Source organism: Enterobacter adelaidei, from assembly GCF_041937165.1.
Classification (GTDB): Bacteria; Pseudomonadota; Gammaproteobacteria; order Enterobacterales; family Enterobacteriaceae; genus Enterobacter; species Enterobacter adelaidei.
This window is the reverse complement of the sequence record NZ_CP154353.1, coordinates 3,951,469-4,006,794: the sequence shown is the minus strand read 5'-3', so window position 1 is coordinate 4,006,794 and position 55,326 is coordinate 3,951,469. Positions and strand designations below refer to the sequence as shown.

At 54.9% G+C, this 55,326-nt stretch carries 55 protein-coding genes, 1 tRNA gene and 1 riboswitch (1 of these 57 only partly in view); of the genes, 22 read left to right on the top strand and 34 right to left on the bottom strand.

What is annotated here, in order from left to right:
• The first annotated feature begins 144 nt into the window (after nucleotides 1–144).
• On the top strand, nucleotides 145–909 hold the full coding sequence (locus AAHF05_RS19455; protein ID WP_129324153.1) for a siderophore-interacting protein: 765 nt from the start codon (nucleotides 145–147) through the stop codon (nucleotides 907–909).
• Here AAHF05_RS19455 and AAHF05_RS19450 read toward each other — a convergent pair whose 3' ends face one another.
• Nucleotides 910–2,079, bottom strand: a complete 1,170-nt coding sequence (locus AAHF05_RS19450) for a DNA repair protein (protein WP_129324152.1) — start codon at nucleotides 2,077–2,079, stop codon at nucleotides 910–912. It abuts the gene before it with no gap.
• 363 nt (nucleotides 2,080–2,442) lie between these two features.
• Between AAHF05_RS19450 and AAHF05_RS19445 the strand changes: the two genes are divergently transcribed.
• Complete coding sequence (locus AAHF05_RS19445) at nucleotides 2,443–3,126, top strand: outer membrane protein (protein ID WP_129324151.1); 684 nt, start codon at nucleotides 2,443–2,445, stop codon at nucleotides 3,124–3,126.
• A gap of 406 nt (nucleotides 3,127–3,532) precedes the next feature.
• On the opposite strand, the gene AAHF05_RS19440 is transcribed toward AAHF05_RS19445, so the two are convergent.
• From AAHF05_RS19440 to tssD, 3 genes are read right to left on the bottom strand one after another with little or no spacing between them, the layout of a single operon-like run.
• Nucleotides 3,533–3,985 (bottom strand): hypothetical protein, encoded by a 453-nt coding sequence (locus AAHF05_RS19440; RefSeq protein ID WP_049007654.1) that lies wholly within the window; start codon nucleotides 3,983–3,985, stop codon nucleotides 3,533–3,535.
• The gene (locus AAHF05_RS19435) at nucleotides 3,982–4,350 is read right to left on the bottom strand and encodes a tlde1 domain-containing protein (RefSeq protein ID WP_049007655.1); all 369 of its coding nucleotides are present in this window, start codon (nucleotides 4,348–4,350) and stop codon (nucleotides 3,982–3,984) included. The genes AAHF05_RS19440 and AAHF05_RS19435 overlap by 4 nt, the downstream gene beginning before the upstream one ends.
• Nucleotides 4,351–4,361: 11 nt before the next feature.
• On the bottom strand, nucleotides 4,362–4,853 hold the full coding sequence (gene tssD, locus AAHF05_RS19430) for a type VI secretion system tube protein TssD (protein ID WP_129324150.1): 492 nt from the start codon (nucleotides 4,851–4,853) through the stop codon (nucleotides 4,362–4,364).
• A gap of 239 nt (nucleotides 4,854–5,092) precedes the next feature.
• Between tssD and AAHF05_RS19425 the strand changes: the two genes are divergently transcribed.
• A complete protein-coding gene (locus tag AAHF05_RS19425) occupies nucleotides 5,093–5,461 on the top strand; it encodes a hypothetical protein (protein WP_332614247.1) in 369 nt (122 codons plus the stop codon).
• A gap of 158 nt (nucleotides 5,462–5,619) precedes the next feature.
• Here the strand turns inward: AAHF05_RS19425 and AAHF05_RS19420 are convergent.
• A tRNA-Ile gene (locus AAHF05_RS19420) sits at nucleotides 5,620–5,695 on the bottom strand.
• A gap of 124 nt (nucleotides 5,696–5,819) precedes the next feature.
• Between AAHF05_RS19420 and mug the strand changes: the two genes are divergently transcribed.
• Complete coding sequence (mug, locus tag AAHF05_RS19415) at nucleotides 5,820–6,326, top strand: G/U mismatch-specific DNA glycosylase (RefSeq protein ID WP_049005081.1); 507 nt, start codon at nucleotides 5,820–5,822, stop codon at nucleotides 6,324–6,326.
• A gap of 30 nt (nucleotides 6,327–6,356) precedes the next feature.
• On the opposite strand, the gene AAHF05_RS19410 is transcribed toward mug, so the two are convergent.
• The 5 genes from AAHF05_RS19410 to rpsU form a co-directional block, all read right to left on the bottom strand.
• Nucleotides 6,357–8,354, bottom strand: coding sequence for a TonB-dependent receptor domain-containing protein (locus AAHF05_RS19410; protein WP_129324683.1), 1,998 nt, complete (start codon nucleotides 8,352–8,354; stop codon nucleotides 6,357–6,359).
• Between the two features lie 10 nt (nucleotides 8,355–8,364).
• Nucleotides 8,365–9,414, bottom strand: a complete 1,050-nt coding sequence (locus AAHF05_RS19405; RefSeq protein WP_129324682.1) for a YncE family protein — start codon at nucleotides 9,412–9,414, stop codon at nucleotides 8,365–8,367.
• 161 nt (nucleotides 9,415–9,575) lie between these two features.
• Nucleotides 9,576–11,423, bottom strand: coding sequence for an RNA polymerase sigma factor RpoD (rpoD, locus tag AAHF05_RS19400; protein ID WP_028017129.1), 1,848 nt, complete (start codon nucleotides 11,421–11,423; stop codon nucleotides 9,576–9,578).
• A gap of 154 nt (nucleotides 11,424–11,577) precedes the next feature.
• A complete protein-coding gene (gene dnaG / locus AAHF05_RS19395; RefSeq protein ID WP_023294585.1) occupies nucleotides 11,578–13,323 on the bottom strand; it encodes a DNA primase in 1,746 nt (581 codons plus the stop codon).
• A 115-nt stretch (nucleotides 13,324–13,438) separates the two neighbouring features.
• Nucleotides 13,439–13,654 (bottom strand): 30S ribosomal protein S21, encoded by a 216-nt coding sequence (rpsU, locus tag AAHF05_RS19390; protein ID WP_001144069.1) that lies wholly within the window; start codon nucleotides 13,652–13,654, stop codon nucleotides 13,439–13,441.
• A 236-nt stretch (nucleotides 13,655–13,890) separates the two neighbouring features.
• Here rpsU and tsaD point away from each other — a divergent pair, with 236 nt between their 5' ends.
• Nucleotides 13,891–14,904 (top strand): tRNA (adenosine(37)-N6)-threonylcarbamoyltransferase complex transferase subunit TsaD, encoded by a 1,014-nt coding sequence (gene tsaD / locus AAHF05_RS19385; RefSeq protein WP_028017130.1) that lies wholly within the window; start codon nucleotides 13,891–13,893, stop codon nucleotides 14,902–14,904.
• Between the two features lie 47 nt (nucleotides 14,905–14,951).
• On the opposite strand, the gene ureG is transcribed toward tsaD, so the two are convergent.
• The 9 genes from ureG to plsY form a co-directional block, all read right to left on the bottom strand.
• Nucleotides 14,952–15,569: an urease accessory protein UreG gene (ureG, locus tag AAHF05_RS19380; RefSeq protein WP_129324681.1), complete on the bottom strand. Its 618-nt coding sequence runs from the start codon at nucleotides 15,567–15,569 to the stop codon at nucleotides 14,952–14,954.
• 9 nt (nucleotides 15,570–15,578) lie between these two features.
• On the bottom strand, nucleotides 15,579–16,253 hold the full coding sequence (locus tag AAHF05_RS19375) for an urease accessory protein UreF (protein WP_049005077.1): 675 nt from the start codon (nucleotides 16,251–16,253) through the stop codon (nucleotides 15,579–15,581).
• Entirely contained in the window at nucleotides 16,253–16,792 is a 540-nt protein-coding gene (locus AAHF05_RS19370; protein WP_374936413.1) for a HupE/UreJ family protein, read from the bottom strand. Before AAHF05_RS19370 ends, AAHF05_RS19375 begins: the two co-directional genes overlap by 1 nt.
• 9 nt (nucleotides 16,793–16,801) lie before the next feature.
• Nucleotides 16,802–17,266 carry an urease accessory protein UreE gene (gene ureE / locus AAHF05_RS19365; RefSeq protein WP_108090491.1) on the bottom strand — a complete coding sequence of 155 codons (465 nt, stop codon included), beginning with the start codon at nucleotides 17,264–17,266 and terminating at the stop codon, nucleotides 16,802–16,804.
• 9 nt (nucleotides 17,267–17,275) lie between these two features.
• Nucleotides 17,276–18,979, bottom strand: coding sequence for an urease subunit alpha (ureC, locus tag AAHF05_RS19360; protein WP_129324680.1), 1,704 nt, complete (start codon nucleotides 18,977–18,979; stop codon nucleotides 17,276–17,278).
• The gene (locus AAHF05_RS19355) at nucleotides 18,972–19,286 is read right to left on the bottom strand and encodes an urease subunit beta (RefSeq protein WP_129324679.1); all 315 of its coding nucleotides are present in this window, start codon (nucleotides 19,284–19,286) and stop codon (nucleotides 18,972–18,974) included. Before AAHF05_RS19355 ends, ureC begins: the two co-directional genes overlap by 8 nt.
• Before the next feature lie 10 nt (nucleotides 19,287–19,296).
• The gene (locus tag AAHF05_RS19350) at nucleotides 19,297–19,599 is read right to left on the bottom strand and encodes an urease subunit gamma (protein WP_003862556.1); all 303 of its coding nucleotides are present in this window, start codon (nucleotides 19,597–19,599) and stop codon (nucleotides 19,297–19,299) included.
• Between the two features lie 10 nt (nucleotides 19,600–19,609).
• Nucleotides 19,610–20,437 (bottom strand): urease accessory protein UreD, encoded by an 828-nt coding sequence (locus AAHF05_RS19345; protein ID WP_129324677.1) that lies wholly within the window; start codon nucleotides 20,435–20,437, stop codon nucleotides 19,610–19,612.
• A 110-nt stretch (nucleotides 20,438–20,547) separates the two neighbouring features.
• Nucleotides 20,548–21,162 carry a glycerol-3-phosphate 1-O-acyltransferase PlsY gene (gene plsY, locus AAHF05_RS19340; protein ID WP_028017138.1) on the bottom strand — a complete coding sequence of 205 codons (615 nt, stop codon included), beginning with the start codon at nucleotides 21,160–21,162 and terminating at the stop codon, nucleotides 20,548–20,550.
• A gap of 107 nt (nucleotides 21,163–21,269) precedes the next feature.
• Between plsY and folB the strand changes: the two genes are divergently transcribed.
• Both folB and bacA read left to right on the top strand, forming a co-directional pair.
• Nucleotides 21,270–21,638 carry a bifunctional dihydroneopterin aldolase/7,8-dihydroneopterin epimerase gene (gene folB, locus AAHF05_RS19335; RefSeq protein ID WP_028017139.1) on the top strand — a complete coding sequence of 123 codons (369 nt, stop codon included), beginning with the start codon at nucleotides 21,270–21,272 and terminating at the stop codon, nucleotides 21,636–21,638.
• A 106-nt stretch (nucleotides 21,639–21,744) separates the two neighbouring features.
• Nucleotides 21,745–22,566 carry an undecaprenyl-diphosphate phosphatase gene (bacA, locus tag AAHF05_RS19330; protein WP_032666809.1) on the top strand — a complete coding sequence of 274 codons (822 nt, stop codon included), beginning with the start codon at nucleotides 21,745–21,747 and terminating at the stop codon, nucleotides 22,564–22,566.
• Between the two features lie 10 nt (nucleotides 22,567–22,576).
• Here the strand turns inward: bacA and AAHF05_RS19325 are convergent, their stop codons facing one another.
• The gene (locus tag AAHF05_RS19325) at nucleotides 22,577–23,818 is read right to left on the bottom strand and encodes a multifunctional CCA addition/repair protein (protein WP_129324676.1); all 1,242 of its coding nucleotides are present in this window, start codon (nucleotides 23,816–23,818) and stop codon (nucleotides 22,577–22,579) included.
• Between the two features lie 61 nt (nucleotides 23,819–23,879).
• Nucleotides 23,880–24,500, bottom strand: a complete 621-nt coding sequence (locus AAHF05_RS19320; protein ID WP_028017142.1) for a TIGR04211 family SH3 domain-containing protein — start codon at nucleotides 24,498–24,500, stop codon at nucleotides 23,880–23,882.
• A gap of 229 nt (nucleotides 24,501–24,729) precedes the next feature.
• Between AAHF05_RS19320 and AAHF05_RS19315 the strand changes: the two genes are divergently transcribed.
• The 3 genes from AAHF05_RS19315 to hldE are packed head-to-tail and all read left to right on the top strand — an operon-like array spanning nucleotide 24,730 to nucleotide 30,379.
• Nucleotides 24,730–26,031, top strand: coding sequence for an inorganic triphosphatase (locus tag AAHF05_RS19315; RefSeq protein ID WP_129324675.1), 1,302 nt, complete (start codon nucleotides 24,730–24,732; stop codon nucleotides 26,029–26,031).
• Nucleotides 26,032–26,052: 21 nt separating this feature from the next.
• Nucleotides 26,053–28,908, top strand: coding sequence for a bifunctional [glutamate--ammonia ligase]-adenylyl-L-tyrosine phosphorylase/[glutamate--ammonia-ligase] adenylyltransferase (gene glnE, locus AAHF05_RS19310; protein ID WP_129324674.1), 2,856 nt, complete (start codon nucleotides 26,053–26,055; stop codon nucleotides 28,906–28,908).
• Nucleotides 28,909–28,948: 40 nt separating this feature from the next.
• On the top strand, nucleotides 28,949–30,379 hold the full coding sequence (gene hldE, locus AAHF05_RS19305; protein ID WP_028017145.1) for a bifunctional D-glycero-beta-D-manno-heptose-7-phosphate kinase/D-glycero-beta-D-manno-heptose 1-phosphate adenylyltransferase HldE: 1,431 nt from the start codon (nucleotides 28,949–28,951) through the stop codon (nucleotides 30,377–30,379).
• 78 nt (nucleotides 30,380–30,457) lie between these two features.
• On the opposite strand, the gene ubiK is transcribed toward hldE, so the two are convergent.
• A complete protein-coding gene (ubiK, locus tag AAHF05_RS19300) occupies nucleotides 30,458–30,754 on the bottom strand; it encodes a ubiquinone biosynthesis accessory factor UbiK (protein WP_049005067.1) in 297 nt (98 codons plus the stop codon).
• Nucleotides 30,755–30,874: 120 nt separating this feature from the next.
• A riboswitch (FMN riboswitch) is annotated at nucleotides 30,875–31,025 on the top strand.
• Between the two features lie 106 nt (nucleotides 31,026–31,131).
• On the opposite strand from ubiK, the gene ribB reads away from it, so the two are divergent.
• Nucleotides 31,132–31,785, top strand: coding sequence for a 3,4-dihydroxy-2-butanone-4-phosphate synthase (gene ribB, locus AAHF05_RS19295; protein ID WP_010435670.1), 654 nt, complete (start codon nucleotides 31,132–31,134; stop codon nucleotides 31,783–31,785).
• Nucleotides 31,786–31,829: 44 nt separating this feature from the next.
• On the opposite strand, the gene AAHF05_RS19290 is transcribed toward ribB, so the two are convergent.
• The 5 genes from AAHF05_RS19290 to zupT all read right to left on the bottom strand — a co-directional run bounded on the left by AAHF05_RS19290 (nucleotide 31,830) and on the right by zupT (nucleotide 37,827).
• Nucleotides 31,830–32,891, bottom strand: coding sequence for a type 1 fimbrial protein (locus tag AAHF05_RS19290; RefSeq protein WP_129324673.1), 1,062 nt, complete (start codon nucleotides 32,889–32,891; stop codon nucleotides 31,830–31,832).
• Nucleotides 32,875–33,633: a molecular chaperone gene (locus AAHF05_RS19285; protein WP_129324685.1), complete on the bottom strand. Its 759-nt coding sequence runs from the start codon at nucleotides 33,631–33,633 to the stop codon at nucleotides 32,875–32,877. The genes AAHF05_RS19290 and AAHF05_RS19285 overlap by 17 nt, the downstream gene beginning before the upstream one ends.
• A 9-nt stretch (nucleotides 33,634–33,642) precedes the next feature.
• Nucleotides 33,643–36,087, bottom strand: coding sequence for a fimbria/pilus outer membrane usher protein (locus AAHF05_RS19280; protein ID WP_129324672.1), 2,445 nt, complete (start codon nucleotides 36,085–36,087; stop codon nucleotides 33,643–33,645).
• A 74-nt stretch (nucleotides 36,088–36,161) separates the two neighbouring features.
• The gene (locus tag AAHF05_RS19275; protein ID WP_028017150.1) at nucleotides 36,162–36,722 is read right to left on the bottom strand and encodes a fimbrial protein; all 561 of its coding nucleotides are present in this window, start codon (nucleotides 36,720–36,722) and stop codon (nucleotides 36,162–36,164) included.
• A 331-nt stretch (nucleotides 36,723–37,053) separates the two neighbouring features.
• On the bottom strand, nucleotides 37,054–37,827 hold the full coding sequence (zupT, locus tag AAHF05_RS19270) for a zinc transporter ZupT (RefSeq protein ID WP_129324671.1): 774 nt from the start codon (nucleotides 37,825–37,827) through the stop codon (nucleotides 37,054–37,056).
• Nucleotides 37,828–38,023: 196 nt separating this feature from the next.
• Between zupT and ygiD the strand changes: the two genes are divergently transcribed.
• Entirely contained in the window at nucleotides 38,024–38,812 is a 789-nt protein-coding gene (gene ygiD / locus AAHF05_RS19265; RefSeq protein ID WP_129324670.1) for a 4,5-DOPA dioxygenase extradiol, read from the top strand.
• A gap of 80 nt (nucleotides 38,813–38,892) precedes the next feature.
• Here the strand turns inward: ygiD and AAHF05_RS19260 are convergent, their stop codons facing one another.
• The 3 genes from AAHF05_RS19260 to tolC form a co-directional block, all read right to left on the bottom strand.
• Entirely contained in the window at nucleotides 38,893–40,053 is a 1,161-nt protein-coding gene (locus AAHF05_RS19260) for a glutathionylspermidine synthase family protein (protein WP_108090478.1), read from the bottom strand.
• A 2-nt stretch (nucleotides 40,054–40,055) separates the two neighbouring features.
• A complete protein-coding gene (locus AAHF05_RS19255) occupies nucleotides 40,056–40,721 on the bottom strand; it encodes a DUF1190 family protein (protein WP_028017154.1) in 666 nt (221 codons plus the stop codon).
• 161 nt (nucleotides 40,722–40,882) lie between these two features.
• Entirely contained in the window at nucleotides 40,883–42,361 is a 1,479-nt protein-coding gene (tolC, locus tag AAHF05_RS19250) for an outer membrane channel protein TolC (RefSeq protein WP_129324669.1), read from the bottom strand.
• A gap of 204 nt (nucleotides 42,362–42,565) precedes the next feature.
• Here tolC and nudF point away from each other — a divergent pair, with 204 nt between their 5' ends.
• The 5 genes from nudF to parE are packed head-to-tail and all read left to right on the top strand — an operon-like array spanning nucleotide 42,566 to nucleotide 46,974.
• Complete coding sequence (gene nudF, locus AAHF05_RS19245) at nucleotides 42,566–43,198, top strand: ADP-ribose diphosphatase (RefSeq protein ID WP_028017156.1); 633 nt, start codon at nucleotides 42,566–42,568, stop codon at nucleotides 43,196–43,198.
• Complete coding sequence (locus AAHF05_RS19240; protein WP_014833293.1) at nucleotides 43,195–43,617, top strand: DUF1249 family protein; 423 nt, start codon at nucleotides 43,195–43,197, stop codon at nucleotides 43,615–43,617. Before nudF ends, AAHF05_RS19240 begins: the two co-directional genes overlap by 4 nt.
• A 27-nt stretch (nucleotides 43,618–43,644) precedes the next feature.
• Nucleotides 43,645–44,472: a 3',5'-cyclic-AMP phosphodiesterase gene (cpdA, locus tag AAHF05_RS19235; RefSeq protein ID WP_108090476.1), complete on the top strand. Its 828-nt coding sequence runs from the start codon at nucleotides 43,645–43,647 to the stop codon at nucleotides 44,470–44,472.
• Entirely contained in the window at nucleotides 44,472–45,053 is a 582-nt protein-coding gene (yqiA, locus tag AAHF05_RS19230) for an esterase YqiA (protein WP_129324668.1), read from the top strand. Before cpdA ends, yqiA begins: the two co-directional genes overlap by 1 nt.
• Nucleotides 45,054–45,081: 28 nt before the next feature.
• On the top strand, nucleotides 45,082–46,974 hold the full coding sequence (gene parE / locus AAHF05_RS19225) for a DNA topoisomerase IV subunit B (protein ID WP_129324667.1): 1,893 nt from the start codon (nucleotides 45,082–45,084) through the stop codon (nucleotides 46,972–46,974).
• Between the two features lie 37 nt (nucleotides 46,975–47,011).
• On the opposite strand, the gene AAHF05_RS19220 is transcribed toward parE, so the two are convergent.
• Nucleotides 47,012–49,153, bottom strand: a complete 2,142-nt coding sequence (locus tag AAHF05_RS19220; protein WP_129324666.1) for a TonB-dependent siderophore receptor — start codon at nucleotides 49,151–49,153, stop codon at nucleotides 47,012–47,014.
• Between the two features lie 385 nt (nucleotides 49,154–49,538).
• On the opposite strand from AAHF05_RS19220, the gene AAHF05_RS19215 reads away from it, so the two are divergent.
• The 5 genes from AAHF05_RS19215 to AAHF05_RS19195 are packed head-to-tail and all read left to right on the top strand — an operon-like array spanning nucleotide 49,539 to nucleotide 54,213.
• Entirely contained in the window at nucleotides 49,539–50,351 is an 813-nt protein-coding gene (locus AAHF05_RS19215) for an ABC transporter ATP-binding protein (protein WP_129324665.1), read from the top strand.
• Entirely contained in the window at nucleotides 50,348–51,331 is a 984-nt protein-coding gene (locus AAHF05_RS19210) for an iron ABC transporter permease (RefSeq protein WP_129324664.1), read from the top strand. Before AAHF05_RS19215 ends, AAHF05_RS19210 begins: the two co-directional genes overlap by 4 nt.
• Nucleotides 51,328–52,368, top strand: coding sequence for an iron ABC transporter permease (locus tag AAHF05_RS19205; RefSeq protein WP_129324663.1), 1,041 nt, complete (start codon nucleotides 51,328–51,330; stop codon nucleotides 52,366–52,368). The genes AAHF05_RS19210 and AAHF05_RS19205 overlap by 4 nt, the downstream gene beginning before the upstream one ends.
• Nucleotides 52,369–52,378: 10 nt before the next feature.
• Nucleotides 52,379–53,329 carry an iron-siderophore ABC transporter substrate-binding protein gene (locus tag AAHF05_RS19200; protein ID WP_129324662.1) on the top strand — a complete coding sequence of 317 codons (951 nt, stop codon included), beginning with the start codon at nucleotides 52,379–52,381 and terminating at the stop codon, nucleotides 53,327–53,329.
• Nucleotides 53,326–54,213 carry a MurR/RpiR family transcriptional regulator gene (locus AAHF05_RS19195; protein ID WP_028017165.1) on the top strand — a complete coding sequence of 296 codons (888 nt, stop codon included), beginning with the start codon at nucleotides 53,326–53,328 and terminating at the stop codon, nucleotides 54,211–54,213. Before AAHF05_RS19200 ends, AAHF05_RS19195 begins: the two co-directional genes overlap by 4 nt.
• A gap of 45 nt (nucleotides 54,214–54,258) precedes the next feature.
• Here AAHF05_RS19195 and AAHF05_RS19190 read toward each other — a convergent pair whose 3' ends face one another.
• The 3 genes from AAHF05_RS19190 to qseC all read right to left on the bottom strand — a co-directional run.
• Entirely contained in the window at nucleotides 54,259–54,573 is a 315-nt protein-coding gene (locus tag AAHF05_RS19190; protein ID WP_128347235.1) for a putative quinol monooxygenase, read from the bottom strand.
• A 31-nt stretch (nucleotides 54,574–54,604) separates the two neighbouring features.
• Nucleotides 54,605–55,186: an NAD(P)H-dependent oxidoreductase gene (locus tag AAHF05_RS19185; RefSeq protein ID WP_023616895.1), complete on the bottom strand. Its 582-nt coding sequence runs from the start codon at nucleotides 55,184–55,186 to the stop codon at nucleotides 54,605–54,607.
• A gap of 105 nt (nucleotides 55,187–55,291) precedes the next feature.
• On the bottom strand, nucleotides 55,292–55,326 hold the 3' portion of the coding sequence (qseC, locus tag AAHF05_RS19180; RefSeq protein ID WP_129324661.1) for a quorum sensing histidine kinase QseC. Its footprint extends 1,303 nt past the window's final position; the window shows 35 of its 1,338 coding nt (coding positions 1,304–1,338); the start codon falls outside the window, past its right edge — the gene reads right to left on this strand; the stop codon is at nucleotides 55,292–55,294.

The window sequence follows — 55,326 nt, the reverse complement described above, 5'->3', positions numbered from 1 at the left end:
TGTGTCCTTCTTTTTGATATATCTAAACTATATCTAAGATATATTCAGATGCAATCTAAAAGATCTTGCATTCTTGTTGATTAGCAATCATTATCATTTAAAATTGATTTAGATATATCGTATTCACCTGAGAAGGGTCTAAAAATGACATCTACCCGTTACCCACAGCGTGTTCGTAATGACCTGCGTTTTCGCGAGCTGACGGTGCTCCGCGCTGAGCGCGTTAGCGCGGGTTTCCAGCGCATTGTTTTAGGCGGCGAGGCGCTGGAGGGCTTTAGCTCCCGCGGCTTTGATGACCACACCAAAGTCTTTTTCCCGGCGCCAGGGACGACGTTTGTGCCTCCGGTAGTCACCGATGACGGCATCGACTGGGGTGACGGCGTACGTCCTCAGACGCGCGACTATACGCCGCTGTACGACGCGGTAAATCATGAGCTGGTGCTCGATTTCTTCGTTCATGACGGTGGTATTGCCAGCCACTGGGCGGTCGAGGCGAAGGCGGGTGATAAGCTGACGATCGGCGGTCCACGCGGTTCGCTGGTGGTACATGAAGATTATGCCTGGCAGCTGTATGTCTGCGATGAGTCCGGCATGCCCGCACTGCGCCGCCGTTTAGAAGGCATCGCAAAACTGCCTGTTCGCCCGGGCGTTCATGCAGTGGTGACGGTTGGGGATGAATCTTATAAGGATTATCTGGCACACCTGAGCATGTTCGACATCACCTGGATTGTTGGCCATAGCGAGCAGGCGGTGGCGGACCATCTGGCGACGCTAACCGTTCCGGCGGAAGATTACTTTATCTGGCTGACCGGTGAAGGGAAGGTGGTGAAAAGCCTGAGCCGCCAGTTTGAAACCGAAACGATTGATCCGCAGCTGGTGCGTGCCAGCGCTTACTGGCACGCTAAATAATCAGGCTGCGGAATCCAGTTGCGCTTCGCTCACCTGATGTTCGAGCGAGGCGCGAACTTCGTGCAGCGCTTTCTCCTGCTGAGCGAAGTAGGCTTCCATATTGCTCAACGACGACACCAGAAGCCAGGACTCTTCTTTCTCCAGCTCCGCCAGCTCGTTCACTAAAATGTCGATTTGCTCGCGGACCTGCGCCATTTTTTTGCGGATACGTTCCAGATCGTTCAGCCTGTCGCTGGCCATCAGCGGCTCGAATCCTTGCTGCAGACGCGCCACCAGAGAGCGTATGGCTTTGACGTCGCCACGCTGTTTGGCCTGGTTGAGCTGCACCATCATCGCGTTGGCTTCTTCTTTCAGGTCGTCGGCCACCAGGTCTGGGTGGCAAAGCTTGCTCGCCTGGCGCCAGAGGCGCTTCAGTTCGTTCTGATCTTCTTCCGAGAGATCCTTGCCTTTACGCAGACGCACTTCGGCATCGTGGTGCTGCTCGCGGTATTTCTCGTACTCTTCGTTGGCTTCGTCGCGCGCCTGGCGCGCGGGCTCTTCTTCGCGCGTTAAGCCGCTTTCAAGCTCCAGCGCTTCGGCCAGCAGGTTGGCAATCAGGTTACTTTGCTGCTGCAAATGTTTGCGTGCTTCAGCGGCTTGCACGGAATCGGCAGGCAGATCGCGCCAGCGCTGGGTGAGCGTTGCCAGCACTTCTACAGCCTGAGCCATATACTGCTGGCAGCGACGGTAATCTTCCTCGCGGCGACGCGCTTCCGCCTGCTGACGACGCAGGTTCAGCTCCGCCAGCGTTTTGCGCAGGGCGAGGATCTGCTGCATCAGCGGGCCGAGGCGGGAGAAATAAAGATCGTTGAACTCATCCAGCTGCTGCACCCGCGCATTGCGGCGATCTATAAGATCGCGCAGACGCTCCTCCAGCGCCTTCAGCTCCAGCTTGCTGGCGGCCACCTGCGGATCGCGCCATTGGGTCACTGCGCGCTGGCCCTGCAGCCAGGCGGTAATGGCCGCCATGGCCGCAGTGTAGTTCTTCTGCTCAAGCGCCACGACGATTTCCTGTAGCTCATCGTCAAACGCTTCATTTTTCAGGCGTGTCAGCTGGCTCTGGATGATGTCGTCATCTTCCAGTTCAATGGCATTTTTAATGATTTCTAGCCGTTTGATCGGTGTGCTCATGATGCCTTTCGCTTTGGCGCTTAAGTATTTGAGTTAAGGTTAGTTGTTGTAAAAGCTACAGGAAATAATACACACGGATGATGATCGGCGCGATGGGGGATTTCTTTAGATTTGCAGTTTGTGAAGGAGGGGGGAAGTGAGAGGCTTCGCGCGGTCCGTTGAAAGTCCTACATCTTAATTCATTGAAATTACTACTCATTGTTAAAAAACGAGACCAGTCCCTACGTAAAATTACCAGGTAAAACCCGTAATCACCCGAATAGTTTGCCCGTGCCGGGCCATTTACTATCCCCTCACTGACTGTTTTCCTGACCACGGCGGACGACTGTTCGACGTGCGGAATATTTTTTCAACGGAGTAGAGATGAATATGAAAGCTATTTTGGCCGCCCTGCCGATCGCGATGATTCCGGCTACCGTTCTGGCAGCAAATACCGAAGAAGGGTATTACGGTTCCGCAAAATACCTCCAGGTCGAACAACGAGCGAAAGAGATGGATACCAGCGCGCGTCCTGGGGTAGGGCAGTTTGTGGGCGGTAAAGAGAAAGAGCACTTCGGCGGCGCGGCGATTGCTGCGGGCTATCAGTTTGGTAATGGCTGGCGTACCGAGGGCGAATATACGTTCAGGCAAAAGGCCGAATACACCAGCGGCTCCAGTACCTTTGCCAACAGCTATAACCACCTGAAAACCGAAACTGAGCGCCTGATGGTCAATGTTTATCGTGATTATGAGCTGGGTTATGGCGTTTCCCTGTACGGTACGGCAGGTTTGGGCGTAAGCAAGATTAAAGCCAACGGCTGGCAGGGTAACTCGAGCCGCGAATATGCCTCTACCACGCAAAACAACCTGACCTATGCCTTAGGGGCTGGCGTGAGCTATACGCCGCTTGAACGCCTGTATGTCGACCTGGGCTACCGTTATATTGATATGGGCAAGATCGAAAGTGGGTATAACAACTTCACTAACGCGCGTGGTTTAAAAGACGAGCAGATGAAAGCGCACATCGTCTCTAATGAATTTACCCTTGGCATGCGTTATGTCTTTTAACCTGTTGTGACTGTCACTGCTTTAAAACAGGCCAACACCGTGGGAATGCGGGGTTGGCTTTTTTGTGGTTTGTTGACACCGCAGCGCTCTCTGCTTTGTCCATTTCTTTAACAGAAGTACAGTCATTTGCATAAGCGCCGTGAGATATCTGCCTAACCCAGGCGGATGACTGGGTTAGGCATCAGTGAAACCTCTATGGCGCGTGTGGTGAAGGTTGATGCGGAGCAGAGGGAGCAGGTCAATGAAAGAATCGTTCCCTACTTAGATTTTGCGTTTTTATAAATATCTTCATTTTTATTTATGAGTAAACCTATAAAATTAGTTTGCCCGCCACAGCGTAATGCGGGCTTTTTTATGTGAAGTCTTGCTGATGCACGAAGAACTGAGCATGTACCGGCGAACAGAATTATTTCTCTTTCTGCATCACTTCTTCCCAAACGCCCTCAAGATTCCAGAGGCATTGCGCGCCGCTGGGTTCATCGAGAAGCGCAAGCCGCGTGTCATTGTAATATTTCTCTGCTGCCTTCCCCGCACTTGCCACCTTTTGCACGCAGACAATATCAGTGCCGATCATCTCTGGGTATGAGCCTGTGTCCAGCTTGTGCAGGATGGATAAAACGCCTTTGGTGTTTATCGGCAGCGCGGTAGCCAGGGCATCCTCCAGTTGGTCTGCCTGTTCGCGGTTGGCCTTTGATGCAAGAGCTGGTACAGCATTAAGCCATGCCGGTTCTCCTGTTGCGACTTTCTGCGCCACGTACTGCCAGTCTGAAGCTGTTAATTTGCTATTGGCTACGGTATCAGGTGAGGGCATTGCAAAAGCGACGGTAGGTATCATTAGAATCACCATTAACCATTTCATCGAACAACCTCAAGTTCAGAGCCATGGTCTTTGCTCACCAGCAGGCGTGTGGATGGATACATGATGATGCAACCTTCCGAAGCGAATCCTGGTATGCCGTGAGCTTTCTCTCCATGCATACGAAAAGTTTTCATATCACGGTTATACGAATTACCACTGATATGACTCAGGGTGATGGTGAGCGGTCCTTTGCTCGTTCCTGTACTTCCTATCTTCCACATACCACGAGGAATTGGACCCATGCCGCGTACATGCTCACGATCTGGATTGTTTTTGTTGGTCAGTGCGCCAGAATAGCCTGTTTCAATTAATTTGCCGTTGCGAAACAGTTCGCCGGTGCTTTGCTTATAAAGCCATTTAGCCATGAGTGATCTCCTTATGCTGTTTTACGTTCTTTCCAGCTATCGGCGTGCCGGATATTGCCATCGACATAGTTCCACGTGATTTTTTCGTAACGCAGGCCTACATGCTCTATATGCCCGTGTTTTTCGAAGTCGGGATCTTTGGTATCAAACATAACTGGCACAATGTGGCACACCTTCACGTTTTCCAGCACAACATTGAAATATTCTTCTTCCATGCCGTTATGGTTGATGCGGTAGTATTTGAATTCGGCTTTTACCAGCGTGCGACCGGTTGTCAGTGCGCGATACAAAAGCGGGGATGATGGGTCGATTTCTTTTTCAAAAGTATATGCTTCATGCTGGCGTGTTCCGGTAACGGCTCCGGTCATATCGTCTGTGGGAATAAACACGTCGTGCTGCATACCCACCAGCTCTATACTTCCCTCTCGTCCATTAACATCAACACCGCCTTTCAGTAGCTTTCCTTCCTCTTCGTAAAGCCATAGATAAACTGGTATTGCCATTGCTATATATCCTCATGTGTTTATGAATTTAAGTAACCATACTTCGAATAAGGTTTTTAATTTGTAATAATTGGTTTTAACCGATTAACCGCTATTCAGATGATTTATGATTAGCTGATATTCATTCGTAAATCACAGGTAATGCGCTGGCTGGGAGCTGCCTATGAATAGAGAAAGCCAGTGCCACGGCAATAGGTCTAACTTTTAGCAGTCCACGTAAGGGGGGAAAAATTGCACAGATGGCACATGTTCATCTTCTGAAAATACGGGTTTATTTGTCACATCATTCCTACTTCACAATATTAGAAAATAGTAATATTGATCAGTTTAAAAAGAATTTGGAAGAAATCAGCAATACTAATCAACTTCGTTTTGATGAGTTTTTTAAAACTGAATTTCTTTCTGAGTATACATCATTCACGTTCTTAGATGATATGTTCGAAAAATCAGGCTTTAAAGTCGAAGCAGCAGATGACTCAAAGGCGATTCCCGATCAGGAATGGGAAGATTTTATTATTGCTAATACTTCCTTTGAACGCTGGGAAGATATGCAAAAAGCAGCGGCCGTGGCAGTGTTGAGTAAACGGATGCATTTAGGGTTGAAGTGATAAATCTTGCAGTTAAGTCCCTCTGAGTATCAGGGGGATTTTTTTATTGGGGGGCTAAAGTTAACAGTGAGGGGACAAAAAGGGGGGCATCACACAATGCTGGAACAAAAAAGCCACTCTTGTGAGTGGCTTAATTATATGATTTTAAAGCTAAAATTTGGTGGCCCCTGCTGGACTTGAACCAGCGACCAAGCGATTATGAGTCGCCTGCTCTAACCACTGAGCTAAGGGGCCGTGGCGGTGAATTATAAAGTAACTCCCCTCAGCAATCCAGCCATTCACACCTGCCTGCTGTTTTTATAAACAACGCATAATCAATCCTTTATACTTCCATAACGATGTATCAGTGGGAGTAACGATGATCAACGACATTCTGGCCCCTGGGCTGCGGGTGGTGTTCTGCGGAATTAACCCGGGCAAGTCCTCGGCACACACCGGTTTTCACTTCGCCCATCCGGGGAATCGCTTCTGGAAGGTTATCCATCAGGCGGGGTTTACTGACCGGTTGCTCAAGCCTGAAGAAGAGCAACACCTTCTGGATACACGCTGCGGGATCACCATGCTGGTCGAGCGTCCTACGGTGCAGGCAACGGAGGTCAACCTGCATGAGCTGCGTAGCGGTGGTCGGGAGCTGATTAAGAAAATAGATGATTATCAGCCGGCTGCTCTGGCAATCCTCGGTAAGCAGGCCTACGAGCAGGCGTTCAGCCAGCGTGGAACGAAGTGGGGCAAGCAGAGCATCATGATTGGCGTTACGCAGGTGTGGGTGTTGCCGAACCCGAGCGGGTTGAACAGAGCGACACTGGACAAACTGGTTGAAGCGTATCGTGAACTCGATGAGGCACTGGTCGTACGGGGGTTGTAACTGCCGGAGCGCCACGCTCCGGCATTACCCTTAAAACTCGAATCGAGCACCCATGTTATAGCGGCGTCCTTCTAGGATGGAAGACTGGTTATAGGTCGTTTTGTATATCGGGTTCACGTCGAACAGGTTATAGATACCTGTCATTAGCATGATGTTTTTGTTGAGATGGTAACGTAACCCTAAGTCGACCAGCGCATAGGCCTCTGTTGAGGTTGATTTACCGGTGTTTGGCGTATTGCTGCGCCAGCTGGCTTTGGTCCACAGCTCAAGGTCATTTAACGCATTCCATGTCAGTGACAGGTTGGCCATACTGCTCGGGAATTCGTTCAGTGCTTCTCCCTTGTATTGGCCACTTTTTTGCTCACTGTGGGTGTACGTATAGTTTGCGTTAGCCTTCAGCGCTGGCGTGACCTGCCAGTCGCCGTTTAGCTCCAGACCATAGATTTCCGCATCGCTGACGTTGAAATACTGAGAAACCTCTTCTGCTTCGTACCCGTTGTAGACACATTTCTGTGTGGCCGTTGCGGTACAGATGGTGTAGTCGCTGATCTTGTCTTTGAATTTGGTGAAGAATACGGTGGCATCCAGCGCCAGTGCATCCTGCTGCCAGTAAACGCCCACTTCGGTGTTGACGCTCTGCTCCGGCTTCAGGTCATCGTTACCGATCCCGATATACGAATAAGGATAGGAGCCATAGACGCTGGTAAAACCTTCGTTATTTTCACGCAGGTCTGGTTTTTTATACCCCGCAGAGATGCCGCCTTTCAGCGCCCAGCTTTCATCGATCGTCCAGTTACCGTAGAGTTTCGGCGTCACGTGGTAGCCAAAGTAGCTGTCGTGATCGAGACGCGCTGAGGTGGTGAGGGTGAAATCTGGCACCATCATCCAGGCATCTTCGGCAAACATGGCCCAGCCGTTGCGGCTGATTTCGCTGACCGGTGTGACCCCTGGAACCTCTTTGTCTGCAATACCGAACGTATCGTCCAGCTCATTACGCGTAAAGTTGATCCCCAGTGTTAACTTGTGATCGCCAAGCGAAAAGGTGTTCGCACTGTTGGCCTCATAGTTACGCTGCTTGATGAACTGCGAACTCATGCCCGGTATCCGGTATTCAGTTTTGGCGTTCTCGTAGCTGACGAAGTTCTTCACTTCCAGCAGATCGTCGCCGTACCAGGCGTGCTGGGAAAGTGATGCGGCATCGCGATCAAAATCCCACTGCCAGGCTTTATCGTTATGTGATTTGACCTGATGCCCTTTGACGACGTTTAAATCCCACAGTTGGGTATCGGTTGGCGACATATTGATGGTCGCGTCCAGGTTGCCAGCCTGGTGCTTCACAAAGCGTTCATCTTTCTGGCTGTCGTCATCGCGACGGTCCAGATAATCCGCAGCCACGCTCACGCCGAGTTTTCCCGGAATAATCGGGCCCATCAAAAAGGCATTGGTCTGGTTGGTGTTGCCGTACTCGCTTTTCTCCTGCAGGAAGTAGTTATCTTCCAGCACGCCCTTCCAGGTATCCAGGTTGTACGCTTTTTTGGTGATGACGTTGACCACACCGCCAATAGAGTCAGATCCGTACAGGGAGGACATGGGCCCACGGATCACCTCTATACGCTCAATGGCGGCAAGTGGTGGTAAAAACGCCGCTTCGGTGCCGATGTGGTGCCCATAAGGACGGGACTCACGGGTTCCTTGCTTGATGCCATTGACCATATATGAGGTATAGGTCGAGTCCATCCCACGCATCTGTACGTCACCCGTAGCAAGGCTTCCGTTACCGTTGCCCACTAATACACCGGGCATTTCACGAAGGGCTTCAGTGACGTTCTGGTTAGAACGGGTGTTGAGTTCTTTTTCGCCTACGACAGAGATGGTCGCAGGCGCTTCGCGGCGTTCCTGTGCGAAACCGGTGGCGGTCACCACCAGTTGATCTTCATTAACAGGGGCGGTTTCTTCAGCGAAAACGGCCGCAGGAAGGCTGGTGAGGGCGAGCGAAATCGCCAGCGCCGAACGTGTCTGGTTAATCACATCGCAATCCTCAGAATTGGGTTAAATCGAGTTTGAGTACGTAGTCGGCCTGGGAAGATTTTTCATCCTGCTTTACGCTGACGAAGAGCGTTTTGTTATCAGGAGAAAGCACCATGCTATTCGGCATCGCTGCTGTTTTGATGGTGTGTTTCAGGCCGTAAGTATTGGCATCGATAACGCTAATCTGGCGGGCATTGCGATGGGTGACATACACTTCGTTGCGCGCAGGATTGTAGACGGCAGCAATGGCGTTAGGGGTTGGAGCCCGGTGGAGGATCTTGCCAGAATCAAGCTGGACAACCAGCACGTCGACGGTGTTGCTATCGGTGATGAAACCAACCCCTTTGTCGGTATTCAGGGCGATGTTCAGGAAGTAGTGCTTAGGTTCGGTTGGGTCAACTGCCACACGGGAAAGAACCTGAGAGGTTTTGCCATCCAGAGTAACCAGTTCACCTTTGCCAGTAACGGCATAGACTTTATCACCCGCTTCATCGACCGCAAAGCCGACCGGATCCATCCCTTTAAGGGCGTGCAGAAGCGTCTGGTTTCGCGTATCGACAACCCACAGAATCCCTTTGCCTTCACTGGCAATCCCTGAGACATAGACGCGCTGATGCTTTTTATCGAGCACAACTTCGCGGACATGGGCGTTATTTTCCGTATTCGCGAGCTGTAGGGTTTTGACTTCTTTGTTGGTGCGGGTATCCAGCAGAGTCACTGAGCCATCCAGTGCGTTGCCTGACCAGAGAATATGATTGGGTTCATCCAGTGCAACCGCAAAAGAACGACGATTGGTGACGATCCGTTCGTGAATCTTCAGCGAATCGGTTGAAAGCAGGAAAATTTCCCCAGCAGTTTTATCTTTGTCGAAAGAGGGGGCAGAAGCGGCATAGATCGCCTGTTGTCCGGCGTCATAAGCCAGTTCGTAAACTCCATGACCCAGTGCCCTGGAAGCAAACTGCTCCTCAGAGAAATCCTTAGCAAAAGTGGAGCCCGTATGAAGAACCACAGAAATAGCGAACGCGCAGAGGGACCGATTTTTTAATATTTTGAAATTCATGTAATTTTTCTTTACAGTGATTTACGAAAAGAAAAATGATAATGAAAATAAATATCATTTACAATTGCGTGTATGGGCGATTTACCCTACCAATTTTTGCACTCCACGGAAAAAACCAAAAAAAAAGCTCCCCGGAGGGAGCTTTTCAATTTCAGGACTAATTAGTCGTCCAGGAAGCTACGCAGTACTTCAGAGCGGCTTGGATGGCGCAGTTTACGCAGCGCCTTCGCTTCGATCTGACGGATACGTTCGCGGGTAACGTCAAACTGTTTACCCACTTCTTCCAGCGTGTGGTCGGTGTTCATGTCGATACCGAAACGCATACGCAGAACTTTTGCTTCACGGGCAGTCAGGCCAGCCAGAACGTCGTGCGTCGCGGCACGCAGGCTCTCGGTGGTGGCAGAGTCCAGCGGCAGCTCGAGGGTGGTATCCTCGATGAAATCACCCAGATGCGAATCTTCATCGTCGCCGATTGGCGTTTCCATGGAGATTGGCTCTTTGGCGATCTTCAGCACTTTACGGATTTTGTCTTCTGGCATCAGCATGCGCTCAGCCAGCTCTTCCGGCGTCGGTTCGCGACCCATTTCCTGCAGCATCTGGCGAGAAATACGGTTGAGCTTGTTGATGGTCTCAATCATATGCACCGGAATACGGATGGTGCGCGCCTGATCCGCGATAGAGCGGGTGATCGCCTGACGGATCCACCAGGTTGCATAGGTGGAGAACTTGTAGCCACGACGGTATTCAAACTTATCTACCGCTTTCATCAGACCGATGTTGCCTTCCTGAATCAGATCCAGGAACTGCAGACCACGGTTGGTGTATTTCTTAGCGATAGAGATAACCAGACGCAAGTTCGCTTCAACCATCTCTTTCTTCGCACGGCGGGCTTTCGCTTCACCAATGGACATACGACGGTTGATGTCTTTAACCTGTTCGATGGTCAGGCCGGTCTCTTCTTCGATCTGTTGCAGCTTCTGCAGGCCACGATGCACATCGTCCTTCACGTCGTGCAGTTTTTCAGACCACGGCTTGTTCATCGCGATAGCTGCGTTGAACCAGGTTTCGCTGGTTTCGTTGCCGGTGAAGAGGGTGATGAAGTTCTTCTTCGGCATTTTGCACTGCTCAACGCACAGCTTCATGATGATGCGTTCCTGGGTACGTACGCGATCCATCATCACGCGCATGCTGTTCACCAGGTAGTCGAACTGTTTTGGCACCAGGCGGAACTGTTTGAACACTTCAGACAGTTTCAGGATCTCTTCCTGAGCGGCGGCATGGCTGCGGCCTTTCGCTTTGATGGTGTCACGCGTCACTTCGTACTGGGTACGCAGTTCGGCAAACTTCTCACGCGCCAGTTCAGGGTCGATGCTGTTGTCATCATCGCTGCTGTCGTCGTCGCCGTCTTCCTCATCTTCGTCTTCGTCATCATCCATCTCTTCCTGAGACAGTTCAGAACCGACGTGAGTGGCGGTGGGTGCCATATCTTCTTCGGCGTTCGGGTCGACAAAACCGGTGATCAGATCCGACAGGCGCGCTTCTTCAGCTTCAACGCGATCGTACTGCTCCAGCAGATAGGTGATCGCTTCCGGGTATTCGGCAACAGAGCACTGAACCTGGTTGATCCCGTCTTCGATGCGTTTTGCGATGTCAATTTCGCCTTCGCGGGTCAACAGTTCAACGGTACCCATTTCGCGCATGTACATGCGGACCGGGTCAGTGGTACGCCCGATTTCAGATTCCACGCTGGACAGTACCTGTGCAGCAGCTTCTTCCGCATCTTCATCAGTGTTGTTGGAGGTTTCAGCCAGCAACAGATCATCGGCATCCGGTGCTTCTTCCATCACCTGAATGCCCATGTCATTGATCATTTGGATGATGTCTTCGATTTGATCTGAATCGACGATATCTTCCGGCAGATGGTCATTGACCTCGGCATAGGTCAGATAGCCTTGCTCCTTACCGCGTTGGACAAGAAGTTTCAGCTGTGACTGCGGGTTTTGCTCCATAAGACGGTATCCACACTTAATTCGTTTGATTGGTGTCGGCGATGGGGCTGCCAACCTTTAAAGCGAGGGCGTACTTATATTTTTGCCGCTGCCTCTCAGTGCGGCTGCCGGGGGCTTCCCGATCGATATTCGGCACTTAAGCCGTTAAGTTCTTTTATTTCTTCGCCAGTTCCTGGTTAATCATCCAGAGTTCCCGGCGTTCTTCGCTGCTCAAACCGTGCGTGCGCTCGCGAGCAATCAACTCTTCCTGGCGCAGCTCAAGCATCGAATCAAACATATGGTTGAGTGAGTCGGTGAACGTTTTTTCTGCAATATCCTTATCTGCTATATCGTCCCACATCGACAGTTTTTCAAGGGTTGCGGCCTCTTTTGTGCCGCGATAATGTTCTAAAAGTTGTCCGGTGGTCAGACCTGGTTGCGACAAACAAGTGTTGACCAATTCTGAAAATAAGCCAAGTCCGGGCAATTTTTCGTGGTTCAAACCCGCCAGCGACGGCACTTGCGGAGCAAGTTCGGGGTTTTGCACCAGTAACCCTATCAGTATACGCATGGTTGTGCGTTTTAGCTGAGGCGCGGGGCGAACCGCACCATTTTCAGCCTGTTTTGGCATTAAACGTTCAAGCTGGCTGTCATCCAGAATGCCAAGCTTGTTGCCTAACTCCTGACGCAGATAGATACGCAGCGTTTCGCCCGGCACCTGGCTGATTAACGGCAGTGCCAGCGTACTGAGCTGCGCGCGCCCGTCAGGGGTACTCAAATCCACCTGCGGCATCAGGCTGTTAAACAAAAACGTGGAGAGTGGCTGAGCCTGCTCCATCCGCGCTTCAAACGCCGCTTTGCCCTCTTTACGCACCAGCGTATCCGGGTCTTCACCGTCGGGCAGGAACATAAAGCGCAATTGACGCCCGTCGGTCATGTAAGGAAGTGCCGTTTCCAGCGCGCGCCAGGCTGCATCCCGTCCTGCGCGGTCACCGTCGTAACAGCAGATGACATTGTTGGTCACCCTGAACAGCAACTGAATATGATCGGCCGTGGTGGACGTCCCTAACGATGCAACGGCGTAGTTAATGTCGTACTGCGCCAGTGCAACGACGTCCATATAGCCTTCGACGACCAGAAGACGCGGAGGTTCCGCATTATCTTGCTGCGCCTCATAAAGGCCATACAGCTGACGGCCTTTATGGAAAATATCGGTTTCCGGGGAGTTGAGGTATTTCGGCAGGGCATCACCCAATACGCGACCACCAAAACCTATTACCCGTCCACGCTTGTCGCGGATCGGGAACATCACCCGTTCGCGGAAGCGGTCGTAGCTTCGTCCCTGGTCATTGGTGACCAGCATGCCTGCATCGATGAGGGATTTACGATCTTCGCTATTGCCGCCAAAACGCTTTAACACGTTATCCCAGCCGGGCGGGGCGTAACCAATAGCGAAACGCGCAATGACATCGTCGCTCAGTCCGCGCTTGTTCAGATACTGACGCGCAGGCTCAGCCGCAGAGTGCTTAAGAGACTGTTGGTAAAACGAATTCAGGCCATCCATCAGCTGATACAGCGTTTGCCGTTGATGGCGCTCTATCTGGCTTGGCCCACTGCCTGCTTCATACGGCACTTCAAGGTTATGCATTGCCGCCAGTTCTTCGACGGTTTCAACGAACTCGAGCTTGTCGTAGTTCATTAAAAAATCAACGGCGTTACCGTGAGCACCACAGCCGAAGCAATGGTAAAACTGCTTTTCACCGTTTACGGTGAAGGAGGGGGTTTTTTCGTTATGGAACGGACAGCACGCATGGTAGTTCTTGCCCTGCTTTTTCAGCTTTACCCGCGCGTCGATGAGATCGACGATGTCGGTTCTGGCGAGCAGGTCATTGATGAAAACGCGTGGGATTCTTCCGGCCATATGCCCCAAAAATTTAAGCGACTTATAAACGAAAACAAGCCGCGCATTCCTTCCGGAAGCACGGCCTTACGACTATTACTCTGTCTGTCAATTGAGGGCTGAGGCCCTCAACCAATTAGTACAGACGAGTACGGCGTGCGTTTTCGCGAGCCAGTTTCTTCGCGTGACGTTTCACTGCAGAAGCTTTAGCGCGCTTACGTTCGGTCGTTGGTTTTTCATAGAACTCACGACGACGAACTTCAGCCAGAACACCTGCTTTCTCGCATGAACGTTTGAAGCGACGCAGTGCTACGTCGAACGGCTCGTTTTCACGTACTTTAATTACCGGCATGTAACTCTCACCTTTAATAAATTCGGTTTGCCGCTGGCATCAACGCCAGCTTATTTCAAAATGGTGCGGAATTTTACTGCAAATGCTGCTGCTTTGTAAAGCACCGATGCGATTTTGAAAGGGACTTTAATAAGGGTGAGGAGTATACACGAGCCTTCTTCCTGGGGCGAACAAAGTTTTACATCAACCCGCCCAGGCTCTACACTGCGCGGTATTGAAACGAGGTAAAACAAGTCATGCGTGTACTGGGTATTGAAACATCCTGCGATGAAACCGGCATCGCCATTTACGACGACGAGAAAGGGCTTCTGGCCAACCAACTGTATAGTCAGGTGAAATTGCACGCTGACTACGGCGGCGTCGTGCCAGAACTGGCCTCTCGTGACCACGTGCGTAAAACGGTTCCCCTGATTCAGGCGGCACTGAAAGAGGCCGGGTTGAGTTCAACAGATATTGATGCCGTAGCGTATACCGCAGGCCCGGGTCTGGTCGGTGCCCTGCTGGTGGGTGCAACGGTTGGGCGTTCGCTGGCCTTTGCATGGGATGTTCCGGCCATTCCGGTTCACCATATGGAAGGGCATCTGCTGGCACCGATGCTGGAAGATAACCCACCTGAGTTTCCGTTTGTGGCACTGCTGGTTTCTGGCGGCCATACCCAGCTGATTAGCGTGACGGGCATTGGCAAGTATGAGCTGCTGGGCGAGTCCATCGACGATGCCGCCGGTGAAGCGTTCGACAAAACCGCCAAGCTGCTGGGGCTGGATTATCCTGGTGGCCCGATGCTGTCCAAAATGGCGTCGCAGGGAACGGAAGGGCGCTTTGTCTTCCCGCGCCCGATGACCGACCGTCCAGGGCTGGATTTCAGCTTCTCCGGCCTCAAAACCTTCGCGGCCAATACCATTCGTAATAACGATGATAGCGAGCAGACCCGCGCCGATATCGCCCGCGCGTTCGAAGATGCGGTAGTCGATACGCTGATGATCAAGTGCAAACGCGCGCTGGATCAGACCGGCTTTAAGCGTCTGGTGATGGCAGGCGGCGTCAGCGCCAACCGTACGCTGCGTGCGAAGCTCGCAGAGATGATGCAAAAGCGTCGTGGGGAAGTGTTCTACGCGCGTCCGGAATTTTGTACCGACAACGGGGCGATGATTGCCTACGCCGGGATGGTACGTCTGAACGCCGGTGCAACGTCCGATCTGAGCGTCTCCGTGCGTCCTCGCTGGCCGCTGGCGGAGCTTCCGGAGGCGTAACCCCCTCAGTCTAACCCTCTCCCCACAGGGGAGAGGGAAATTTACGACTACACCCGCAACATCCCTTTCTCTTCTAAAAAACCAATAATCGTCGCCAGACCGTCTCCCGCCTTCAGGTTGGTAAAGGTCCACGGACGCTCGCCGCGCATGCGGTTGGTGTCACGCTCCATCACCTCCAGCGAGGCGCCAACGTATGGTGCGAGGTCGGTTTTGTTGATCACCAGGAAATCGGATTTGGTGATCCCTGGCCCGCCCTTGCGCGGGATCTTCTCCCCCTCGGCCACGTCGATCACGTAGATCGTCAGATCCGCCAGTTCGGGACTGAAGGTCGCACTCAGGTTATCGCCGCCGCTTTCCACGAAGATCAGGTCCAGATTACCGAATTTCTCGCTTAATGCTTCTACAGCGGCCAGGTTCATCGAGGCATCTTCACGGATGGCGGTATGCGGGCAGCCTCCCGTCTCCACGCCCACGATGCGTTCCGGCGCCAGCGCGCCCGCTTCGGTCAGGATGCGCTGATCCTCTTTGGTGTAGATATCGTTCGTCACCACCGCCAGGTGATAGGTGTCGCGCATCGCTTTACACAGCGCTTCCAGCAGCGCAGTTTTGCCCGACCCTACCGGGCCGCCGACGCCCACGCGCAGGGGATGTTTGTAATCAGCCATATTGACTCCTCAGGAACGGAATAGTCGTGAATATTGTGTTTCGTGGCGCGCAGAGGCGATAGCGGACAGCGGTGTCGCCGCGCCTATCTCGTCATCACTGCGCAAAAATGCCTGTTCAAGCCCGTCGGCAAAATGGTTGCTCAGGTCGATAATCAGCTGCTGCGCGGCCTGTTGCCCAAACGGCACCAGCTTCACGCCTGCCATGACCGCGCTCTCTATCCAGCTGTAGCCGAGACTCAGAGCCAGCTCGCGCACGCCGATGCCCCAGCGCACGCCGAGCCACGCCATGCCGCAGAGCTGGCTTTGCGTAAACAGCGGCAGCCATTCGGGCGAGCAGTCCGGCTCCCAGCTTTTGATGAGGCGCGTAAAGGCCGCTCCGCGATTGCGCTCCTCTTCACGGAGTTCGCGCGTTTCCCGGCAGGCGAGCAGATACGCTGTCCAGCGTTTGGCTGTAACGAGATCCTGTTGCTCACAGGCCTGATACAGGCGGATAAACAGCGGCAGATCGACGCAGAAAAAACTCTGCTCCATCTGTTGCGTCTGCCAGCGTTTGAAGGCATCGGTACTCGTGACCCAACCGGCTTCAACAGCCCATTCCAGCCCCTGTGACCAGGTAAATGACCCGACCGGCAGGCTGCTGCTGGAAAGCTGCATCAGGCGCAGCCACTGGCGGGCGTGCTCCATTAGCTCATCAACGCCAGCAGGGCGGAGACAATCAGTCCGCCGCCGAAGGTTTTACGCAGCCCATCGTGACGGCGCAGCAGCAACCCTGCGGCAAAACTGGCGCACAGTACGGTGGTGCTGGCAAACATGAACCCGCTGGTGAACAGCCAGAAGCTGTGGCCGGACATCTCCACACCGTGCGCCCAGCCGTGGAACATCGCCAGGGCAGGGACTGCCAGCAGCAGACGGTTTTCGGTTTTAAACATCATCACGCCGCAGACCGCCAGCGAGGCGATAATCAGCATCTCCATGCCGCTAAAGCCACCAAGCAGACTGCCCGCAATGGCGCCGACAAGCATCATGCCGAGGGTGGCAAAGGGCAGTATCAACTTGCGGCCGCTCAGGGCGGAGAGCACGCCTGCACCTGTCAGCATCAGCAGATGATCGAGGCCGGTCAGCGGGTGGAAAAATCCGGCATGGAAGCTGTCGGCTCCGTGTCCCGGATGTGCCAGCGCAGGCAGGGAAAAGGCCAGCAGTAACAGGGGTAAGTACTTGCGCATGATTAATCCTTAATGTGAATGAGCGTGAGAGTGGCTATGACTATGAGCCTCGCTGGTGTAGGCCCCTGCTTCGGGTTCAAATGGCAGGCTGGCAAACGTCACCTCAAGCCCGAACTGGCGCAGCATATCGTCGAGAACATGATCGTGGTGATAGCGCAGCTCGCCGGGCATGATTTGCAGCGGCACGTGACGGTTGCCCAGGTGATAGCAGGCGCGGGCGAGCAGGAACGGATCGGCGCAGCGCACCACAGAGACGGACTCCGCGGCAGCGATCACTTCAATCACCTCACTACCGTCGTCGGTGGTCAGCAGGTCTCCGCCGCGCAGCAGCAAGCCGCGCGGCAGCATTAGCCCGGCTTCGCGCCCGTCGTTCAGCGCCACGCGGGCGCGGCTTTTCACCCGCACGTCAATCGGCAGCGTGACGCTGGAGGTTACGGGATGGGCATGGTCCAGGCGTTGGGTTAAATAGATCATCATCACTCCTCAAAACAGGAAATAGCGTTGCGCCATCGGCAGAACGTCAGCCGGTTCGCTGGTAATCAGTTCGCCGTCGACGCGCACTTCATAGGTCTGCGAATCAACGGTGATATTTGGCTGAAGGCCGTTGTGGATCATGTCCGCCTTTTTCACCGTCCGGCAGCCTTTCACCACGGCGGTGCCACTTTGCAGATTGAGCTGCTGTGGGATGCCGTTCGCACTGGCGGCTTGCGAGACAAACGTCAGCCGCGTGGCGTGGCGCGCGGCACCGAGTGAGCCAAACATCGGGCGGTAATGGACTGGCTGCGGCGTGGGGATCGAGGCGTTGATATCACCCATTGGCGCGCAGGCGATCATCCCGCCTTTGACGATGGTGGCGGGTTTCACGCCAAAGAAGGCCGGTGACCAGACCACCAGGTCAGCCAGTTTTCCTGCCTCAATGGAACCCACTTCATGGGCGATACCGTGGGTCAGCGCCGGGTTGATGGTGTATTTGGCGACATAGCGCTTTACGCGGAAGTTGTCGTTATCGCCAGTCTCTTCCGGCAGGGGGCCGCGCTGCACCTTCATGCGGTGCGCCACCTGCCAGGTGCGGATAATCACTTCCCCCACGCGGCCCATCGCCTGAGAATCTGACGAGGTGAGCGAAAATGCGCCGATATCGTGCAGCACATCTTCAGCGGCGATGGTTTCACGGCGAATACGTGATTCCGCAAAGGCGACGTCCTCGGCGATATCCGGATCGAGGTGATGGCAGACCATCAGCATGTCGAGATGCTCGTCGATGGTGTTCACCGTGTAGGGCAGCGTCGGGTTGGTGGAGGAGGGCAGAATATTCGGGTGCGCGCAGGCGGTGATGATATCCGGCGCGTGGCCGCCGCCCGCGCCTTCGGTGTGGAAGGTGTGGATGGTACGCCCGCCAATCGCCGCCAGCGTATCTTCGACAAACCCGGATTCGTTCAGCGTGTCGCTGTGCAGCGCCACCTGAATATCCATCTCGTCTGCGACCTCCAGAGAACAGTTGATGGCGGCAGGCGTGGCACCCCAGTCTTCGTGGATCTTAAGCCCGATAGCACCGGCGGCGATCTGCTCGCGCAGAGCGTCCGGGTTTGAGCCGTTACCCTTGCCGAGCAGACCAATATTCACCGGCAGCGTATCTGCGGCCTGTAACATGCGGGCGATATACCACGGCCCAGGTGTGCAGGTCGTGGCGTTGGTGCCTGCAGCGGGCCCGGTACCGCCGCCGATCATGGTCGTGACGCCGGAGACCAGCGCCTCTTCCGCCTGCTGCGGGCAGATCCAGTGAATGTGGGTGTCGATCCCGCCGGCGGTGACGATCTTCCCCTCGGCGGCAATTACTTCCGTTGCCGCGCCAATCGGGATCGTCACGCCGGGCTGAATATCCGGGTTACCGGCTTTACCGACGGCGAAGATCCGCCCGTTTTTCACGCCGATATCGGCTTTTACGATCCCCCAGTGGTCGACGATCAGGGCGTTGGTGAGGACCAGATCCACGCAGTCGTCTGCGGTCATCTGTCCCTGGCCCATACCGTCGCGGATCACCTTTCCGCCGCCGAACTTGACCTCTTCGCCGTAAACAGTGAGATCTTTTTCAACCTCGATCCACAGCTCGCTGTCGGCCAGCCGCACTTTATCGCCCGTGGTGGGGCCGAACATGTCGGCATAGGCCTGACGTGAAATCTCAGCCATTGTTCACTTCTCCCATCACCTCACCGCGAAAACCGACAATGCGCTGCGCGCCCGTGACCTGAACCAGCGTGACTTCCCGCTTCTGGCCGGGCTCGAATCGCACGGCGGTACCCGCCGGGATGTTCAGCCGGTAGCCTTTGGCGGCTTCCCGATCAAACTTCAGCGCCGGGTTGACCTCGTAAAAGTGGTAGTGCGATCCGACCTGGATCGGCCTGTCGCCGTGGTTTTCAACGATCACACTCTGCGTTGCTCGCCCTACGTTGATGGCAATATTTCCGGGCTGGATCTGGTATTCACCTGGGATCATCACGCGCTCCTTAGACGATCGGGTTATGGACGGTGACGAGCTTTGAACCGTCCGGGAAGGTGGCTTCTACCTGAATGTCGGGGATCATCTCGGGTACGCCTTCCATCACCTGGTCGCGCGTGAGGACGTGGCGTCCCGCCTCCATCAGCGAGGCGACGGTTTCGCCATCACGGGCACCTTCCATAATGAAGGCGCTGATCAACGCGACGGATTCCGGATAATTGAGCTTTACCCCGCGCGCAAGGCGGCGTTCGGCAACCAGCGCGGCGGTGAACAGCAACAGCTTGTCTTTTTCTCTGGGGGTCAGTTCCATAACGTTTCTCTTATGTCTGCCAGATACGCGGCGAACAGGCGGTTTTGTGGGATAAAAGCGGGCGAAGCGACTGCCAGATATCGCGCATCACCCGCTGACAAATCAGGTTATCGTGAGAGAGAAAGCGCACCGACAGCAGCTCATCGGTGAGCGTTGCCCCGGCAAACGTCTTCAGCGGTGCGAGCCATTCGCGCACCGCGTCGAGATGTTCTTCCCGGGCCGGATAGAACAGCAGCGTACCGAGCCATGGATGTCCGGCGACGGGCGTGAGATCGCCTTCGCTAAGATGCTGACGCTCAATCAGGCGAGGTTCGTCTTCAATCCAGATTTCAAGGCGGCTCTCCAGCTTGCCGTGGCTGAAGGTCTCATTGATTACCGGTCGTCCCAGGCAGTACAGCTCCCAGGCCATCAGTGTACTGGAGGCCTTCAGGTGGAAGACGGAGCGCAGCGAGGCGTTCGCGCCGGGAAAAACAATGGTGTCCTGCGGCAGCCACTCCAGCGTGGCGTCCTCATCGAGATAAAAGTGCTGGATCAGACGAGCCTGCGGGCCGCTGCTGCGATAGAACTTGCTGGCACCGGGCATGGTGATGAGTGCATGGCTTTTGGCGTCCAGCCGAACGGAAATGTCCAGCGTATCGCCACCCACAATTCCGCCGGGCGGATGCAGCAGGTAAAGATGGCAGGTATCCCCTTCCGGGTAAAACGGACGCTGAACCGTAAGCGGCCCGAGGTGATGAGCGGAATGCAGGAGGGTTTTCTCAGGCGTGTGACAAAACTGCAGGGCAAGCGACGCTTGCCAGCCTTTATACGGAGTATGAGTGACCTGAGCTGCTAACATGCTGCATCCATTTGCTCACCATCGGGATACGTTTCAGTATGCCCTGGCGGAAATGAAGGCTGTCATATGAGTCGCTTATGGATACGCTATCTGCTGCGGGAGTCGCGCGATTACTCCGGCTCTTTTTTCTTTCTCTTGAGCTTTGTCCAGATTTTGGTCTCCTGGCGACGCCACAGGCGCTGGATATTGTCGTGATGACGCAGCAGGATAAGGCAGGAGAGCATCGACACCGGGAAGGTGAATTGAGGTTTGAACCACCAGACGTAGAACGGCGCGATCAGCGCGCTGACGATGGCGCCCAGCGACGAGTAGCCGCTCAGCAGAATGGTCAGTAGCCAGGTGCCAGCCATGACGCCGGTTAAGTCCCAGCCGATAGGCGCAATGGCACCAAAGGCGGTTGCAACGCCTTTGCCACCTTTAAAGCCGAAGAATACAGGCCAGATATGACCGACACAGGCAGCGATGGCAATGAGCCCCAGCCAGAACGGCGTGACGCCCAGCGCATATGCGCCCCAGACGGGTAGCATCCCTTTCAGAACATCAAAAATCAAAACCGCTACGGCTGCACCCTTGCCGCCAATTCGTAGTACGTTGGTCGCCCCCGGGTTCCCGGAACCACTTTCACGCGGGTCGGGTAACCCTGCAATGCGGCAGACCAGAATGGCGCTGGAGATTGAGCCGCAAAGATAGGCGAGGAGGATCATTCCAGGCGCGATTGCACTCATAACGCTGTTCCGTTTTGAAAATGTATCTGTATTCTCAGCATCTGTGGATAATACGCATAATTCGCCGGAAGTGGTATCCGGTTTAGCCAAAAAGCAGGCAGGTCGTGATGGATATTGTATTTATAGAGCAACTTTCGGTAATCACCACTATTGGTGTTTACGACTGGGAACAGACCATTGAGCAGAAGCTGGTGTTCGATATCGAAATGGGCTGGGATAACCGTAAGTCAGCAAAAAGTGATGACGTGAATGACTGTCTGAGCTATGCCGATATCAGTGAAACGGTCATCGCCCACGTTGAAGGGCAACGTTTTGCGCTGGTCGAACGGGTGGCTGAGGAAGTCGCAGAATTGCTGCTGAAAAAATTCAATTCACCGTGGGTGCGCATTAAGTTAAGTAAACCAGGAGCAGTGGCGCGCGCCACCAATGTTGGCGTTATTATTGAGCGTGGCACAAATCTGAAAGGCAAGATTTAACGTCATAATAGCTAAACCATTTTAGGTTATACCGGTCTTAACGCTGTATCTTTCTCGGTTGTCCGCATGGGGCACCGTTTTTTTATATCTTCTTAGGGGTTTATAGATGAGCGATATGCACTCGCTGCTGGTGGCGGCAATACTGGGTGTGGTCGAAGGATTGACGGAGTTTTTGCCGGTTTCCAGTACGGGCCATATGATTATCGTTGGCCATCTGCTGGGCTTTGAAGGCGATACCGCTAAAACGTTTGAAGTGGTCATCCAACTGGGTTCTATTCTGGCGGTAGTGGTGATGTTCTGGCGTCGTCTGTTTGGTCTGATCGGCATCCACTTTGGCCGTCCGCCTCAGCACGAAGGTATGGGTAAAGGCCGACTGTCACTGATCCATATTCTGCTCGGGATGATCCCTGCGGTGGTGCTGGGTCTGGTGTTCCACGACGCCATTAAATCTCTGTTTAACCCGATTAACGTGATGTACGCGTTGGTCGTGGGTGGTTTCCTGCTGATCGCGGCGGAAGTGCTGAAGCCGAAAACCCCGCGTGCGGAAGGTCTGGATGACATGACCTACCGTCAGGCGTTTATGATTGGTTGCTTCCAGTGCCTGGCACTGTGGCCGGGCTTCTCACGTTCAGGCGCGACCATTTCTGGCGGGATGCTGATGGGCGTAAGCCGTTATGCGGCCTCTGAGTTTTCGTTCCTGCTGGCAGTACCGATGATGATGGGAGCCACTGCACTCGACGTCTACAAAAGCATTGGGTTCCTCACCACGGGTGACATTCCGATGTTCGCCGTTGGTTTCATCACCGCCTTTATCGTGGCGCTGATTGCCATTAAAACTTTCCTGCAGTTGATTAAGCGTATCTCGTTTATTCCGTTCGCGATCTATCGCTTTATCGTGGCGGCAGCGGTTTACGTGGTCTTCTTCTGACCGATTGCCCTCAGTCTTTCGGCTGAGGGCAATGCTTTTCTTTCCAGTCTGTCACCGCCTGAATCCGACGTCTGGTGAGTTCTTCACGGATCTCTGGTCCTTTAAAGCCCGCTTCGACAACATCCTTCGTTGGCACCGCTTTCGCGACTTCCCAGGCTTTACGCAATAAACGTCCCTGCGGGTAATCACACGCTTCAAACCCGGTGCGCCCACGCACGTCGGCTTCACTGGTCAGGGCGATTTGCTCCACGCGGTGTGGTTTGCGCCAGGCGTCGATGTTATCGAACAGCTTGACGATGGTGGCCGGTTTCAGGATGGGGAAGGTGTGGATCAGGTCGTGGAACTCGGCCACCAGTTTCGCCAGATCGCGGATCTCATTCGGCACGCGCAGACGCTGACAAAGCCCCTCGACCAGCTTCACGCCTGCCGGGCCATGCCCGTGATGACGCGGCCAGAACTCTTTTGGCGTTAAGCCTTTGCCCAGATCGTGGCACAGGGTGGAAAAACGGATGTCGACCTCGGGGCTGAGCATAGCCGCCATACTGAGCGTCATCAGGGTATGAACGCCGGTATCAATTTCCGGGTGCCATTTCGCCGGTGCAGGGACACCAAACAGTGCGTCGATTTCCGGGAACAGCACCTTCAGCGCGCCGCAGTCGCGCAGGACCTGGAAAAAGACCTGCGGGTTGCGCGTAGTGAGAGCATTTTCCGTCTCTTTCCAGACGCGCTCTGGCGTCAGGTGTTCAAGTTCACCCGCCTCGGTCATGGCGGTCATCAGCGCCATTGTCTCATCGGCAATACGGAAACTCAGGTGGGCATAACGTGCGGCAAAACGCGCCACGCGCAGAACGCGGAGCGGATCTTCAGAAAATGCCGGGGAGATGTGACGTAAAAGGCGGTTACGCAGATCGTCCTGACCGCCGTAAGCGTCAATAATCTGACCCTGCTCGTCCTGTGCCAGCGCGTTGATGGTGAGATCGCGACGTAGGAGATCTTGCTCCAGCGTGACATCCGGCGCGGCATAACAGGTGAAACCCGTGTAGCCAGAACCGGATTTCCGTTCGGTACGCGCGAGGGCGTACTCTTCCCGGCTTTTTGGGTGCAGGAATACGGGAAAATCGCGGCCTACCTGCTGGTAGCCCGCGTTGAGCATCTCTTCGGGGGTGGCACCGACCACCACCCAGTCTTTATCTTTGACCGGCAGACCTAACAACGCATCACGTACCGCACCACCGACCAGATAACTCTTCACGCCCTACACTCCCGTTTTCTCTTTTTCCAGGATCATACGTAAGTCTGGCAGAGAAGACGAGTTAGTTCATCCAGCGGTCTTTACGCTTACGGCTTGGGATCAGATGCGGCAGCACCAGACCGAGCACCAGACCCACGCCCAGCACGCCACCGCCATACATAAACCACTGCATGATGATGGTGCGCTGTTTGTCGTCGAGCTGCAGATTGGCGGCATTCACTTTCTTCTGCGCGACAATCAGCTCGTTTTTGAGTTTTTGGTTCTCTTCTTTCAGACCGTTGATCACACCATCACTCTGCGCCACTTTCTGCTGCATTTCTGCGGTGCGTTGGTTCCAGGTTCCGTCGATGTTATTCAGCTTGTCGGTCAGGGTTTTCACCTGGTTTTCCAGATCCGGCACGCGCGTGCGCAGGCTTGGCACGGTGCTCAGCTCTTTCAGCGGGATCCAGGACGTACGGCCGGTACTGTCGCGAACCTGGCCATAGTTGGTGTCCGCGTTGGTCTGTAACAGGGTGACTTCCTCGCCGGCATTTACCGTGCCCACGAGGCGATAATTATCTCCGGGGCCACTGCGTACCCAGGTGTTCAGTTCGTCAGAAACGTAACGCTTCTCTTCAGCGTGCACGGTGGTTGCGGCGCTAAAAGCGAGTAAAGTAAGTCCAATCAGGCGTAATTTAAGCATCATTAGTCGTTATTTTCATAAATAGTGGAACGATAGTAGTGGCAACAGTGTCTCTACGCAAAGCATTCGTCAGCAATCAGAATCATCTGTGTCACGACTCTACACATTTACGCCCGTCAAATTGCTCATTGCATGGCAATTTGGCGCAAAATACTATGTACTGACAAACAAATGGCGAGGAAGTTCGCCCTCATTGACGCGTCTGTGACGCCCGCAAAAGTACAAGGCTATGGCACAAGAAATTGAATTAAAGTTTATCGTCGAAAAAGACAGCGTTGACGCTCTTCGTCAGCATCTGCACACGCTTTCCGGCGAACACCATGCACCGGTACAACTGCTTAATATCTATTACGAAACGCCAGACAACTGGCTTCGCCGCCACGATATGGGGCTACGCATCCGTGGCGCGAACGGACGCTACGAGATGACGATGAAAATTGCCGGCCGCGTGGTTGGCGGTTTACATCAGCGCCCGGAATACAATATCGACATCGCTAAGCCAGAACTTGAGCTGGAACGTTTCCCGACAGAAGTTTGGCCTGAGGGTAAACTGCCAGAAACCTTATCCGCAGACGTACAGCCCCTGTTCAGTACCGATTTCTGGCGCGAAAAATGGCTGGTGACGGAAGGCAAGAGCCGCATTGAAATCGCGCTGGATTTAGGTGAGGTGAAGGCGGGTGAGTTCCAGGAGCCGATCTGCGAACTGGAGCTTGAACTGCTGGAAGGGGAAGCGAATGATGTGCTGAAGCTGGCACGCAAGCTGGTGAACCAGTCCGGGTTGCGTCAGGGAAGCCTGAGTAAAGCCGCGCGCGGTTACCACCAGGCGGCCGGAAATGCGCCACGCGTGGTGAAAGAGACGACCATTTTGCACGTTGCGCCGAAAGCCAGCGTGGAGCAGGGTCTGGAAGCCGCGCTGGAGCTGGCGCTTTCGCAGTGGCAGTACCATGAAGAGCTGTGGGCGCGAAACGTGAAAAACGCGAAATCCCACGTGCTGGCGGCGATTGCCCTGGTGCGCCATACCCTGACGCTGTTCGGCGGTATTGTTCCTCGCAAAGCGAGCGCTCACTTACGTGACCTGCTGACGCAGACCGAAACGCTGATGCTTTCCGACGTATCGGCACAAACAGCGATCTATAGCCCGCAGACGGCGACGGCAAAACTGGCGCTGACCGAGTTTCTGGTGACGCGCGGCTGGCGTACCTTCCTGGATGCGAAAGCACAGATCAAAATCGCGGAGAACTTCAAGCGTTTCGCTGATATCCATCTCTCTCGCCATGCCGCCGAGCTGAAGAGCACCTTTGCTTACCCGCTGGGTGACCAGTATGGCGATCAGCTTCCCCGTCTTTCGCGCAATATCGACAGCATGCTGCTGCTTTCCGGTGCCTATGACGGCGTGAAGGCTCAGGCCTGGCTGGAGAACTGGCAGGGGCTGAAGCATGCCATTGAAACCCGTCAGCATATTGAGATTGAGCATTTCCGTAACGAGGCCATTTCGCAGGAGCCGTTCTGGCTGCACAGCGGAAAACGTTAACTCTGGCAAGGAACCCCAATCATGCCGCTTTCTTCGCAGTTACAGCAGCAATGGCAGACCGTTTGCGAACGTCTGCCTGAGTCATTACCGGCGTCATCATTAAGCGAGCAGGCGAAGAGCGTGCTCACTTTCAGTGATTTTGTGCAGGAAAGTATCACCGCCAACCCGGACTGGCTGGTGGAGCTTGAAAATTCACCGCCACAGGCAGAAGAGTGGCGGCATTATGCTGACTGGTTGCAAACCGCGCTTGCTGAAGTTGCGGATGAAGCAACGCTGATGCGCGTCCTGCGCCAGTTCCGTCGCCGGGTAATGGTGCGTATTGCCTGGGCGCAATCTCTGGCGCTGGTGAGCGAAGAGAGCACGTTACAGCAGTTAAGTGAGCTGGCACAGACGTTGATTGTTGCTGCGCGAGACTGGCTCTACGCCGCCTGCTGTAAAGAGTGGGGAACACCGTGCAGCGAGGAAGGGGTTCCTCAGCCACTGTTGATTCTGGGGATGGGCAAGCTGGGCGGCTGCGAGCTGAACTTCTCCTCCGATATCGACCTGATTTTTGCCTGGCCGGAGAACGGCTCCACGCGCGGCGGACGTCGTGAGCTGGACAACGCCCAGTTCTTTACCCGTCTCGGCCAGCGTCTGATCAAGGCGCTGGATCAGCCGACGCAGGATGGTTTCGTCTACCGCGTGGACATGCGTCTGCGTCCCTTTGGCGACAGCGGCCCGCTGGTGTTGAGCTTTGCCGCACTGGAAGATTATTACCAGGAGCAGGGGCGCGACTGGGAGCGTTATGCCATGGTCAAAGCGCGGATCATGGGCGACAGCGACGATGCCTACGCCAACGAGCTGCGCGCCATGCTGCGCCCGTTCGTGTTCCGCCGTTACATCGACTTCAGCGTGATCCAGTCCCTGAGAAACATGAAAGGGATGATTGCCCGAGAAGTGCGCCGCCGTGGGCTGAAAGACAATATTAAGCTCGGTGCAGGCGGTATCCGCGAAATCGAATTTATCGTCCAGGTCTTCCAGCTTATTCGCGGCGGGCGTGAGCCTACGCTGCAGTCCCGTTCACTGCTGCCGACGCTGAGCGCCATCGAGCAGCTTCACCTGCTGCCGGACGGTGACGCGCAAACCCTGCGCGAGGCCTATCTGTTCCTGCGTCGTCTGGAGAACCTGCTGCAAAGTATCAACGACGAACAGACTCAGACCCTGCCAGCGGATGACCTGAACCGGGCGCGTCTGGCCTGGGGGATGCATGCGGATGATTGGTCGACTCTGACCGAACGGCTGGATGCGCATATGGCAGGCGTACGCCGTATCTTTAACGACCTGATTGGCGATGACGAAAGTGAATCGCAGGACGATGCGCTTTCCGAGCACTGGCGCGAGCTGTGGCAGGATGCGCTTCAGGAAGATGACACTACACCAGTGCTGGCACACCTGAGTGACGACGCCCGCCATCGTGTGGTGGCACTGATTGCTGATTTCCGTCTTGAACTGAATAAACGTGCGATTGGGCCACGTGGTCGGCAGGTACTTGATCATTTGATGCCGCATCTGCTGAGCGAGGTTTGCTCCCGCGCGGATGCGCCGGTGCCGTTGTCACGCATGATGCCGCTGCTGAGTGGGATTATCACGCGTACCACGTACCTTGAACTATTGAGCGAGTTTCCAGGGGCGCTTAAACATCTGATTACGCTCTGCGCTGCGTCGCCAATGGTAGCCAACAAGCTGGCGCGTTATCCGCTGTTGCTCGACGAACTGCTCGACCCGAATACGCTCTACCAGCCGACGGCGACGGACGCCTACCGGGACGAGCTGCGCCAGTATCTGCTGCGGGTGCCGGAAGAGGACGAAGAGCAGCAGCTGGAGGCGTTGCGTCAGTTTAAGCAGGCACAGATGCTGCGCGTGGCAGCGGCAGATATCGCCGGAACGCTGCCGGTGATGAAAGTGAGCGATCACTTAACCTGGCTTGCGGAAGCGATCATCGACGCGGTAGTGCATCAGGCCTGGGTGCAGATGGTGGCTCGCTACGGCCAGCCGAAACATCTGGCCGACCGTGAAGGTCGTGGTTTTGCGGTAGTGGGGTACGGCAAGCTCGGCGGCTGGGAGCTAGGCTATAGCTCCGATCTGGATTTAATCTTCCTGCACGATTGCCCGGTCGACGTGATGACTGACGGCGAACGTGAGATTGACGGGCGCCAGTTCTATCTGCGTCTGGCCCAGCGCATTATGCACCTGTTCAGCACCCGTACCTCATCCGGCATTTTGTACGAAGTGGATGCACGTCTGCGACCCTCCGGCGCGGCGGGCATGCTGGTCACCTCGACGGAGTCCTTTGCTGATTACCAGAAGAACGAAGCCTGGACGTGGGAGCATCAGGCGCTGGTACGTGCTCGCGTGGTGTACGGCGATCCGCAGCTTAAAACGCAGTTTGACGTCATCCGTAAGGATGTCATGACGACGGTGCGAGAGGGTGTCACGTTGCAAAATGAAGTGCGGGAAATGCGTGAGAAAATGCGCGCGCATCTGGGCAATAAACATCGCGATCGCTTTGATATCAAAGCTGATGAGGGGGGGATTACCGATATTGAGTTTATCACCCAGTACCTGGTGCTGCTGCACGCGCACGATAAACCGAAGCTGACACGCTGGTCGGACAATGTACGCATTCTGGAACTGCTCGCGCAAAACGACATTATGGACGAGCAGGAGGCACAGGCGTTAACCCGCGCCTATACCACGCTACGCGATGAGCTGCACCACCTGGCACTGCAGGAACAGCCGGGGCATGTGGCGCTGGACTGTTTCAGCAGTGAACGCGCTCAGGTGACGGCAAGCTGGCAGAAGTGGCTGGTGGAACCGTGCGTAACAAAACAAGTGTGATATTATCGCGCGCAAATTGTGAATCTTTCTGGAGTCAGGAATGAAAGTAACACTGCCAGAGTTTGAACGTGCTGGAGTTATGGTTGTCGGGGATGTGATGCTGGATCGCTACTGGTATGGGCCAACCAGCCGCATCTCTCCGGAAGCGCCGGTACCGGTGGTTAAGGTCGACACCATTGAAGAGCGTCCCGGTGGCGCGGCAAACGTGGCGATGAACATTGCCTCTCTGGGCGCGCATTCGCGTCTGGTGGGCTTGACCGGCATCGACGATGCGGCGCGTGCGCTGAGCAAGTCACTGGCGGACGTGAACGTGAAGTGTGACTTCGTTTCTGTACCGACCCACCCGACGATCACCAAACTGCGCGTGCTGTCGCGCAACCAGCAGTTAATCCGCCTCGACTTTGAAGAAGGGTTCGAGGGAGTTGACCCTGAGCCGCTGCACGAGCGTATTAATCAGGCGCTGGGTAATATTGGTGCGCTGGTGCTGTCCGACTATGCCAAAGGTGCTCTGGCGAGCGTGCAGACGATGATTCAGCTCGCGCGTAAAGCCAACGTGCCGGTGCTGATCGACCCGAAAGGCACCGATTTTGAGCGCTATCGCGGCGCAACGCTGCTGACGCCAAATCTTTCCGAGTTTGAAGCGGTGGCGGGTAAGTGCAAAACGGAAGCAGAAATTGTCGAACGTGGCATGAAGATCATTGCTGATTTCGAGCTGTCTGCACTGCTGGTGACCCGTTCAGAGCAGGGGATGACCCTGATTCAGCCTGGCAAAGCACCCCTGCATATGCCCACTCAGGCGCAGGAAGTGTATGACGTGACCGGTGCTGGCGATACGGTGATTGGCGTGCTGGCGGCGACGCTTGCAGCCGGGAATTCCCTTGAAGAAGCCTGTTACTTTGCTAACGCAGCGGCGGGTGTCGTCGTCGGCAAACTCGGTACTTCAACCGTTTCGCCTATTGAGCTGGAAAATGCCGTGCGTGGCCGTGCAGACACCGGTTTCGGTGTGATGAGCGAAGACGAACTGAAAGCCGCCGTTGCCGCAGCGCGTAAGCGCGGTGAGAAAGTGGTGATGACCAACGGCGTGTTTGACATTCTGCACGCGGGCCACGTCTCTTATCTGGCGAATGCGCGCAAGCTGGGCGATCGTCTGATTGTGGCAGTGAACAGTGATGCGTCAACGAAGCGTCTGAAGGGTGAAACGCGTCCGGTAAATCCGCTGGAACAGCGTATGATCGTTCTCGGTGCGCTGGAAGCCGTGGACTGGGTGGTGTCGTTTGAAGAAGACACGCCGCAGCGTCTGATTGCCGGTATTCTGCCGGACCTGCTGGTGAAAGGTGGCGATTACAAGCCGGATCAAATTGCGGGCAGCGAAGAGGTCTGGGCTAACGGCGGCGAAGTGATGGTGCTCAACTTTGAGGACGGGTGCTCAACCACCAACATCATTAAGAAGATCCAGAAAGACAGTCAGTAAAAAAACGGGCCAATTGGCCCGTTCGTTTTTCTCCCTCTCCCTGTGGGAGAGGGTTGGGGTGAGGGCATCAGGCCGCTCTTACTCCTGCTCATCCACCGGTGGAATGGCCGGTGCCGGCTTCACTTCTTCCTGCGTATTGCGGTTTTCCAGCTCGGTCAGACGCTGTTCCAGCAACGCCAGCTTCTCGCGGGTACGCAGCAGAACCTGGGTCTGCACGTCAAACTCTTCGCGGCTGACTAGATCAAGGCGAACCAACTGCGCCTGCAGCGTCTGGCGGATTTTCTTTTCTACGTCATCACCAAATTCACGAATGCCTTTCGGCATGGATTCGTGTACCTGACGCGCAATTTGCTCAATTTTTTTCGGGTCAATCATTGTCGTTTCCCTTGATGAAAAGGTGTCAGTGCCTATTGTAGCGCGTCATGCCGCGGGTTAAACAAAATTGTTTGATGCTTATGCATTGCCCAGGGTAATCAATAGCGTTATAGTTATCTCGCTTATTCTCAGGGCGGGGCGAAATTCCCCACCGGCGGTAAATCAGCTTCACGCTGAAAGCCCGCGAGCGCTTTGGGTGAACACTCAAAGGTCAGCAGATCCGGTGTAATTCCGGGGCCGACGGTTAGAGTCCGGATGGGAGAGAGTAACGATCCAGTCGGGCATGGGCCCGCTCACGTTATTTTTTTGCCGCTTATACGGCGCTCCTAAGACTGCCCTGATTCTGGTAACCATAATGTTAATGAGGTTTTTTTACCATGAATCAGACGCTACTTTCCTCTTTTGGCACTTCAACTCAACGTGTTGAACATGCACTGGATGCGCTGCGCGAAGGCCGCGGTGTGATGGTGCTTGACGATGAAAACCGTGAAAACGAAGGCGACATGATTTTCGCCGCCGAAAACATGACCGTTGAGCAGATGGCGCTGACCATCCGTCACGGCAGCGGCATCGTATGCCTGTGTATTACCGAAGACCGTCGTAAGCAGCTCGAACTGCCAATGATGGTTGAGAACAACACCAGCGCCTTTGGTACCGGTTTTACCGTCACCATCGAAGCGGCGCATGGCGTGACCACCGGCGTGTCTGCGGCTGACCGTCTGACTACCGTACGTGCAGCGATTGCCGACGGTGCGAAACCATCCGATCTGCACCGTCCTGGGCATGTTTTCCCACTGCGTGCGCAGGCGGGCGGTGTGTTGACTCGTGGCGGCCACACTGAAGCGACTATCGATCTGGTGACGCTGGCAGGTTTCAAACCTGCAGGTGTTTTGTGTGAGCTGACCAACGATGACGGCACCATGGCGCGCGCGCCGGAGTGCATCACCTTTGCTCGTCTGCACAATATGCCAGTGGTCACGATTGAAGATCTGGTCGAGTACCGCCAGGCGCACGAGCGCAAAGCCAGCTGAAACCGCTGAAGTAAAAAAGCCGGGGAAACCCGGCTTTTTTATGTTTAGTGGTAGTTAATTTTAAACAGCACTACGGTTTCGAATGGTCCGGACTGGATCGCTTTTCCCGACACCGGCGTCAGCTCAGCGGTATAGGTCTGTTCGTACTGCAACGTACTGCCGGTAAAATCGGCATACTCTTCGTATCGGTTAAAGGTGTAGGGCTGCGTTCCGTTCAGGATGCGTAATTTCAGGCCGTTACCGATGAGCAGGGCGGTATCTTCATCGCTCAGCGTCTCGTTCGTATAGAACGACGAATCCATTTTGAATCCATCGGAACACTCGGCGTCCTGTATCTTGGTCGTTCTGACCGAGAACGTGCGCGTTCGCTTTCCCTGATTCATCATGTCGCGGGCGCTGAACGTACCAAAATCAATCTCCTGATTTTCCGGATAGATGCTGAAGGTCGCCCCGCAGTCCAGCACGGTGATATTGTTCAGGCCATTAATATGATACTTAAGGTTTTTCGCGTCGGACATCTGGTTGACGCCGCCCTTACCGTCGAACTGCACCACGATATAGTCCCCGAGCGTGCTGACGTATCCGTGCGGCGGCATGACCTTGATTCTGACGTACAGACGAAAGCGCACGATGAACGTGCGTGAGGTGTGAATGTCGTTTGCATTGCCGGAGCAGATGCGGTTCTCCCAGCCCATTTGCTGGATTTGGGCAGGTGTATAGATAGTGATCTGTTTGTTATCAAGGCACTGGGACGTATCGACCCCGTTGGGTTGTCCTGTCGCATCGTAGTCGATCCCTTCATAAGTTACGCCGAGATCGTAGTAGGGATCGGACGCCGACGGGTAGGGGTTAACCCAGGCATAGATGTCCTCTTTTTCAAAATTACTGGTGGCATTGTGGTCGCAGGTCACAGGAACTTTGATATCGTCAGATTCCCATATTTTCTCCCCCACCTGCGCGTTGCTGGGAATGGCAAAAGGCGAGATTGTTTTTGTCTCCTCCACAGGCCCGCCGGAAACGCCGAGATAGCAGTCAAGCGCCATCGCCTCCCTGAATGGCAGAAGGGCAAGTAGCAGCAAAAACAAAAAATTAGCGAGCTTGCGCATTGTTTTGACCCTTCCGCTCGCTGAGCTGGCATTGAGCCTTACCCGCACAGGTAACGTCCACTTTTTTCAGCGCGCCGTAATCATCAATGTAACCCACGCTGTAGTAGCTCCCGTGGTAGTCGCCGGTAGAGGTGGACGCTGTGGCAAACGGAGCAATCATCAGGCTGTCGAAGCCCGGCAGCTGGGTTTTCGCATTTTTACTCAGCCACGCGAGGGTGATGTAATAGGGCGTGGGGTTGTGTACGCTGAGCCCCGTTGCGGTGGCGGTAATTTCCATGCGCATTTCGCTTTGATCACCCGGCTTTTTGGTGATGGCTTTTGGCCGCCAGAACAGCTTAATGCGGCTCTGCATGGCCACCTGCATAACGCTGCGCGCTTCGCTGGCGCTGCTTGTGGGCGGAACTTCGCGCAGGTTGAAGTAAAACAGCGACTCTCTGTCCTTCGGCAACTGCCCAACTGCCGCCTGCTTCACAATTCTGACCTGCGATGACGCGCCCGCTTCAATGCGCTGAATGGGCGGCAGCGCCATGAAGTGTCTGTCCTCTTTGCGCCCGTTTTCGTCTTCAATCCAGGAAAGCGCCAGGTAGGGTAAGGTTTTGCTCTGGTTATCGACTTTCAGGCTGCTTGCCTTGTCCCCTTCAGGAAAAACGATCCGCGTACGGTCCAGGTTAATGGCGGCATGCGCGTTCAATGCGGTGCCGAGCAACATCAGGCTCAGGGCCTTAAGTGGGGTGGGTTTCATCATGGTTTCTTACTGGCAAGGCAGCATGAGCTGCATACTGTTTTCAAGGTGAGAAGGTAACGAGAAGCGACACTGATGGTTGTCTCCCCACGTGACCAGGAACTGTTGCTCAGGCTGGACGGCGCCCAGCCAGACGCGACCCTCCTCGGCGACCATACCTACCTGCTGGCCGTTATCCTGCAGGCTGACCAGGGCGCCGAGCGGCGGTGTCCCGGAAGGCGTTCGCAAAATGCCGGCAATATCGTTACCGGCTCGGGTCGCGATTTGACGATAGCCGATGGCGCCTTCTGTCCAGGTGGAAGTGACCACCCGCGTATCAACGTCAACGCCGTCAGGCAAATTGTTCATGTTGACCCGCACGCTGGCCGGGGTATAGCTGGAAAACGACGGCAGAACACCGATACCCGACGCGTTGGTTTCGTCATGCGATACGTTCAGCGGGATATGGCCCACGCCGTCGGTGCTGACCATGACGCGTGGCTCATTGCCGTAGCTGCGACGGTGCAGGGCAAACCCTTTCGCCGTCCCGGTAAACGAGCCGTTCCAGCTGGCGCTCATTGAGTTGTACTCATTCGCCTTATAGCTGCCCGAGACGTTGATATCCCCCAGCGAAGAATAGTGCTGATAGTTTCCGCTGAACTGTGCGCCCGCATCGGCTTTTTCGCTCTCGGTGCCTGCAGAGACGCCCCAGGTATTGTTCCGGTCAGAGGTATCGTACCAGGAGATGCTCTGGCTCAGGCTGTCGCCGTTGCGAAGATCGTAGTTCAGGCGATGGTCAGGATCGAGCGGCACGCTCAGCGAGAGATAAAACTGGTTGTCGTCCTCTTCATCATCTTCGTAGTGGGTTCTGCTCAACGACAGGGTCAGGCCAAGGTTTTTCCAGCGGCCAAGGTCGAAGTTATAGCCTGCGGTGACGCTGCCGGTCGTGGAAGGCGAGTCGTCCCACCATGTTTGGCGCAGCATGCTTAGATAAAGGTTTAGCGAGAGGGCCGATATGTACTGACTGGCGGTGACGCTGAGAGTCTGTTTTTCCGTCTGGCTGTCGCTGTAGTCGTCATCCAGATAGCGCGCATAGCTCAGGAACTGACGGTCCGAGTATCGGTAGCTCGCCAGCGTAAGCTGGCTACCGGTGGTGTCGAATCGTTTACTGTAGTTAAAACGGTAGCTGTAGCCCGTCTGCGGATCCGCACCCGGCAGCTGGCTGGTGGCCCGGGTGATATCAAACGAGAGCGCCCCCAGATACGCCATGTTTTGTCCCAGACCGGCGGCCAGGGCGCGGTAGTGGTCACCATCGGCCAGCGTTCCGCCATAGAGTGAGGTTTGCGACAGCATGCCCCAGGAAAACTCGCCGCTCATGAATGTGCTGTCCTCAACGTCATGCGATGCGTCCTTTCGCGGCTTGCCTGCTGCCAGCTTGTAGCGAACCTGGCCCTGACGCGTCAGGAAGGGAACGGATTCGGCAGAGACCTGGAACGTACTCACCCGGCCATCCTCTTCCGTTACCTTCACGTCGAGCGTGCCCTGCACCGACTGGTTGAGATCCTGAATGATGAACGGGCCCGGCGGGACTTTTGTTTGATAGATGACCCTGTCGGCGAGGCTTATGGTGACCGTCGCGTTGGTTTGGGCAATGCTGGAGATTTGTGGCGCATAGCCGCGCAGTGACCACGGCAGCATGCGCTCATCGCTGATAAGCGATGCGCCGGTGTAGGTGAAGGCGTCGAAAATCGACGACTGGAAATCCGTCTCGCCGAGCGTCAGCTTTGCGCCCATGGTGGGCAGGGGGCGGAACATATAAACGCGCGAGAAGCGCCCGTTATGCTCTGAACCGCCGTCCGCGTGCGTCTGGTTGTATTGATAATCGCTGCGCAGCCGCCAGGCGCCGACGTTCGCGCCCGCCGTGCCGTAAGTGTTGGCATTATCTGAACTGCTGCCGCTGTTGGGCTGGTAGTGGCTGGCAAAAAGATTGTAGTCCAGCAGGACGCCCGCCACGCCGTTATCCCAGGTTGACGGGGGCATCCAGTCGGCAGAACGGTACTGCAACCACGCCTGGGGAATGGACACGTTTAGCGTCTGGCTTACTTGTTCAAAGGTAAAATGAACGTCCGGCAGCGGGGCGAAGTCTATACAGCCCTCTTTTTCAGTTAGCGATTCCCGTATTTTATCCTGCAGGCCGAACGTGTCGGCCAGCTCGGCGGGAATACAGACCTGGACTGCATCATTCACTTTTTTCCACGTTAACTGCCAGCCGTTTGCTAAGGGGATGTCATTAATCGAAACCGTAACAAAATAACGTCCGGGGACGACGGAGGCGCGATCTTTAAACTGTGTTAAATCGACGCTGTTGCGCTGATCTTTATCGATGGCATTAATATTAAATTCGGTACCAGAGGCGACTTTCGTCATTAACAGGGCGGTAATGATGATTATGCATGTTGATTTATGTTTCATCATCCTGTTGCTCAAGGTAAATATAAAATGCCGACTGGCATAACGAGCCAGTCGGTAGATAACGAGGTAAATTTGAATTATTTATACGCCAGCACATAGTTTGCGGTGGCTTCAACCTGACCCGGCGTTGCCGTTTTGCCGCTCAGTACTTCCATCTGCGCCTTAAAGTGCAGCGTCTGGGTGGCGGAGCCTGCCAGCAGGGTAACTTCACTGGCGCTACCCAGGGTGATGTTCGCTTCCGCATTATCCAGCAGGCGGACGCCCACGTTCTGCGCGCCGTTGGCATACGTGTTGGTCATCAGACTGGTATCCGTTGTATCCGTGGCGGAGCTGGTGAACGTGACGTCAACTTTGGTGATTGGGGTATCGGTTTCATCGCCTGGATCGTCCAGTTGGCAGTTTTCCAGGTTGATATCTACCGCCACGGGTGACGATTTTTTATTGGCATTAATAACGGCGGTCGTAATTTCACCCAAATCGACTTCTTTATCAACGCTGTCTGGTGCAATATTGCATGGTGCATCAATCACCACACCTTTGAATTTGATCTTACCGGAACCTTGTTCTGCAGCAAACGCCGACCCAGAAATAAGCGTGGCCATTGCCACGGCTAAAATTGCTTTTTTTCCTGTAAACATGAAAATATCCTTTTTCAGTTGAATTCATATCCTGAATATTAATCAGAATATTGCCAGGGAAGTATACCGATCTCCGACGGGGCAATGCGATTAACCAAGCTTAAAAATCATTGTAGATCTAATTAAAATATAAATACGGGTTATTGTAAGTGGATGAATTTCAAGAAGTGTAAATTATAATGTCGGATGCATTGTTTAGTGTTATTACGCACAATAATGTTCAATAAAAAACTTGATTTTTTTATAAGGAAGGATGCAGGACATATATTCCGTAAAAAGTTATTTCTTTAACAAATAATAGGCACCTCCGTTTCAGGAGTCGCCCGTCACGTCAGCCAATGCCTGCGGCCTGAAGTAAGACCAGACTTAACCCCATCACCGACATTCCGCACAGGACGCCATAGCTTGGGTTGTTGTTTGGATCGATCTCTTTTGCCAGCGGCATCAGCTCGTCAACCGACAGCGCAACCATAATCCCCGCAACCGCGGCCATAATGGCAGCCATGACTACCGGCGAAACTAGGCTACCGAGGATGAGCCAGGCCAGCACGCCGCCAAGAATTTCCGCCATGCCGGATATCCCGGCCCAGAAGATTGCCGTGCGCTTTGAGCCCGTGGCGGCATAGACCGGACCGGCCACCGCGAGTCCTTCAGGAATATTGTGCAACGCCACCGCCAGGGCGATGCCGAGGCCCATTTCCAGGTTACTGCTGGCGGTGACATACGTCGCCACGCCTTCCGGGAAGTTGTGCAGGCTTATGCCGAGCGTCAGCAAAATGGCGGTGCGCTTAATGTTACGCGGCGCGGGCGCTACGTTTTTTTGCATGAAGTCCTGAGGGTGCGCGTGGGGCAACATGCGGTCGAGCGCGAAATATCCCAGCAGGCCAACGACAAACATGCCGTAGCCCAGCAGCGGAGACATACCTTCTGTTCCCAACGCGGCAGGCAGCATCTCCATCAGGGAGATGAGTAGCATGATCCCGGCTGCAAAGCCCAGTGAGAAGGCCAATACGCGATTAGAGGGTTTCTGACCAAGAACACCGAGGATCGCACCGATGAAGGTCGCAGCGCCCGCAAGTATCGTCAGGATCAAAGGTACTGACATTCATTACTCCTTTTGATAATGATTCTCATTAATATAAATGATTCTTTGTCAGCAAAGCGAGCAGAGTGGCTCTGCTTTACATATTCCTTACATTCAAATTTCCTGATGATGATCTTCACGCTTATCAGCGTTCATCTTTGCCGGATTGCGCGTAATGTAGCACCATTAAATTGACACCTTCTGTAAGGATATCATCATGACTTCTTCCCGTATGCCAGCCCTGTTTTTAGGCCACGGCAGCCCAATGAACGTTCTGGAAGACAACGTCTATACCCGCGCATGGCGTAGCCTGGGCGAGACGCTGCCGCGTCCAAAAGCGATTGTGGTGGTATCCGCGCACTGGTTCACCCGGGGCACGGGCGTGACCGCCATGGAAGCGCCTAAGACCATTCATGATTTTGGCGGCTTCCCGCAGGCGCTGTATGACACGCACTATCCGGCCCCCGGCTCGCCTGAGCTGGCACAAAGGCTGGTGGAACTGCTGGCGCCTGTTCCGGTGGCGCTGGATAAAGAAGCCTGGGGTTTTGACCATGGCTCCTGGGGCGTGCTGATTAAAATGTATCCTGATGCGGATATCCCGATGGTGCAGTTGAGCATCGACAGCACCAAACCGGCTGCCTGGCATCTGGAGATGGGTCGTAAGCTTGCAACCCTGCGTGATGAAGGCATCATGCTGGTGGCAAGCGGTAACGTGGTGCACAACCTGCGAACGGCACGCTGGCACGGCGAGAACACGCCCTATCCGTGGGCGGCCTCTTTTAATGATTACGTCAAAGCGAATCTGACCTGGCAAGGCCCGGCTGAGGAGCATCCGTTAGTGAACTATCTGGATCATGAAGGCGGTTCGCTCTCTAACCCGACGCCGGAACACTTCCTGCCGCTATTGTACGTTCTTGGTGCGTGGGATGGTCAGGAGCCGGTTACGATCCCGGTCGACGGTATTGAGATGGGGAGCCTGAGTATGCTTTCGGTGCAGGTGGGGTAATAAAAGCAAAACGGCAACCTCAGGTTGCCGTTTTTAGTGTTTGCACCCTCTTCCACGGGGTGAGGGCATCAGGCCGCGGTCTATTCAACAAAAATATGTGGATAGAATCGTGACAGATCCTGCGTGATCAGGGCGCGATCTTCGCGGATGCCAATCCCGGCTGGCTGATCGTTGATGAGCCAGCTGCCAATCAGCGTGTAGCTGTCGCCAAATTTCGGCAGTTGATAAAATTCCTGGACGATCATCCCTTCTTCGCCGTAAGGCCCTTCAACCGCTTCCAGCGTTTTGCCGTTTTCGATAATCGACACGTTCGCCCCTTCACGGGAGAAGATCGGCTTCACGACGTATTTCTCCATTTGCGGATAATCATCTTCCGCAAAATACGCAGGCAGCAGGTTAGGATGGTTCGGGAACATTTCCCACAGCAACGGCAGCAGGGCTTTGTTGGAGATAATGCTCTTCCATGCGGGTTCCAGCCAGCGTACGCCTGCATCTTCCAGCTTGGTGGAGAACATTTCGCGCAGCATATATTCCCACGGGTAGAGCTTGAACAGGTTGCTGATCACCTGATCCTGCAGGTCGGTAAACTGACCTTTCTCACCCAGGCCGATATCTTCGATATAGAGGAATTCGGTTGCCAATTCCGCTTCGGCGGCGCAGTCCTGCAGATACTGAACCGTCCCGCGATCTTCTTCCGTGTCGCGGCAACAGGCGAGGTGCAGCAGGTTGAAGCCAAATTGTTCGCGCAGCTCGGCAAAACGCTCTATCAGCTTTTCCTGCAGGCTGTTGAACTGATCGCTGCCTTCCGGCAGGTTTCCGGCATTGGCCTGGTCTTCCAGCCAGATCCACTGGAAGAACGCAGCTTCGTATAAAGAAGTGGGCGTGTCGGCGTTATTTTCAAGAAGCTTAGGTTCACCCACGCCGTCCCATGCCAGGTCAAGGCGAGAGTAAAGCGAAGGCTGATTCGTTTTCCACGACTGACGGACAAAGCTCCAGGTGTGCTTTGGAATGCGGAATTTTGCCATCAGCTCGTCGCTGTCGATGACTTTATCCACCACCTTGAGGCACATCTGGTGCAGCTCGGCCGTCACTTCTTCCAGTTTCTCAACCTGGGCGAGCGTGAGTTTGTAATAGGCATCTTCACACCAGTACGGCTCGCCGTACATGGTGTGGAAGTTAAAACCGTATTCGGTGGCTTTTTCGCGCCAGTCCGGGCGCTCGGTGATACTGACTCGCTCCATGATCAGCCGCCCATTGAGCGAGTAGAGGAGCCTGTCGCGCTACGCTGCATGCTGGTCTGCTTCGCTACGGATTCACCAAACCCGCCACGGGTGATGGTGCTGGTGGTCGCAGGCTTCGGCGCCATCGCCGTTTTCGGGACGGTCACAGTGCGGCCTGGGGTTGCAGCGCCGTAGCCTTTGCCGCTGGCGTCGGTGTATTGACCATAAGCCGGGCTGGCCGGGTTTTTCGAGCTAAACAGCGGTTGCTGCTGATAACCCGCACCGCCACCCATCAGACGGCCCATCATATAACCTGCCATCAGCGGCATCCAGAAACTGCCGCTGGACTGCGCCTGTGCCTGATTTTCCGGGGCAGTGCCCGCCTGAGCAGGCGTCTGCTGGCACTGACCTTCACCGAACTCTGCCACACAGTCTGCGCGTGAAGCATATTTCGGTGCGGTACGTTCTGCTTCTTTCAGGGCGTTGTTATAAGCAGTCTTACATTCAGCGGCGTTACCGGTTGCCGTTGAGCAGTCTTCCGCATTTTGATACAGCGAAACCGTTTCATCGGTTTTCTCACAACCTGCCAGCATAAAGACAGCCGTAACTGCCAGCGCAACAGGGGTGAGGTGACGTGCATTCCAGCTTTTGCGGAACGAAGCGTGATTTATGGATTTTGTCCGTTTCATCTTTGTCTTCCAGGACCCAGTGGTAATAACGCTCAGGATAGAGGATGAGTGGTTGAAAATGAAGCGAAGAGGGGGGGAATCAGGGGGATCTTTACGTTGGCTTACGTTCGGGTGTGATTCAGATGCGCCCTCTCCCCGTGGGAGAGGGCCTGATGACAATCTTAGTTACGGAACGGGTTATTACCTTTGCTGGCGGACGTGGTCGTACGCGCGGCGGCAGGCTGTGCAGCAGGGGCGCTGCTGTTAGCGTTGAAGTTATCAACGGCGGCAACCTGATCAGGGTTCTCCGGTGCCACGCTGTCCGGCGATGTTGAGACCGGTTTGCCCAGTGCGCTGTTCAGCATCTGCAGGTCTTGCTCGTTCAGCGTACCCAGAGCCTGTTTGATGTTCAACTGGTTAATCAGGTACTGGTAACGTGCGCTGGAGAGCTGCTGTTTCGCGTTGTACAGCGTGGTGGTTGCGTCCAGCACGTCAACGATAGTACGTGTACCCACGGAGTAACCCGCTTCCATCGCATCCAGGGAGCTCTGTGCAGAAACCACGGCTTGTTTATACGCGTTGATGCTGCTGATAGAGGCGTTCACGTTGTTGAAAGAAGAACGTACGGTCTGCACCACGTTGCGGTGAGCACTTTCCAGCTGCTCGCTCGCGCCAACAAAGTTGTACTGCGCCTGTTTCACCTGAGAGTTGACCTGACCACCCTGATACAGTGGCAGGGAGAAGTTCAGACCCACTTTGTTCTGACCCATATTGCTGTCGTCATACTGGGACGTATTGGTTTTAGAGCCGCTGTAGGTCGTATCTGAAATACCGGTAGATGCACTGAGGCTCAGGGTAGGCAGGTGGCCATCCTGTGCCTGACGAATCTGTTCGCGGGCCAGATCCTGGCTCAGACGCGCCTGCAGCAAGGTCAGGTTACGGTTTTCCGCTTCTTTCAACAGGGCGTTGACCGCCTGCGGTTTATCCGTTTTGAAGCTGTCCACGTTCAGAGACGCCAGCTCAGGGTAGTAATTCCCGGTGACCTGACGCAGTGATTCCAGCGCGTTGTCGAGGTTGTTACGCGCGGTCACTTCGTTGGCCAGTACGCTGTCGTACTGTGAACGGGCGTTCTGCACGTCAGTGATCGCAACCAGACCTACGTTGAAACGCTGTGTGGTTTGATCTAACTGGCGGTAAATGGCCTGTTTCTGCGCTTCGGTGTAGGAGAGCGAGTCAATCGCGCTCAGCACGTTGAAATAAGCTGTGGCGGTGTTCAGGATCAGCGTTTGCTGGTCAGTCTGATAGGTCACATCCTGGATGCCTGCGCTCTTTTCCTGCAGGGTCAGGGCGCGCCATTTGGACATATCAAACAGCGTTTGTGTCAATTGCAGTGAGGCGCTGGTAGCATTGGAGTTGACGCCGTTAGCGTCGCGGAAACCGTTGCTGTAGGTATAATCTGCACCTAAACCTAACTGTGGCAGCAATGGGCTACGCGCTTCGTTAATCTTTTCAAACGCAGCATCACGATCGGCCGCTGATTTACGTAAATCAGGGTTGCCCAGACGTGCCTGCTGATAGACCTGTAACAGGTTTTCCGCCTGGCTCATTGCACTGAAGCCCGTCAGGCTCAGGCCGATAAGGATGGGGAGCAATTTCTTCATTTGCATTCCTTGTTGTGAAGCAGTATTAGCGCTGATCTAATTAAAAAATAATTGCCGATTCTAACAGAATCTTCCATACCAAAAGGTTGGCGTTACGTGCCATCTGGCGGTAATTTGCACCAATCTAACATATAGCCTTGCAAACGGCAGCCAAACAGCCTTGAAATTCACAATTTCATCACCATTGCTACCAGGACTCGACTCATGCAGAAACCAGAAAAGTTGCCCGTGACATTCGCCAAAAACGATGTAGAAATTATTGCACGAGAAATGCTTTATAGCGGTTTTTTTTCGATGGAACTTTACCGTTTCAGGCATCGCCTGTTTAACGGTGAAATGAGCGGCGAAATCAGACGCGAAATTTTTGAGCGCGGGCATGCGGCAGTCTTGCTACCCTTTGACCCAGTGCGCGACGAAGTTGTGCTGGTGGAACAGATCCGAATTGCGGCTTACGACGTCAGCGAGAGCCCGTGGTTACTGGAGATGGTAGCCGGGATGATCGAAGAGGGCGAATCGGTCGAAGACGTTGCCCGCCGTGAGGCACTGGAAGAAGCAGGGTTGGTGGTGGGACGTACAAAACCGGTGCTGAGCTATCTGGCAAGCCCGGGGGGCACCAGCGAGCGCCTTTCCATTATGGTAGGCGAAGTGGACGCCACGACGGCGGAAGGGATCCACGGTCTGGCAGATGAAAACGAAGATATTCGGGTTCATGTGGTGAGCCGGGAACAGGCTTATCAGTGGGTAGAAGAGGGGAAAATCGACAACGCAGCGTCTGTCATCGCCCTGCAATGGCTGCAACTGCATTATCAGACATTACGAAACGAGTGGAAAAAATGAAGCGTTATACACCTGACTTCCCAGAAATGATGCGCCTGTGCGAAACCAATTTCGCACAATTGCGCCGCCTGCTGCCGAAAAATGACGCACCCGGCGAAACGGTAAGCTATCAGGTGAGCAACGCGCAGTATCGGTTAACGATAACAGAATCAACGCGCTACACTACGCTGGTGGAGATTGAGCAAACGGCACCCAGTATTAGCTACTGGAGCCTGCCGTCGATGACGGTGCGCCTCTATCACGATGCAATGGTCGCTGAAGTGTGTTCAAGTCAGCAGATCTTTCGCTTCAAGGCACGGTATGATTACCCGAATAAAAAGTTGCATCAACGCGACGAAAAGCATCAAATTAACCAGTTTTTAGCTGACTGGCTAAGATATTGTTTAGCACATGGAGCAATGGCGATTCCGGTTTGTTAGCGTCATAAACCTACCTAAGGACACCATTTGGAAAGCCTGTTGAACCTGACTGTTGCTGGTGGGGCGCCAGTCAGGATATTACAAATCACCGATACCCACCTTTTTGCCGAAAAGCATGAAACTCTGCTGGGGGTCAACACCTGGGAGAGCTATCAGGCGGTACTTAGCGCCATTCACGCTGAAAATCGTGCATGCGATCTGATTGTCGCAACGGGCGATCTGGCGCAGGACCAATCCTCCGCGGCCTACCAGCATTTTGCTGAAGGCATCGCGAGCTTCAGTGTGCCTTGCGTCTGGCTACCTGGAAACCACGATTTCCAGCCGGCTATGTACAATGCCCTCCAGGATGCGGGTATTTCTCCGGCAAAATGTGTCTTTGCGGGTGAACAGTGGCAGATCCTGCTGCTGGACAGCCAGGTGTTTGGTGTCCCGCATGGTGAATTAAGCGAGTTCCAGCTCGACTGGCTGGAGACCAAACTGGCTGCTGAACCTGAACGTCATACGCTGTTATTACTTCATCATCACCCTCTGCCAGCGGGTTGCAGCTGGCTCGATCAGCACAGTCTGCGTAATTCTGCTGCGCTGGATCGCGTGCTGGCGAAATTCCCGCGTGTGAAGAATCTCCTGTGCGGACATATCCATCAGGAACAGGATCTCGACTGGAATGGTCGCCGCATGCTGGCGACGCCATCGACCTGCGTTCAGTTTAAGCCGCACTGTGCCAACTTTACGCTGGATACCATCGCACCAGGCTGGCGCTGGCTGGAACTGCATGCCGATGGTTCGCTGACCACGGAAGTCTGTCGTTTGACAGGCGCAAAATTCCGTCCGGACACCGCTTCAGAAGGCTATTGATGTCTACGCTCCTTTATCTACACGGATTCAACAGCTCGCCGCGCTCCGCAAAAGCGACACAGTTTCGCCAGTGGCTGAGCGAGCATCATCCCGATGTTGAGATGATTATCCCGCAGCTGCCGCCTTACCCGGCGGAAGCCGCGGAGATGCTGGAATCTATTGTGCTTGAACACGGCGGCGAATCATTCGGTGTGGTCGGCTCATCGCTGGGCGGATACTACGCCACCTGGCTCTCGCAATGCTTTATGCTGCCCGCTGTTGTTGTTAACCCGGCGGTACGGCCATTTGAGCTGCTCCGTGACTTTCTTGGTGAAAACGAGAACCCCTACACCGGTCAGCAATATGTGCTAGAGTCACGCCATATTTACGATCTCAAAGTTATGCAGGTTGACCCGCTTGAAGCGCCGGATCTTATCTGGCTGCTGCAACAGACGGGTGATGAAGTGCTGGATTACCGCCAGGCAGTGGCGTATTACGCATCCTGCCGCCAGACTATAGAAGAGGGCGGAAACCATGCTTTCACGGACTTTGAGAATCATTTCACCCAGATTGTCGATTTTCTTGGACTGCACAGCCACTGACAATCAATGCGAATTGCTAGTTTAAATCATGACGCAAACCTATAACGCTGATGCCATTGAGGTCCTCACCGGGCTTGAGCCGGTTCGCCGCCGCCCGGGGATGTACACCGATACGACGCGCCCAAACCACCTGGGCCAGGAAGTTATTGATAACAGTGTGGACGAAGCGCTGGCGGGCCATGCCAAACGCGTTGACGTCATCCTGCATGCCGATCAGTCGCTGGAAGTCATTGACGACGGACGCGGTATGCCGGTGGATATCCACCCGGAAGAGGGCGTCCCTGCCGTTGAGTTGATCCTCTGCCGGCTGCATGCAGGCGGTAAGTTCTCCAACAAAAACTATCAGTTCTCTGGTGGTTTACACGGCGTGGGGATCTCAGTCGTTAACGCCCTGTCTAAGCGCGTGGAAGTAAACGTCCGCCGTGATGGTCAGGTCTACAACATCGCGTTTGAAAATGGCGAGAAGGTGCAGGATCTGCAGGTCGTCGGCACGTGCGGTAAACGCAACACCGGCACCAGCGTTCACTTCTGGCCTGACGAAAGCTTCTTCGACAGCCCGCGCTTCTCCGTTTCCCGCCTGATGCACCTGCTGAAAGCCAAAGCGGTGCTCTGCCCCGGCGTGGAAATCACCTTTAAAGACAACGTTAACAACACCGAGCAGAGCTGGCGCTATGAAGACGGTCTTAACGACTATCTGTGCGAAGCGGTAAACGGCCTGCCGACGCTGCCGGAAAAACCGTTCGTCGGCAATTTCACCGGCGATACCGAAGCGGTGGACTGGGCGCTGCTGTGGCTGCCGGAAGGCGGTGAGCTGCTGACCGAAAGCTACGTTAACCTGATCCCCACCATGCTCGGCGGTACGCACGTCAATGGCCTGCGCCAGGGGCTGCTGGACGCGATGCGCGAGTTCTGCGAATACCGCAATATTCTGCCGCGTGGCGTGAAGCTGTCTGCGGAAGATATCTGGGATCGCTGCGCCTACGTACTCTCTGTGAAAATGCAGGATCCGCAGTTTGCCGGTCAGACCAAAGAGCGTTTGTCGTCACGTCAGTGTGCGGCGTTTGTCTCCGGCGTGGTGAAAGATGCGTTTACCCTGTGGCTGAACCAGAACGTTCAGGCGGCAGAGATGCTGGCTGAAATGGCCATTTCCAGCGCCCAGCGTCGTCTGCGTGCCGCGAAGAAAGTGGTGCGTAAAAAGCTGACCAGCGGCCCTGCGCTGCCGGGCAAGCTGGCGGACTGTACCGCGCAGGATCTCAACCGTACCGAACTGTTCCTCGTGGAAGGCGACTCGGCGGGTGGATCGGCCAAACAGGCGCGCGATCGTGAATACCAGGCGATCATGCCGCTCAAGGGTAAGATCCTGAACACCTGGGAGGTCTCTTCAGATGAAGTGCTGGCCTCGCAGGAAGTGCATGATATCTCGGTGGCGATCGGCATCGATCCTGACAGCGACGATCTGAGCCAGCTGCGCTACGGTAAGATCTGTATCCTTGCGGATGCGGACTCCGATGGTTTGCACATCGCTACGCTGCTGTGCGCACTGTTTGTGAAGCACTTCCGCACGCTGGTGAAAAACGGCCACGTTCACGTGGCGCTGCCGCCGCTGTACCGTATCGACCTCGGCAAAGAAGTGTATTACGCGCTGACGGAAGAAGAAAAAGCGGGTGTGCTGGAACAGCTGAAGCGTAAGAAGGGCAAACCGAACGTCCAGCGCTTTAAAGGGCTGGGTGAGATGAACCCGATGCAGCTGCGCGAAACCACGCTGGATCCCAACACGCGTCGTCTGGTGCAACTGACGATCAGTGACGAAGACGAGCAGCAAACCAACGCGAAGATGGATATGCTCCTTGCCAAGAAACGTTCGGAAGACCGACGTAACTGGCTGCAGGAGAAAGGCGATATGGCGGATATTGAAGCCTGATGCTGAAAAAGCCCTGCGATGCAGGGCTTTTTTTATGTCAAAACTCCATCTTCACCGTAAACTGCACTTCGCGCGGGTCGCCAATCTGGTTGCCCAGGTTATTGGTCGCGATAGATGAGGTGTAGTAAGTCTTATCAAACAGGTTCTTCACGTTCACCTGCAGCGTCACCGGATACTGCAGTTTCATCTTATAGGCCGCAAAGGCATCGGCAACAAAATAGCCCGGTAAATAATAGTCCGCGCCGTTGGTCGCTGAGCGACGGCTCACGCCGTGTCCACCCCCGCCAAGCGTCAACGTATTTCCGCCGATCGCATTGTGAATGTCATAGGTCAGGAACAGTGAGCCGGTATGGCGTGGCACGTTCGGCAGCGGTTTGCCTGCATAGTCCGGGTCTTCCAGCACTTTTGCGTCGGTATAGCCGTAGCTGGCAATAATATTGGTGTTTTCCGTCAGAGACCCTGCCAGATCCACCTCTACACCCTGCGAACGCACGCGGCCGGCGGTTTTTGCGACGGTTTCTCCCGCGATGCTTTCGGTGTACAACACGTTGCGTTTGTGAATATCAAACAGTGCGATATTGGCAGTAATACCGTCGAACAGGTCAAACTTAGCGCCAATTTCATACGCATTTGATGTTTCTGGCGGCAGATCGCCAATGTAGCTCGCAATGGACGATTGCGGCATAAACGTCTGGGAATAGTTGGCAAACAGCGAGACCGCTGGCGTGAGTTTGTAAACCAGCCCCAGCTTCGGTGTCCACTGGTCGTCGCGGCTGTCGGTATTGACGTTGAACGGGCGGCCTTTACCGGCGTACTGGGTGTAATACTGATAGCGTAATCCGGCGACGGCGATCCATTTATCGGTCAGGTACAGCGCGTCCTGAGCGTAGGCGGAGTAGCTCTCTTGCTTGATGGTCTGGTCGCTGTCTGACGCTGAGACAGTGGTGCACTTGCTAAGGTTGCCATACGTCGGGTTATAGATATTGAAATCTTTGACGTTTTTACAGCGGATCATATCCGTACGCAGCAGATCGTAATTCTCATACGATACGCCGGTCAGGATCTCGTTGTAGAAGCCAGCGATGTCCACATTCCCCTGCAGATCCGCACGTGTCGTATGCATCCTCTGGGTCGAGCCTTGCGTCGCATCTACGCGGCGGGTCAGGTTGCCAGTTTTTGAATCGTAGGCCATTACGCGGGCCTGGTTATCGCTGTATTTATCCTGGCTAAAGCTGTAGTCGAACTTTGCGGTCCACTGGCTGTTCAGGCGATATTCTGCGTTGAGCTGCGCCAGGTCTGACTGACCATCGGTGATGTTAAACGGTTCGTCAAAACGCGTTTTGCGATCAACGTTTACCGGCTGTTTGGTGTTGAGATCGAAGATCGTTCCGCGATCGAATGGTGTCTTATAGTCGCGATGCGAATAGAGCACGGTCACGGTGGCATCATCGCCAAACCAGGTCAGCGACGGTGCGATAAAGGTGCTGCGCTCGTTGCCAAAATTGCGCCAGTAATCTTCGTCCTGATACTCACCCGTGAGACGATACGCCAGACGCGTGCCTTCAATTGGGCCGGTAACATCAACCTGGCCGGTACCGCCGCCAAAGCTGGAAGAAGTGGCAGAAAGTGAGCCGCCGAAGGTCTTCTCCGGGCGTTTAGTGACGACGTTAATCAAACCGCCAGGATCGAGAATGCCATACAGCGTTGAGGCCGGGCCTTTAAGCACTTCCACGCGCTCGGTTGCGGCATTAAAACTGCGCGGCAGGACGGTGCGCAGACCGTTGGTCATGATTGACCCGTCGCGGTTCGCGCCAAACCCACGACGAACAAATGCATCCTGCGTACCGCCCAGAGTATTGGTTTGCACCACGTTGCTGACGTTATAGAGCGCTTCATCCAGCGTAGTGGCGTGCTGATCTTCCAGCACCTTATCGCTGACGGTATTGACCACCTGCGGGATATCCAGCATTGGCATGTTGGTCAGTGTCGCGGTGGAGGTATTCAACGGCTGATAGCCATTTGTAGCATCTGCCGTGGCATTCGGACTGGCGGTGACGGTAAGCGTTTCGCCGTCTTTAGCCGTTGTGTTGTCCGCTGCCTGTACCAACGGCGCCATAAACAGCAGTGAAAAGAGCGCGCTCCCTTTTGCCCCAGAGAGAGAAGGTGTGTACGTAGCCATTACATCTGTTTTCCCGAAATATCCCGCACATGAATGTTTGCGGAAGAATGTGTGAGTCATTGCCCTTAATGGTCTGTCCGTTAGCCTGTTCAGGCATCGAACATGTAATTGAGAATCATTCAATCACGTGAGAATGTAGTAGTAAATGGAAAAAAACAAAAATCGACTACAGCCGAAAATCACACGTAAAAACGAAACGAAATTGCATTTAACGTGATGAAATTAATGTATTTATGAGGTTTTGTGTTTTCGATTAATTTCCTGCTTATCCCTGTTTTTGCCAGGGTGTTTCTTCTCTTGACTACTACATGGCGCAGCGTCAAACTTCTCAAAAGAGAATGAGTTTTATTTTTATTTGTTGGTTTTTCATTACGTTGGCGTTCACGTGACTTACAACACGAAAAAATCGGGACTGGTTCTGGAGAACCTCTCTGCGGGTTATCAGAAAAAAATCATCGTTGATGATATCTCCCTTGCGATCCCTCAGCAGAAAATGACGGTGCTGGTAGGGGCGAACGGCTGTGGAAAGTCCACACTGTTGAGCACTATCGCGCGACTGCTGCAGCCGCTCGGGGGCACCGCGCTGCTGGACGGTAAAGCCATTCATGAGCAGCCGACCAAAACGGTTGCCCGTCAGTTGGGTATCCTTCCTCAGTCTCCGCTGCTGCCGGAAGGGTTAACCGTCTTTGAACTGGTTTCTCGCGGGCGCTTTCCCTGGCAAAATTTTATGCGCCAGTGGAGCGACGAGGACGAACGGGCTGTTGAAGAGGCGCTGCACCTGACGGGGACGGCGGAGTTTGCGCATCTGTCGGTCGAAAGCTTGTCCGGCGGCCAGCGCCAGCGCTGCTGGATCGCCATGGCCCTGGCGCAGCAAACGCCGTATATCCTGCTGGATGAACCGACAACCTTTCTCGATCTCCGCTATCAGGTGGAGATCCTGGAATTGCTGCATACGCTGACCCGCCAGCACGGACGCACCGTCGTGGTGGTGCTGCACGATCTTAATTTCGCGGTGAACTACGGTGATTCACTGATCTTTTTACGTCAGGGGAAAGTTGAAGGCGTATTGCATGAGGGCGATGCCTGCACGCCGGAACTGATCAAAGCGGTGTTTGATGTCGACGTGCATATGTCGGTTAACCCGTTAACCGGCAAACCGTTTTTTATGCCGTTTCGTCAGGTCACTGAAAAACCATGATACGCACGACGCTGGCTTTAATTCTCTTTGCGTTACTGCTGATGATGGGGGCGATCGCCCACCTGGGTATCGGCGCGCGCGTTATTCCTCCGCTGACGGTGGTCCAGGCGTTTTTTGATTTTAATCCCCATAATTTCGACCATAACGTCATTATCAAATTAAGACTGCTGCGCCTCAGCGCCGCGATGGTGACAGGCGCCGCGCTCGGCGTGGCGGGCGTCCTGCTGCAGTCCGTGATCCGCAACCCGCTCGGTGAACCGCATATTCTGGGGCTGAATGCCGGTGCGGCGCTGGCGGTGGTGCTGACGAGTGCGCTCGGAATGACGCTGCCGTTTGGTCGTCCGCTCGTTGCCGCCGCCGGTGCCGCCGCGCTGTTTTTGCTGGTGCTGATGTTCTCCTCGTCTGGCCGCACCGGGCTCACACCCATGAAAGTGACGCTGTGTGGCGTGGCACTGTCGGCATTTGCCTCATCAGTGACTGCCGCAGTCCTGATTCTGGATGAACAGACCCTGCTCGCCCTGCGAACCTGGCTGGCGGGGGATTTAGCGGAGGTAAAACAAGAAACGCTCCGGAGTGCCCTGTGGGCTGCTGCTGCCGGTTTTGTTCTCGCTATCGGAGTGTCGCCGTCGCTCAATATGCTGGCTCTGGGCGACCGGATGGCGCAGGGGCTTGGCGTATCGCTGCTGAAAACTCGCCTGCTCGCCCTGCTGGCTATCGCTCTGCTCTGCGGTGCGGCCGTCTCTATCGCTGGGCCGATTGGCTTTATCGGCCTGGTCGTGCCGCAGCTCATTCGCCGTCTGGTGTCGGTCGATTTACGCGTGATGGTGCCGCTGTCTGCCCTGTGTGGCGCGCTGGTTCTGCTGCTGGCAGATATTGCCGCCCGTACATTGTTTACGCCCTGGGAGCTGGCAACCGGCATCATGACAGCCCTGGTTGGCGCACCAGTCTTCATTTTCATGGCGTCGAGGATGTTCAAATGAACCGGGCCGGACTCCGCGCGATCCGTATTGGTCGCCTGTCGGCATTGGTTCGCCCGAAGACGCTGGCATGCCTGGCGTTTTTAGCACTGGTGGCATTAAGTCTGCTGGGCTTTGGTCTGACGCACGGTTCGTTGCCCATTCCCACCTCCGCTATTGCCCGCGCGCTGTTTTCTGCTGAAGGTCTGACAGCAGAGGCGCACTATATCGTGATGGATATTCGTCTGCCGCGCCTGCTGATGGCGATACTGTGCGGCGCAATGCTCGGCATGGCCGGGGCGGCCATGCAGTCCATCACCCGCAATGGCCTGGCCGATCCCGGGCTTATCGGCGTGAAAGAGGGCTGCAGTGCGGCAGTGCTGGTGCTGATCTTTCAGTTCCCGGCGTTGAGCCTGGCCTGGCGTCCGCTGGCAGGAATGGCCGGGGGACTACTCACTGCGATGCTGGTGATCTTGCTGGCGCGTGATATTTCGCGCCCGCGATTCATCCTGATTGGCATCGGCGTGTCATGGGCCTTTGCTGCTGCAATGGGCGTCTTTATGACCACCGCCGACGTGCGTGACGTGCAGACGGCAATGCTCTGGCTGGCAGGAAGCCTGCATGCGGCAAACTGGACGCTGGTGGGGCTGGCTGCACTCTGGACGCTTCCCGCGTTTGCGTTGTTACTGTTTACCGCGCGCGCCGCCGATGTTGCGTTACTCGGTAATCAGGCCGCAACAGGCCTGGGCGTGCGTACAACCCGACTGGCACTGCTGCGCGTTCTCGCCCCGGTGGTGCTGACGGCGGCCTGTGTCTCCTGCGTAGGCAGTATTGGTTTCGTGGGACTCATTGCCCCACATATGGCACGTCTGCTGCTGCGTGGTGGGCAAACCGCGCTCCTGACGGGAAGTGCTGTGCTGGGTGCGCTGTTGGTGCTGCTGGCGGATAACGTTGGCCGTCTGGCATTTCTCCCGCTGCAACTGCCAGCGGGAATTGTGATTTCATTGATTGGCGGACCGTTTTTCCTGCTGTTGCTCTGGCAGCGTCGGGACAGATTTTAGGGGACTGAGGATGCGCGTACTTTTTTCGATGTTGTTGCTGGTCGGGTTTGCGGTGAGCGCGGCAGAACCGACTCAGACATTTACCGATGATTTGGGGCGCAAGGTCGTTGTGCCGGTTCATCCGAAACGGATTGTCTCGCTGCATGACCTGGATATCACCATCCCGCTCATTGAGCTTGGCGTACCGCCGGTAGCCAGCCACGGCCGTACGCGACCGGACGGCAGCCATTTTCTGCGCTCCAGCGGCATGCTAACGGGCGTCGATTTCGATAATTCCGACATCAAGTTTATCGGCACTGCGGATATCGACATTGAGGCCATCGCCGCTGCAAAACCGGATCTGATTATCACTGAGCCGACCCGCAACACGCCGGTGGAACAGCTGCAAAAAATTGCCCCGACGGTGAGCATCGATCATCTCGACGGCGGTGCGCCGGAAATCTACCGCAAGCTGGCGCAACTTACCGGAACGCAGGCGCAACTGAAGATCCTGGAGCGCCGCTATAAGGAACAAATCAACGCGCTGAAAGCGACGGTGGATACCCGTAAAATTAGCGTATCAGTGATTCAGGCGAATCAGGGAAAGATTAACGCCATGCACAGCTACCACTCGTTGGGGCGTGTACTGCGTGATGCCGGGTTCACCTTCCCGCCGCTAATTGAGGCCATCCCGGAAGGGGGACGGATTGACGTCAGCGCCGAGCGCCTGCCGGAGCTGGATGCTGATTTCGTCTTCGCCACCTGGCGCGGGGATACCGGGGGTAAACCGCAGGACGAGCTGGCAGCGATGGAGGCGGTAATGCCTGGCTGGTGTCAGTTCCTGAACGCCTGCCGAACCGGACATTACGTGCTGATCTCGCGTGAAGAGGCCATCTCGAATTCCTTCGCGTCTTTAGGCCTGATGGCCGCTCAGGTGCAATCGCAGATCGCCGGGCGACCACTGCCGGAGGCATCACGGTGATCCGCAAAGAGAAAGGGCGCGTGGATGTCTACGGTGACCGCTTTCGTTCGCGTGCGCACCAGTTGACGCCGCGCGTGCTGCAGGTGGCAAGCTATATCAATGAGAACCGCGAAGCGGTGATGGAACAGACCGCAATGGAGATCGCGACGCAGTTGAAAACCTCGGATGCCACCGTCGTTCGCGCCATTCAGGCGCTGGGGTTTGCCGGGCTGCGCGATCTCAAACAGACGCTGGAACAGTGGTTTGGTCCAGTGGTCAGCTCCAGCGAAAAGATGTCTACCACGGTGAATACACTGACCAGCGATGTCAACGCGAGCATTGATTTTGTGCTGGAGGGACATCAGCACACCCTGGACGTGTTATCCGAACCCCACAACCGCTATGCGATGGCTCAGGCGGTCTCACTGCTGGCACAGGCGAGGCAGGTCGCGATTTTTGGTATCGGCGCATCGGGTATTCTGGCCGAGTACACCGCCAGGTTGTTCAGCCGTATGGGATTACCCGCCACACCGCTTAACCGCACAGGAATAGGGCTTGCCGAACAGCTCATCGCCCTTCAGCGCGGTGACGTGCTGGTGATGATGGCCCAGAAATCCGCGCACCGGGAGGGGCAAACCACGCTGCGTGAAGCAAAACGTCTCGGTATCCCGACTATCCTGCTGACCAACGCTCTGGACTCGCGTTTCAGTAAAGAGGCCAGCGTGGTGATCCACGTCCCGCGCGGCGGCGAAAAGGGCAAAATCCCACTTCATGGTACGGTACTGTTGTGTCTGGAGATGATTATTGTGTCCGTCGCCTCCACCGAGCCGCAGCGCACCATCAAATCAATGAAGCGGATCAACGAGTTTCATCGGGGATTAAAACCGGGGAAGAAAAGTAGCTAAAAACAAAGCCCGGTGGCGCTAGCGCTTACCGGGCCTGGGGGAAACTTAAACCCCTTGCTCCAGAATACGGATGTGGGTTTCCAGCACGTCACCCTTCACCGCGTCGCTCCACGCTTTCATGTGCGGGGTCTGCAGGTGCGCTTCAAGATGCGTGACGGTTTCCCACTGCTCAACCATGATGATCGAGTCCGGCGCGGTGGCCTGGAAGCTGGCGTCAGTGGAGGCATCCACCATTGGCGCGTAGCCATGGCAGCCTTCTTCTTTCAGTACGGTCGGGATAATTTTCGCGAACTGATCCAGCACCGCCTGACGGTGATGTTGACCTGGACGAGTACGGATTTCTGCGATAACGGTAAGCATGTTTACTACTCCTTTAATTCCAGGCTACCAGTTAAGCAAAAATTTCCGCGAGATGCTTGCGATATTCTGCGATATAGCGCGGGACATCAGGCATTTTAATCACGTCGTTGACGATAAAGGTTGGCAGCGGATCCATCCCCAGGAACTGGTTAGCCTTATGGAACGGCAGGTATGCGCCGTCAACGCCTACGCCTTCGAAAAACTGATCTTTCTCGGTGAAGGCTTCCAGCGGGGCGTTCCAGGTCAGTGACAGCATATATTTTTTGCCCTGAATCAGACCGCCTGAACCGTATTTTTTGGACGCGTCAGAGCGGGTGCGGCCATCGCTGGCATACAGAGAGCCGTGACCTTCAGTGAACACGTCATCCATGTATTTTTTCACGGTCCACGGCGCGCCCATCCACCAGCCCGGCATCTGCCAGATCACCACGTCAGCCCACAGGAAGTTCTGCACTTCGGCTTTCACGTCATAGTTGCTGTCTGCACGCACGACCTTAACATCATGCCCGGCGTCGCGCAGGAAACCGTCCGCGACCTCGGTCAGGGTGTCATTCAACTGGCCTTTAGAGTGCGCAAATTCTTTTGCACCGTTAATAATCAGAATATTGCTCATTATTTGTCCTCGATGATGAGAGTATGGCGGGTATTCTACGCGCGAGGACGGAGCGGAAAAATGAGCAAAATGTGCAAAGTCTTTTGCGCTAAATGCAATAATCCCTTACCAGCTGACCTTCACTTCAAAACCGCCTCCCG

What these genes read in the sequence shown, in the direction of transcription:
- AAHF05_RS19455 (WP_129324153.1), top strand. Translation starts at nt 145, where the DNA reads ATGACATCTACCCGTTACCCACAGCGTGTTCGTAATGACCTGCGTTTT.
- AAHF05_RS19450 (WP_129324152.1), bottom strand. Translation starts at nt 2,079, where the DNA reads ATGAGCACACCGATCAAACGGCTAGAAATCATTAAAAATGCCATTGAA.
- AAHF05_RS19445 (WP_129324151.1), top strand. Translation starts at nt 2,443, where the DNA reads ATGAATATGAAAGCTATTTTGGCCGCCCTGCCGATCGCGATGATTCCG.
- AAHF05_RS19440 (WP_049007654.1), bottom strand. Translation starts at nt 3,985, where the DNA reads ATGAAATGGTTAATGGTGATTCTAATGATACCTACCGTCGCTTTTGCA.
- AAHF05_RS19435 (WP_049007655.1), bottom strand. Translation starts at nt 4,350, where the DNA reads ATGGCTAAATGGCTTTATAAGCAAAGCACCGGCGAACTGTTTCGCAAC.
- tssD (WP_129324150.1), bottom strand. Translation starts at nt 4,853, where the DNA reads ATGGCAATACCAGTTTATCTATGGCTTTACGAAGAGGAAGGAAAGCTA.
- AAHF05_RS19425 (WP_332614247.1), top strand. Translation starts at nt 5,093, where the DNA reads ATGGCACATGTTCATCTTCTGAAAATACGGGTTTATTTGTCACATCAT.
- mug (WP_049005081.1), top strand. Translation starts at nt 5,820, where the DNA reads ATGATCAACGACATTCTGGCCCCTGGGCTGCGGGTGGTGTTCTGCGGA.
- AAHF05_RS19405 (WP_129324682.1), bottom strand. Translation starts at nt 9,414, where the DNA reads ATGAATTTCAAAATATTAAAAAATCGGTCCCTCTGCGCGTTCGCTATT.
- rpoD (WP_028017129.1), bottom strand. Translation starts at nt 11,423, where the DNA reads ATGGAGCAAAACCCGCAGTCACAGCTGAAACTTCTTGTCCAACGCGGT.
- dnaG (WP_023294585.1), bottom strand. Translation starts at nt 13,323, where the DNA reads ATGGCCGGAAGAATCCCACGCGTTTTCATCAATGACCTGCTCGCCAGA.
- rpsU (WP_001144069.1), bottom strand. Translation starts at nt 13,654, where the DNA reads ATGCCGGTAATTAAAGTACGTGAAAACGAGCCGTTCGACGTAGCACTG.
- tsaD (WP_028017130.1), top strand. Translation starts at nt 13,891, where the DNA reads ATGCGTGTACTGGGTATTGAAACATCCTGCGATGAAACCGGCATCGCC.
- ureG (WP_129324681.1), bottom strand. Translation starts at nt 15,569, where the DNA reads ATGGCTGATTACAAACATCCCCTGCGCGTGGGCGTCGGCGGCCCGGTA.
- AAHF05_RS19375 (WP_049005077.1), bottom strand. Translation starts at nt 16,253, where the DNA reads ATGGAGCACGCCCGCCAGTGGCTGCGCCTGATGCAGCTTTCCAGCAGC.
- AAHF05_RS19370 (WP_374936413.1), bottom strand. Translation starts at nt 16,792, where the DNA reads ATGCGCAAGTACTTACCCCTGTTACTGCTGGCCTTTTCCCTGCCTGCG.
- ureE (WP_108090491.1), bottom strand. Translation starts at nt 17,266, where the DNA reads ATGATCTATTTAACCCAACGCCTGGACCATGCCCATCCCGTAACCTCC.
- ureC (WP_129324680.1), bottom strand. Translation starts at nt 18,979, where the DNA reads ATGGCTGAGATTTCACGTCAGGCCTATGCCGACATGTTCGGCCCCACC.
- AAHF05_RS19355 (WP_129324679.1), bottom strand. Translation starts at nt 19,286, where the DNA reads ATGATCCCAGGTGAATACCAGATCCAGCCCGGAAATATTGCCATCAAC.
- AAHF05_RS19350 (WP_003862556.1), bottom strand. Translation starts at nt 19,599, where the DNA reads ATGGAACTGACCCCCAGAGAAAAAGACAAGCTGTTGCTGTTCACCGCC.
- AAHF05_RS19345 (WP_129324677.1), bottom strand. Translation starts at nt 20,437, where the DNA reads ATGTTAGCAGCTCAGGTCACTCATACTCCGTATAAAGGCTGGCAAGCG.
- plsY (WP_028017138.1), bottom strand. Translation starts at nt 21,162, where the DNA reads ATGAGTGCAATCGCGCCTGGAATGATCCTCCTCGCCTATCTTTGCGGC.
- folB (WP_028017139.1), top strand. Translation starts at nt 21,270, where the DNA reads ATGGATATTGTATTTATAGAGCAACTTTCGGTAATCACCACTATTGGT.
- bacA (WP_032666809.1), top strand. Translation starts at nt 21,745, where the DNA reads ATGAGCGATATGCACTCGCTGCTGGTGGCGGCAATACTGGGTGTGGTC.
- AAHF05_RS19320 (WP_028017142.1), bottom strand. Translation starts at nt 24,500, where the DNA reads ATGCTTAAATTACGCCTGATTGGACTTACTTTACTCGCTTTTAGCGCC.
- AAHF05_RS19315 (WP_129324675.1), top strand. Translation starts at nt 24,730, where the DNA reads ATGGCACAAGAAATTGAATTAAAGTTTATCGTCGAAAAAGACAGCGTT.
- glnE (WP_129324674.1), top strand. Translation starts at nt 26,053, where the DNA reads ATGCCGCTTTCTTCGCAGTTACAGCAGCAATGGCAGACCGTTTGCGAA.
- hldE (WP_028017145.1), top strand. Translation starts at nt 28,949, where the DNA reads ATGAAAGTAACACTGCCAGAGTTTGAACGTGCTGGAGTTATGGTTGTC.
- ubiK (WP_049005067.1), bottom strand. Translation starts at nt 30,754, where the DNA reads ATGATTGACCCGAAAAAAATTGAGCAAATTGCGCGTCAGGTACACGAA.
- ribB (WP_010435670.1), top strand. Translation starts at nt 31,132, where the DNA reads ATGAATCAGACGCTACTTTCCTCTTTTGGCACTTCAACTCAACGTGTT.
- AAHF05_RS19290 (WP_129324673.1), bottom strand. Translation starts at nt 32,891, where the DNA reads ATGCGCAAGCTCGCTAATTTTTTGTTTTTGCTGCTACTTGCCCTTCTG.
- AAHF05_RS19285 (WP_129324685.1), bottom strand. Translation starts at nt 33,633, where the DNA reads ATGAAACCCACCCCACTTAAGGCCCTGAGCCTGATGTTGCTCGGCACC.
- AAHF05_RS19280 (WP_129324672.1), bottom strand. Translation starts at nt 36,087, where the DNA reads ATGATGAAACATAAATCAACATGCATAATCATCATTACCGCCCTGTTA.
- AAHF05_RS19275 (WP_028017150.1), bottom strand. Translation starts at nt 36,722, where the DNA reads ATGTTTACAGGAAAAAAAGCAATTTTAGCCGTGGCAATGGCCACGCTT.
- zupT (WP_129324671.1), bottom strand. Translation starts at nt 37,827, where the DNA reads ATGTCAGTACCTTTGATCCTGACGATACTTGCGGGCGCTGCGACCTTC.
- ygiD (WP_129324670.1), top strand. Translation starts at nt 38,024, where the DNA reads ATGACTTCTTCCCGTATGCCAGCCCTGTTTTTAGGCCACGGCAGCCCA.
- AAHF05_RS19260 (WP_108090478.1), bottom strand. Translation starts at nt 40,053, where the DNA reads ATGGAGCGAGTCAGTATCACCGAGCGCCCGGACTGGCGCGAAAAAGCC.
- AAHF05_RS19255 (WP_028017154.1), bottom strand. Translation starts at nt 40,721, where the DNA reads ATGAAACGGACAAAATCCATAAATCACGCTTCGTTCCGCAAAAGCTGG.
- tolC (WP_129324669.1), bottom strand. Translation starts at nt 42,361, where the DNA reads ATGAAGAAATTGCTCCCCATCCTTATCGGCCTGAGCCTGACGGGCTTC.
- nudF (WP_028017156.1), top strand. Translation starts at nt 42,566, where the DNA reads ATGCAGAAACCAGAAAAGTTGCCCGTGACATTCGCCAAAAACGATGTA.
- AAHF05_RS19240 (WP_014833293.1), top strand. Translation starts at nt 43,195, where the DNA reads ATGAAGCGTTATACACCTGACTTCCCAGAAATGATGCGCCTGTGCGAA.
- yqiA (WP_129324668.1), top strand. Translation starts at nt 44,472, where the DNA reads ATGTCTACGCTCCTTTATCTACACGGATTCAACAGCTCGCCGCGCTCC.
- parE (WP_129324667.1), top strand. Translation starts at nt 45,082, where the DNA reads ATGACGCAAACCTATAACGCTGATGCCATTGAGGTCCTCACCGGGCTT.
- AAHF05_RS19220 (WP_129324666.1), bottom strand. Translation starts at nt 49,153, where the DNA reads ATGGCTACGTACACACCTTCTCTCTCTGGGGCAAAAGGGAGCGCGCTC.
- AAHF05_RS19210 (WP_129324664.1), top strand. Translation starts at nt 50,348, where the DNA reads ATGATACGCACGACGCTGGCTTTAATTCTCTTTGCGTTACTGCTGATG.
- AAHF05_RS19205 (WP_129324663.1), top strand. Translation starts at nt 51,328, where the DNA reads ATGAACCGGGCCGGACTCCGCGCGATCCGTATTGGTCGCCTGTCGGCA.
- AAHF05_RS19200 (WP_129324662.1), top strand. Translation starts at nt 52,379, where the DNA reads ATGCGCGTACTTTTTTCGATGTTGTTGCTGGTCGGGTTTGCGGTGAGC.
- AAHF05_RS19190 (WP_128347235.1), bottom strand. Translation starts at nt 54,573, where the DNA reads ATGCTTACCGTTATCGCAGAAATCCGTACTCGTCCAGGTCAACATCAC.
- AAHF05_RS19185 (WP_023616895.1), bottom strand. Translation starts at nt 55,186, where the DNA reads ATGAGCAATATTCTGATTATTAACGGTGCAAAAGAATTTGCGCACTCT.